At 68.8% G+C, this 57,671-nt stretch carries 51 protein-coding genes and 2 pseudogenes (1 of these 53 running past the window's edge); 21 read left to right on the plus strand and 32 right to left on the minus strand.

The window, feature by feature from the left end:
• Positions 1-1,443: pseudogene (locus ABZ319_RS20540) on the minus strand (hypothetical protein); the annotation flags it as partial.
• Positions 1,444-1,811: 368 nt separating this feature from the next.
• On the opposite strand from ABZ319_RS20540, the gene ABZ319_RS20545 reads away from it, so the two are divergent.
• On the plus strand, positions 1,812-2,522 hold the full coding sequence (locus ABZ319_RS20545; RefSeq protein ID WP_354988039.1) for an SRPBCC domain-containing protein: 711 nt from the start codon (positions 1,812-1,814) through the stop codon (positions 2,520-2,522).
• A gap of 89 nt (positions 2,523-2,611) precedes the next feature.
• Here the strand turns inward: ABZ319_RS20545 and ABZ319_RS20550 are convergent, their stop codons facing one another.
• Positions 2,612-3,778, minus strand: a complete 1,167-nt coding sequence (locus tag ABZ319_RS20550) for an epoxide hydrolase family protein (RefSeq protein WP_354988040.1) — start codon at positions 3,776-3,778, stop codon at positions 2,612-2,614.
• 63 nt (positions 3,779-3,841) lie between these two features.
• On the opposite strand from ABZ319_RS20550, the gene ABZ319_RS20555 reads away from it, so the two are divergent.
• On the plus strand, positions 3,842-4,795 hold the full coding sequence (locus ABZ319_RS20555; protein WP_354988041.1) for a YafY family protein: 954 nt from the start codon (positions 3,842-3,844) through the stop codon (positions 4,793-4,795).
• Positions 4,796-4,798: 3 nt separating this feature from the next.
• Here ABZ319_RS20555 and ABZ319_RS20560 read toward each other — a convergent pair whose 3' ends face one another.
• The gene (locus ABZ319_RS20560; protein WP_354988042.1) at positions 4,799-5,251 is read right to left on the minus strand and encodes a MarR family transcriptional regulator; all 453 of its coding nucleotides are present in this window, start codon (positions 5,249-5,251) and stop codon (positions 4,799-4,801) included.
• A 122-nt stretch (positions 5,252-5,373) separates the two neighbouring features.
• Here ABZ319_RS20560 and ABZ319_RS20565 point away from each other — a divergent pair, with 122 nt between their 5' ends.
• Entirely contained in the window at positions 5,374-6,840 is a 1,467-nt protein-coding gene (locus ABZ319_RS20565) for an MFS transporter (RefSeq protein ID WP_354988043.1), read from the plus strand.
• A gap of 55 nt (positions 6,841-6,895) precedes the next feature.
• On the opposite strand, the gene ABZ319_RS20570 is transcribed toward ABZ319_RS20565, so the two are convergent.
• On the minus strand, positions 6,896-7,534 hold the full coding sequence (locus tag ABZ319_RS20570; protein WP_354988044.1) for a TetR/AcrR family transcriptional regulator: 639 nt from the start codon (positions 7,532-7,534) through the stop codon (positions 6,896-6,898).
• 72 nt (positions 7,535-7,606) lie between these two features.
• Between ABZ319_RS20570 and ABZ319_RS20575 the strand changes: the two genes are divergently transcribed.
• Positions 7,607-8,029: a Dabb family protein gene (locus tag ABZ319_RS20575; RefSeq protein WP_354988045.1), complete on the plus strand. Its 423-nt coding sequence runs from the start codon at positions 7,607-7,609 to the stop codon at positions 8,027-8,029.
• Here ABZ319_RS20575 and ABZ319_RS20580 read toward each other — a convergent pair.
• The 3 genes from ABZ319_RS20580 to ABZ319_RS20590 form a co-directional block, all read right to left on the minus strand.
• Positions 8,011-8,586, minus strand: coding sequence for a dihydrofolate reductase family protein (locus ABZ319_RS20580; protein WP_354988046.1), 576 nt, complete (start codon positions 8,584-8,586; stop codon positions 8,011-8,013). The genes ABZ319_RS20575 and ABZ319_RS20580 overlap by 19 nt on opposite strands.
• A 186-nt stretch (positions 8,587-8,772) precedes the next feature.
• Complete coding sequence (locus tag ABZ319_RS20585) at positions 8,773-8,916, minus strand: hypothetical protein (protein WP_354988047.1); 144 nt, start codon at positions 8,914-8,916, stop codon at positions 8,773-8,775.
• A 48-nt stretch (positions 8,917-8,964) separates the two neighbouring features.
• Positions 8,965-9,855, minus strand: coding sequence for an SDR family NAD(P)-dependent oxidoreductase (locus ABZ319_RS20590; protein ID WP_354988048.1), 891 nt, complete (start codon positions 9,853-9,855; stop codon positions 8,965-8,967).
• Between the two features lie 185 nt (positions 9,856-10,040).
• Between ABZ319_RS20590 and ABZ319_RS20595 the strand changes: the two genes are divergently transcribed.
• Positions 10,041-10,643 carry a TetR/AcrR family transcriptional regulator gene (locus ABZ319_RS20595; protein WP_354988049.1) on the plus strand — a complete coding sequence of 201 codons (603 nt, stop codon included), beginning with the start codon at positions 10,041-10,043 and terminating at the stop codon, positions 10,641-10,643.
• An 88-nt stretch (positions 10,644-10,731) separates the two neighbouring features.
• Here ABZ319_RS20595 and ABZ319_RS20600 read toward each other — a convergent pair whose 3' ends face one another.
• Genes ABZ319_RS20600 through ABZ319_RS20610 form a run of 3 tightly spaced genes read right to left on the minus strand, consistent with a single transcriptional unit; the run spans position 10,732 to position 13,026 of the window.
• Entirely contained in the window at positions 10,732-11,457 is a 726-nt protein-coding gene (locus ABZ319_RS20600) for a hypothetical protein (RefSeq protein ID WP_354988050.1), read from the minus strand.
• Positions 11,458-11,476: 19 nt separating this feature from the next.
• The gene (locus ABZ319_RS20605; protein ID WP_354988051.1) at positions 11,477-12,175 is read right to left on the minus strand and encodes a hypothetical protein; all 699 of its coding nucleotides are present in this window, start codon (positions 12,173-12,175) and stop codon (positions 11,477-11,479) included.
• On the minus strand, positions 12,172-13,026 hold the full coding sequence (locus ABZ319_RS20610; RefSeq protein WP_354988052.1) for a sterol desaturase family protein: 855 nt from the start codon (positions 13,024-13,026) through the stop codon (positions 12,172-12,174). Before ABZ319_RS20610 ends, ABZ319_RS20605 begins: the two co-directional genes overlap by 4 nt.
• A 163-nt stretch (positions 13,027-13,189) precedes the next feature.
• On the opposite strand from ABZ319_RS20610, the gene ABZ319_RS20615 reads away from it, so the two are divergent.
• Positions 13,190-13,837: a TetR family transcriptional regulator gene (locus tag ABZ319_RS20615; RefSeq protein WP_354988053.1), complete on the plus strand. Its 648-nt coding sequence runs from the start codon at positions 13,190-13,192 to the stop codon at positions 13,835-13,837.
• Positions 13,838-13,884: 47 nt separating this feature from the next.
• Here ABZ319_RS20615 and ABZ319_RS20620 read toward each other — a convergent pair whose 3' ends face one another.
• Positions 13,885-14,853, minus strand: coding sequence for a DUF1152 domain-containing protein (locus tag ABZ319_RS20620; protein ID WP_354988054.1), 969 nt, complete (start codon positions 14,851-14,853; stop codon positions 13,885-13,887).
• A gap of 281 nt (positions 14,854-15,134) precedes the next feature.
• Between ABZ319_RS20620 and ABZ319_RS20625 the strand changes: the two genes are divergently transcribed.
• Together ABZ319_RS20625 and ABZ319_RS20630 are read left to right on the plus strand one after the other, a co-directional pair.
• Entirely contained in the window at positions 15,135-15,383 is a 249-nt protein-coding gene (locus ABZ319_RS20625) for a hypothetical protein (protein WP_354988055.1), read from the plus strand.
• Positions 15,384-15,691: 308 nt separating this feature from the next.
• The gene (locus ABZ319_RS20630) at positions 15,692-16,816 is read left to right on the plus strand and encodes an MFS transporter (RefSeq protein WP_354988056.1); all 1,125 of its coding nucleotides are present in this window, start codon (positions 15,692-15,694) and stop codon (positions 16,814-16,816) included.
• 70 nt (positions 16,817-16,886) lie between these two features.
• Here the strand turns inward: ABZ319_RS20630 and ABZ319_RS20635 are convergent, their stop codons facing one another.
• Positions 16,887-17,534 (minus strand): dihydrofolate reductase family protein, encoded by a 648-nt coding sequence (locus ABZ319_RS20635; protein WP_354988057.1) that lies wholly within the window; start codon positions 17,532-17,534, stop codon positions 16,887-16,889.
• 57 nt (positions 17,535-17,591) lie between these two features.
• Here ABZ319_RS20635 and ABZ319_RS20640 point away from each other — a divergent pair, with 57 nt between their 5' ends.
• On the plus strand, positions 17,592-18,110 hold the full coding sequence (locus ABZ319_RS20640; RefSeq protein WP_354988058.1) for a helix-turn-helix domain-containing protein: 519 nt from the start codon (positions 17,592-17,594) through the stop codon (positions 18,108-18,110).
• Between the two features lie 17 nt (positions 18,111-18,127).
• Here the strand turns inward: ABZ319_RS20640 and ABZ319_RS20645 are convergent, their stop codons facing one another.
• Positions 18,128-18,841 carry an SDR family oxidoreductase gene (locus ABZ319_RS20645; protein WP_354988059.1) on the minus strand — a complete coding sequence of 238 codons (714 nt, stop codon included), beginning with the start codon at positions 18,839-18,841 and terminating at the stop codon, positions 18,128-18,130.
• Between the two features lie 111 nt (positions 18,842-18,952).
• Here ABZ319_RS20645 and ABZ319_RS20650 point away from each other — a divergent pair, with 111 nt between their 5' ends.
• Together ABZ319_RS20650 and ABZ319_RS20655 are read left to right on the plus strand one after the other, a co-directional pair.
• Positions 18,953-19,780 (plus strand): helix-turn-helix transcriptional regulator, encoded by an 828-nt coding sequence (locus ABZ319_RS20650; RefSeq protein WP_354988088.1) that lies wholly within the window; start codon positions 18,953-18,955, stop codon positions 19,778-19,780.
• Positions 19,781-20,144: 364 nt separating this feature from the next.
• On the plus strand, positions 20,145-21,977 hold the full coding sequence (locus ABZ319_RS20655) for an oleate hydratase (RefSeq protein ID WP_354988060.1): 1,833 nt from the start codon (positions 20,145-20,147) through the stop codon (positions 21,975-21,977).
• Between the two features lie 168 nt (positions 21,978-22,145).
• Here the strand turns inward: ABZ319_RS20655 and ABZ319_RS20660 are convergent, their stop codons facing one another.
• The 7 genes from ABZ319_RS20660 to ABZ319_RS20690 all read right to left on the minus strand — a co-directional run bounded on the left by ABZ319_RS20660 (position 22,146) and on the right by ABZ319_RS20690 (position 29,442).
• Positions 22,146-23,666 (minus strand): catalase, encoded by a 1,521-nt coding sequence (locus ABZ319_RS20660; protein WP_354988061.1) that lies wholly within the window; start codon positions 23,664-23,666, stop codon positions 22,146-22,148.
• A gap of 137 nt (positions 23,667-23,803) precedes the next feature.
• Positions 23,804-24,175, minus strand: a complete 372-nt coding sequence (locus ABZ319_RS20665; RefSeq protein ID WP_354988062.1) for an STAS domain-containing protein — start codon at positions 24,173-24,175, stop codon at positions 23,804-23,806.
• Between the two features lie 149 nt (positions 24,176-24,324).
• Complete coding sequence (locus ABZ319_RS20670) at positions 24,325-26,004, minus strand: AMP-binding protein (protein WP_354988063.1); 1,680 nt, start codon at positions 26,002-26,004, stop codon at positions 24,325-24,327.
• A 37-nt stretch (positions 26,005-26,041) separates the two neighbouring features.
• Positions 26,042-26,593: a nuclear transport factor 2 family protein gene (locus ABZ319_RS20675; protein ID WP_354988064.1), complete on the minus strand. Its 552-nt coding sequence runs from the start codon at positions 26,591-26,593 to the stop codon at positions 26,042-26,044.
• A 93-nt stretch (positions 26,594-26,686) separates the two neighbouring features.
• The gene (locus ABZ319_RS20680; RefSeq protein ID WP_354988065.1) at positions 26,687-28,087 is read right to left on the minus strand and encodes a helix-turn-helix domain-containing protein; all 1,401 of its coding nucleotides are present in this window, start codon (positions 28,085-28,087) and stop codon (positions 26,687-26,689) included.
• Positions 28,088-28,358: 271 nt separating this feature from the next.
• Positions 28,359-28,826, minus strand: coding sequence for a hypothetical protein (locus ABZ319_RS20685; RefSeq protein WP_354988066.1), 468 nt, complete (start codon positions 28,824-28,826; stop codon positions 28,359-28,361).
• Between the two features lie 151 nt (positions 28,827-28,977).
• A complete protein-coding gene (locus tag ABZ319_RS20690) occupies positions 28,978-29,442 on the minus strand; it encodes a MarR family transcriptional regulator (RefSeq protein WP_354988067.1) in 465 nt (154 codons plus the stop codon).
• A gap of 51 nt (positions 29,443-29,493) precedes the next feature.
• Between ABZ319_RS20690 and ABZ319_RS20695 the strand changes: the two genes are divergently transcribed.
• From ABZ319_RS20695 to fmdA, 3 genes are all read left to right on the plus strand, one after another.
• On the plus strand, positions 29,494-30,585 hold the full coding sequence (locus ABZ319_RS20695; protein ID WP_354988068.1) for a substrate-binding domain-containing protein: 1,092 nt from the start codon (positions 29,494-29,496) through the stop codon (positions 30,583-30,585).
• Between the two features lie 150 nt (positions 30,586-30,735).
• Positions 30,736-31,014 (plus strand): zinc ribbon domain-containing protein, encoded by a 279-nt coding sequence (locus tag ABZ319_RS20700; RefSeq protein WP_354988069.1) that lies wholly within the window; start codon positions 30,736-30,738, stop codon positions 31,012-31,014.
• A gap of 33 nt (positions 31,015-31,047) precedes the next feature.
• Positions 31,048-32,301, plus strand: a complete 1,254-nt coding sequence (fmdA, locus tag ABZ319_RS20705) for a formamidase (RefSeq protein ID WP_354988070.1) — start codon at positions 31,048-31,050, stop codon at positions 32,299-32,301.
• Positions 32,302-32,412: 111 nt separating this feature from the next.
• Here the strand turns inward: fmdA and ABZ319_RS20710 are convergent, their stop codons facing one another.
• The 10 genes from ABZ319_RS20710 to ABZ319_RS20755 all read right to left on the minus strand — a co-directional run bounded on the left by ABZ319_RS20710 (position 32,413) and on the right by ABZ319_RS20755 (position 44,409).
• Positions 32,413-33,252, minus strand: coding sequence for a chromosome condensation regulator (locus ABZ319_RS20710; RefSeq protein ID WP_354988071.1), 840 nt, complete (start codon positions 33,250-33,252; stop codon positions 32,413-32,415).
• A gap of 158 nt (positions 33,253-33,410) precedes the next feature.
• Positions 33,411-34,448, minus strand: a complete 1,038-nt coding sequence (locus ABZ319_RS20715) for a 2-dehydropantoate 2-reductase N-terminal domain-containing protein (protein ID WP_354988072.1) — start codon at positions 34,446-34,448, stop codon at positions 33,411-33,413.
• Positions 34,445-35,182 (minus strand): DUF1684 domain-containing protein, encoded by a 738-nt coding sequence (locus ABZ319_RS20720; RefSeq protein WP_354988073.1) that lies wholly within the window; start codon positions 35,180-35,182, stop codon positions 34,445-34,447. Before ABZ319_RS20720 ends, ABZ319_RS20715 begins: the two co-directional genes overlap by 4 nt.
• Positions 35,179-36,858, minus strand: a complete 1,680-nt coding sequence (locus tag ABZ319_RS20725; protein ID WP_354988074.1) for an ABC transporter ATP-binding protein — start codon at positions 36,856-36,858, stop codon at positions 35,179-35,181. Before ABZ319_RS20725 ends, ABZ319_RS20720 begins: the two co-directional genes overlap by 4 nt.
• A complete protein-coding gene (locus tag ABZ319_RS20730; protein WP_354988075.1) occupies positions 36,855-37,751 on the minus strand; it encodes an ABC transporter permease in 897 nt (298 codons plus the stop codon). Before ABZ319_RS20730 ends, ABZ319_RS20725 begins: the two co-directional genes overlap by 4 nt.
• A gap of 1 nt (position 37,752) precedes the next feature.
• On the minus strand, positions 37,753-38,709 hold the full coding sequence (locus ABZ319_RS20735) for an ABC transporter permease (RefSeq protein WP_354988076.1): 957 nt from the start codon (positions 38,707-38,709) through the stop codon (positions 37,753-37,755).
• A complete protein-coding gene (locus ABZ319_RS20740) occupies positions 38,706-40,397 on the minus strand; it encodes an ABC transporter substrate-binding protein (RefSeq protein ID WP_354988077.1) in 1,692 nt (563 codons plus the stop codon). The genes ABZ319_RS20735 and ABZ319_RS20740 overlap by 4 nt, the downstream gene beginning before the upstream one ends.
• A 73-nt stretch (positions 40,398-40,470) precedes the next feature.
• A complete protein-coding gene (locus ABZ319_RS20745) occupies positions 40,471-41,643 on the minus strand; it encodes an acyl-CoA dehydrogenase family protein (protein WP_354988078.1) in 1,173 nt (390 codons plus the stop codon).
• Positions 41,640-42,827, minus strand: coding sequence for an LLM class flavin-dependent oxidoreductase (locus ABZ319_RS20750; RefSeq protein WP_354988079.1), 1,188 nt, complete (start codon positions 42,825-42,827; stop codon positions 41,640-41,642). The genes ABZ319_RS20745 and ABZ319_RS20750 overlap by 4 nt, the downstream gene beginning before the upstream one ends.
• Before the next feature lie 238 nt (positions 42,828-43,065).
• The gene (locus ABZ319_RS20755; protein ID WP_354988080.1) at positions 43,066-44,409 is read right to left on the minus strand and encodes an FAD-linked oxidase C-terminal domain-containing protein; all 1,344 of its coding nucleotides are present in this window, start codon (positions 44,407-44,409) and stop codon (positions 43,066-43,068) included.
• A 145-nt stretch (positions 44,410-44,554) separates the two neighbouring features.
• On the opposite strand from ABZ319_RS20755, the gene ABZ319_RS20760 reads away from it, so the two are divergent.
• From ABZ319_RS20760 to ABZ319_RS20790, 7 genes are all read left to right on the plus strand, one after another.
• Positions 44,555-45,049 carry a cupin domain-containing protein gene (locus ABZ319_RS20760; RefSeq protein ID WP_354988081.1) on the plus strand — a complete coding sequence of 165 codons (495 nt, stop codon included), beginning with the start codon at positions 44,555-44,557 and terminating at the stop codon, positions 45,047-45,049.
• 169 nt (positions 45,050-45,218) lie between these two features.
• The gene (locus tag ABZ319_RS20765) at positions 45,219-46,901 is read left to right on the plus strand and encodes an ABC transporter substrate-binding protein (protein ID WP_354988082.1); all 1,683 of its coding nucleotides are present in this window, start codon (positions 45,219-45,221) and stop codon (positions 46,899-46,901) included.
• 5 nt (positions 46,902-46,906) lie between these two features.
• The gene (locus tag ABZ319_RS20770; protein WP_354988089.1) at positions 46,907-47,887 is read left to right on the plus strand and encodes an ABC transporter permease; all 981 of its coding nucleotides are present in this window, start codon (positions 46,907-46,909) and stop codon (positions 47,885-47,887) included.
• Positions 47,888-47,969: 82 nt separating this feature from the next.
• Positions 47,970-48,830, plus strand: coding sequence for an ABC transporter permease (locus tag ABZ319_RS20775; RefSeq protein ID WP_354988083.1), 861 nt, complete (start codon positions 47,970-47,972; stop codon positions 48,828-48,830).
• Positions 48,827-50,653, plus strand: coding sequence for an ABC transporter ATP-binding protein (locus ABZ319_RS20780; protein ID WP_354988084.1), 1,827 nt, complete (start codon positions 48,827-48,829; stop codon positions 50,651-50,653). Before ABZ319_RS20775 ends, ABZ319_RS20780 begins: the two co-directional genes overlap by 4 nt.
• Positions 50,650-51,417, plus strand: a complete 768-nt coding sequence (locus ABZ319_RS20785) for an SDR family oxidoreductase (protein ID WP_354988085.1) — start codon at positions 50,650-50,652, stop codon at positions 51,415-51,417. Before ABZ319_RS20780 ends, ABZ319_RS20785 begins: the two co-directional genes overlap by 4 nt.
• A gap of 48 nt (positions 51,418-51,465) precedes the next feature.
• Entirely contained in the window at positions 51,466-51,891 is a 426-nt protein-coding gene (locus ABZ319_RS20790) for an ester cyclase (RefSeq protein ID WP_354988086.1), read from the plus strand.
• A gap of 57 nt (positions 51,892-51,948) precedes the next feature.
• On the opposite strand, the gene ABZ319_RS20795 is transcribed toward ABZ319_RS20790, so the two are convergent.
• Positions 51,949-57,231 carry an SDR family NAD(P)-dependent oxidoreductase gene (locus ABZ319_RS20795; RefSeq protein ID WP_354988090.1) on the minus strand — a complete coding sequence of 1,761 codons (5,283 nt, stop codon included), beginning with the start codon at positions 57,229-57,231 and terminating at the stop codon, positions 51,949-51,951.
• Positions 57,226-57,671, minus strand: a pseudogene (locus ABZ319_RS20800) (beta-ketoacyl synthase N-terminal-like domain-containing protein); its annotated part runs 925 nt beyond the window's last position; the annotation flags it as partial. The pseudogene ABZ319_RS20800 and the gene ABZ319_RS20795, both read right to left, overlap by 6 nt.

Here is a 57,671-nt window from a genome sequence, read left to right on the forward strand (position 1 = left end):
CGCGCCCGCGGCGGCGACACCGGCCGCGGCCGCACCGGCGTGCTTGCCCACCGAGCCGACGGATTCGCCGACCCGCCGGCCGGTATCGGTCACCCCGCCGGCCATATCGCCCATCCGGTCCGCGGAATGGCGGCCAGCGCCCGCCATTCCGGAGGTCGCGTCGCCGACCATCTCGCGCGCCCGGCCGCCCAGCCCGGCCGCGCCCGCCGCACCGGTGGCGGCAGCGCCCTTGACCATGCCACCGGGGGTGACACCGCGTCCGGTCGTATCGGCCTGCGCGGCGCCGCTGCCCGATGCGCGGTCGTCCCAGCCGACGCCGCCACCACCGGGACCCGAGGGGCCACCGGTGCTACCGCCACCGCGGCGGTCACGGAACCAGCGGTACAGCCCGGCCAGCGCGGCCAGGACCAACAGGGCGATCAGGACCGGAACGATCCACCACCAGCCGCCCATGTTGTCCCGCAGCCGATCCCACCATCCGGTGGATTTCTCGGCGGAGGAGAAGGCCATGCCCGGGAAATCGAAGGACCCGTCCGGCATTTTCACGCCGCCGCTGGGGAATACGATCGACCCGTCGGCCATGCGCACGGTGCCGTCGGGCAATTGCACCGCGCCATCGGGGAGTTTGAACGAACCGTCGGGCATACGAATCAAACCGTTCGCGTATTGCAGCGAACCGTCACCGAGCCGTACCGCGCCCTCCGGCAAATTGATGGACCCATCGGGCAGTTTGACGGAGCCGTCCGGCATGACGACATTGCCGTTCGGCAATTGGTAACTGCCGTCGGGCATCTTGATCGACCCGTCGGGCAGCTGGACACGGCCGTCGGGCAGCTGCACCGAGCCCTCGGGCAGGACACCGGTCATCGTGGGGAGCTGCAGACCGGCCAGGCCGGCCGCCAAACTTCCTGGCACAGTGGAGAATCCGCGCTCGGCGCTCCAGGTGATCTCCGCGGCGCCGTTGTCGCCGCTGAATTTCTGGACGGTGGCGCCGTCCCCGTTGACCGCGGCGGCCGCCGTCGGAAAACCGAGCTGACCTGCCGGGCCGTCGAGCTGCCGGTAGGCCGCCAGGATCGGGCCGCGCACCACCCAGGCGCCCTGCTGCGGCGTCCAGTACATGGCGGCGCCGTCGGGTGCGGCGAAGTTGTTGAACCGACCGGCGACACCGGAGGTGTCGGATTCGTCATTGGTGGGGAATCCGAGATCGCTTGCGGGACCGCCGAGTTCCCGGAACTCGTTCAGAATGACGCCGTACATCACATGCGCGCCATTGGGTTCGGAGTAGAAGATGGCGCCGCCCTGATAATCGCGGCTCGCACCGCCCGCTACTTCCACGGCCTCGCCGACGGGATTGCCCAGCGGCGACGACGAACCGCCGGCCTGGTCGTACTTCTGAGTTATTTCCGTGGCACCGGGCACATCGGCGCCCGCCGGAGCCACCACGAGGGATATGCCGATACCGGCCGCACATCCGATGAATATCAGGCGCCGGACTCCGGCCGCCGGTCCGAACAATGACTTTTGCACGCGATCCCCTAGTCTTTGGGAGCAGGAACGATCGGTACGCGTCCATGCCGCGACATGGGCACGTCTAGCAAATTTTGAGTTATCGTATAGAGCTTTTCGGCCGCGTGGTCCGGAATCGATCAAATGGAAATCGAACCCGGTCGCCGCATTCTTCCTCGATTCCACCACCGGCCCGATCCCGCCGGTCGGTCGCCGGTTTCGCGACCAAGCAAATGCTTGACTGGGATTCACGCGTCCGCAATGCTTCCCCCGGGGTGCGGGCCCCACGGGATCTGGAGGTACCGATGACAGCGGCGGAGCGATTCGCACAGGCGAACAACGCGGAACTCGAACTCTGCCGGGACGCCGTCCGGGCGCAGGACTACGCGGCGGCGCGCGCACGGCTGACCGATCTGCACTGGTTCGCCCACGACGACCCTCGGATCCACAGCGAGATCCACCGGCTCGAACTCGACGTGGCCCGCCGCACCGGCGACACCCGAACCGCCCGCAGCCGCATCCTGCCCGTGCTGTTCGCCGGGGTGGTCGCCCGCTGGGAGCGCCTGGCTCCCCGCTACTACAGCGAAGCGCTCATCGACGCCTCACCCGAGGTGACCTACCGGGTCATCACCGACTTCGAGCGCTATCCCGAATGGAACCCGTGGCTGACCGCCGCGACGGGCGCACCCGAACCCGGCGCGTCGGTCGCCGCCCAGGTCATCCTCAACGACAACACCCGGCACGCCATGCACGAGGTCACCGTGGTCGATCCCGGCCGCCGCTTCGGCTGGCGGGACAAGGGCTGGGTCACCGTCCTGGGCGGCGGCAACCGCCTGCGCGTCCTGCAGACCGAGGGCGACCGCACCCGCCTGGTCGTGCGCCTGGCCCTGACCGGTCCCCTGGCATTCCTGGCGCACGCGGTGTTCGGCAACTCCCTGATCCGCGGCCTCGCCGCCGAAACCACCGCCCTGGCCGAGCGTGCACAGGCCATCGCCGCGGGAACCGTCACCGCCTAGACGGCACGGCCCCGCGGCGATGACGACCGCACACCGGGAAAAAGACCGTTGCGGACGGAGCGAAACAGCTCCGCCCGCAACGGATTCCGCTACCCGGACAGGCCGGCGAAGAACCCGCGGATGTCCTCGACCAGCAGGGCGGGCTGTTCGAGAGCGGCGAAGTGGCCGCCACGATCGTGCTCGCGCCAGGCCACGACATTCGCGTCGCGGGAGGCCAGCTTGCGAATCGGCAGGATCACGTCCTTCGGGAAGACCGAGACGCCGACGGGGCGCTCGACCCGGGCCGGGTAGTCACCCTGCGCCATGGACTGCGCGAACTCCGCGTAGAACCGGGCCGAGGACGCCGCGGTGCCGGTCAGCCAGTAGAGCATGACATTGGTCAGCATCCGGTCGCGGTCCACGGCCTCCTCGGGGCGGTCCACGCTGTCGGTCCATTCCTTGAACTTCTCGACGATCCACGCCAACTGACCCACCGGGGAATCGGTGAGGCCGTAGGCGAGGGTCTGCGGGCGCGTCGACTGGATGGACATGTAACCGCCGAAATCGCCCTGGAACCGTTCCAGCAGGCCGAGTCTCGCGTAGTCGGCCGGCTCGAAATCATCGAGCTCACCCGGCCGGCCGGAGGGGAAGGTCATCAGGAAGTTCACGTGCACCCCGAGCAGCCGATCCGGGGCGACCCGGCCCAGTTCGAGGGAGATGCCCGAACCCCAGTCACCGCCCTGCGCGCCGAATCGCTCGTAGCCCAGCCGATCCATGAGTTCGGCCCAGGCTCGCGCCGTCCGGTTGACGTTCCAGCCGGCCTCGGTGGTCGGACCGGAGAAGCCGTAGCCCGGAATCGAGGGCAGCACGAGGTGGAAGGCGTCGGCGGGGTCGCCCCCGTGGGCGCGCGGATCGGTCAGCGGGCCGATCACATCCAGGAACTCGACGAACGATCCCGGCCACCCGTGGGTCAGGATGAGCGGGGTCGCATCGGCCTCGGGCGAGCGCACATGCACGAAATGCACTTTCTGGCCGTCGATCTCGGTGGTGAACTGCGGCAGCTCGTTGAGCGTCTTCTCCTGGGCGCGCCAGTCGAAGTCGTTGCGCCAGTACGTGATCAGCTCGCTCAGGTAGTCACCCGGTACGCCGAGCCGCCATCCCGAGCCGGGCAGCTCGTTCGGCAGCCGATAGTGATCCAGGCGCGCGTTCAGGTAGTCCAGCTCGTCCTGGGGGATGCTGATGTGGAAGGGGCGGATCTCGGTGTTCGAGTTGCTCATACCTCTAGTCAACCAACCAATGCGGCAAACTACTTGCCGCATTGGCGATTAGAGTAGAAATTTGTGATCACGACTTCGGCCCGGCTCCTGCATCTGTTGTCGCTGTTGCAAACCCGCCCGCAGTGGACCGGACCGCAACTGGTGGCCGAACTCGGCGTCAGCGCGCGCACTGTCCGCGGGGACATGGACAAGCTGCGCGAGCTGGGCTACCCGGTGAGCTCCACGCCCGGCGCGGCCGGCGGCTACCGGCTCGGACCGGGCGCGAAGCTGCCGCCGCTGCTGCTGGACGAGGACGAGGCCGCGGCGGTGGTGCTCGGACTCGGCGGTGCGGCGCCGGGATCGGTGTCGGGTTTCGAGACCGCCTCGGCCCGGGCCCGCACGAAGATCGAGCAGGTCCTGCCCTCGCGGGTACGCCACCGCATCGACTCGCTGCAGGCGTCCACCGTGATTCCGAATCACGCGGGGGCGGAAGCGGATCCGCAGGTGCTGGCCGCGATCGCGGGCACGGTCCGGGACCGGCATCGACTGCGCTTCGACTACCGCAATCACGACGGCGACGCACAGTACCGCACCACCGAGCCGCACCGGCTCGTCTATCTCGGGCACCGCTGGTATCTGGTCGCCTGGGATCTGGACCGCTCCGATTGGCGCACCTTCCGGGTCGACCGCATCAGTCCGCGCATCCCGACCGGGCCGCGGTTCGACCCGCGCGAGCCGCCGCGGGGCGATCTCATCACGTTCGTCGCGGCGGGCCGCCGCATCGCCCGGTTCCGGTATCGCGCGAAGGTGCTGGTGCGTCGTTCCGCGACCGAACTGGTGGACTGGCTGCCCGACGGGATCGCCGTCGAACCCGTCGACGACGAGTCCTGCATCGTGCACGCGGGCGGCGACACCGCGTACATCCTGGCCGCGCACCTCACGTTCCTGGACGCGGACTTCGAACTCGACGGGCCGCCCGAGGTGCTGGCGGCGCTGCGCGAGATCGGAAGACGGTGTGCGGCGGCTACTTCGGAATGAGGCTCACGAACGCTCGGGCCGCGGCCACGGCCGACCCTGGTAGTCCTCGATGGCCGCGTTGAACCGCGTCAGATAGTCCGCGAGCGCCGCGACGTCGGCCGCCGCCCAGTCCGCCAGGATGACCTCGAGGTGCTGAATGCTCGAGGCGCGCTCGAACTCCATCTTCTCCAGGCCCTCGGCGGTGACCCGGAACTTGCGGGCGATTCCGCCGTCGGGGTCGGGAATGCGTTCCAGGAGACCGGCTTTCAGCATCGCGGTGGTCTGGCGATTGAGGGTGGACACGTCCAGGCCCAGCGCCTCGCTGAGCTGTCCGATGGACATCGGTCCCCCACCGTACAACCGGTGCAGCAGGACGTAGGCGCTGCGGTCCAGCCGCCCGTCGCCCCGGCGAGAGATCAGGCTGTACCGGCCGAAGAGCATGGCCTCGAATTCGAGCGCATCGATGGGATTGCTCACCCTGCTCCTTCCGCCGATCCGCGTCGACCTGCGGTTTCCGCTGCTTGCCCGCTCACCCTACCGTCCTGTGCGCGGCACATTTAGTATGCATAATGCACATCGTATGTATTATGCATATACCGATGAGCGCAGGAGAAGCCGTGACCCAGCCCGACCCCGTCCCCCGCAGTACCACCGCCATCCTGGCGGTCTTGGCCTATACCGGAATCACCGCGTCCCTCATGCAGACCCTCGTGGTGCCGCTGCTGGGTGGACTGCCGCGCATACTGAACGCCGACCCGGGTGACACCACCTGGGTCGTCACCATCACGCTGCTCGCCGCCGCCGTGGCCACGCCGGTCGCGGGACGCCTGGGCGATATGTACGGCAAACGCCGCATGATGATCGCCTCCACGGTGCCGCTGTTCCTGGGCTCGATCACCTGCGCGCTGGCCGGGTCGCTCGTGCCGATGATCATCGGACGCGGGCTGCAGGGGCTGGGCGTCGGCGTCATCCCGCTGGGCATCGCCCTGCTGCGCGACGTGATGCCGCCCGAGCGCCTGGGCACCGCCATCGCCCTGATCTCCTCGTCGCTGGGCATCGGCGGCGCGCTCGGGCTGCCGCTGGCCTCGGCGGTCACCGAATACAGCAACTGGCGCGTGATGTTCTGGGCCGCGGCGGCATTGGTCGCCATCGCCACGGTGCTCATCGTGATCGTGGTGCCCGAGGGCAGCGCCGAGGGACCCTCGGGCCGCTTCGACGTGCCGGGTGCGATCCTGCTGGGCGCGGGCCTGATCTCGCTGTTGCTGCCGGTGTCCAAAGGCGCTGCCTGGGGCTGGGATTCGGCGCTCACGCTGGGTTTTTTCGCCAGTTCCGCGGCGCTGCTGCTGATCTGGGGCTGGTGGGAGCTGCGCGCGGGCGAGCCGCTGGTCGATCTGCGCGTCACCGCGCGACCGCAGGTGCTCGTCACCAATATCGCGAGTGCGGCGATCGGCGTGGGCATGTACTCGCTGCAGCTCAGCGTTCCACAGCTGCTGCAATTGCCGACCTCGCTCGGCTACGGGCTGGGGCAGTCGATGCTGGCCATGGGGCTGTGGATGGCGCCCGGCGGCATCATGATGATGCTGCTGTCCCCCGTCGGCGCGAAGCTGTCGGCGGCGCGCGGACCCAAGGTCACGCTGGTGACCGGCGCGGTGATCATGGCCGCGGGCTACTGCTCAGCGTTGGTCCTGATGGGCTCGACCTGGGGCCTGCTCATGGTCACGATCATCTGCACCTCGGGCGTGGCCTTCGCCTACGGCGCGATGCCCGCGCTCATCATGGGCGCGGTGCCGCAGTCGGAAACCGCCGCCGCCAACAGCTTCAACACGCTGATGCGCTCGATCGGCACCTCGATCTCGGCCGCCGTGATCGGTGCGGTCCTGGCTCAGCTGACCATCTCCGCCGGTGGGCACGCGGTCCCCAGCGAGGCCGGGTTCCGGGTCGCCTTCCTCATCGGTGGCGGTGTGTCGATCCTGGCGGCGGTGATCGCCGCGGCGATTCCGTATCGCCGCAGCGTTATTCGACAGGGACCGGTGCGCGAGGAGCAGCCCGCGGTCGCCGCGAGCTGATACCGGCCCACGGCGGGCGGTGAGCCTGGGGCCCGAGCAACCGTCCTCGCAGCCGCTACGCCGAAGGGCCGAACGCCCGAAGGAAGGTCGCCACCGCGTTCCGGGTGACCTGTCGCAGTTCGGATTTCGAGATCGCGCCGGTGCCCATGCGCGTGCGGGCCTCGAGCGGGGCGGTCAACAGCGCGCCGAAATGCTCGGCGGCGATGGCCGGGTCGCCGTGCACGTCGAGTCGCCCGGCCAGGGCCAGCCGGGCGAGCCTGGCCGCCAGGGCGTCGGTGACCCGATCGGTGGCCGTGTCCCGGATCAGGTCCAGCAGATCCGGCATGGCCGGCAGCTGGGCGTGCAGGATGCGGCGCAGCGCGACGGTGCGCTCGTCGCAGTAGCACTCGGCCAGCCGGAGGCCGGTCACGGTCAGCGTCTCGGTGAGATCCTCGCCGCGGTCGAGCAATTCGACCGCGGCGAGGTTACGGACCAGGGCCTGTTCGGCGAGGTCGGCGACCACCGCTCGCAGCAGCGTCTCCTTGTCGCCGAAGTGGTTGTAGATCGTGTGCTTGGCGACCCCGGCCGCGAGCGCGATGGAGTCGACGCTCGCCCGGTGATAACCGTCCTCGGCGAAGACCTCGAAGGCCGCGCCCAGAATCGCCTGGCGCTTGTCGATCCGCCCCTTCGGGCGCTCCGCATCGGTTCGCTGCACGAAGCCAACCCTAGCGTCAGCACCATCTGGTGTATTAATCTGCACCAGTCAGTGCAATTAGGGGAGGTTTCAATGATTGTTTTCGTGCAGCGCTTCAGTTTCGACGACGCGGTCGGAGACGCGGAGCGCGCAGAGGTCCTGGACGCGATCCGCCGGACCATCTCGGTCGAGTCCTCGGTGTTCTCGAGCCTCGGCCCCGACCTCGGCGATCCGGCGGAGGGCTTCACCCACGCCTTCGTCACCGCGCTACCCGACCTGGACGCCGTCGAGCGCTACATGCGGGACCCCGTGCACATCGCGGGCGACGATTTCATCCTGCCGCGCCTGGCCAGGCAGTCCGCGGTCCGCTTCACCGACGACCCCGATCCGGCACTGGGAGAACGGATCTACGAGATCTATCGGCGCCGGGTCGACGCCGATCCGGAATGGGGCCGGCGGGTGGAGGCGCTGTACGCCGCCGGGGCGACGGCCGCCGCTCAGCGCACGACGTCGTAGACGAGCTTGGCGACGCCGTTGGAGTAGGTCGCCGAATCCCGCAGCCGCAGTTGCGTTTTGTCGCGATCCTCACGGCTGAACAGGCCCTTGCCGGCGCCGAGCAGCACCGGGAACACCAGCAGGTTGTACCGGTCGATGAGATCGGCGTCGGCGAGGCGGCGGGCCAGTTCGGCGCTGCCATGGATGAAGATGGCGCCGCCCTCGGATTCCTTGAGCCGCACCACATCCTCGACCGTCCGCAGGATAGTGGTCGGACCCCAGCCGTCGAGCAGATCCTGCTCGGCGAGGCCGGTGGAGAGCACGTACTTGGGCAGGTCCCGGTAGGCGACGTGGTCGTCGGACTCGCGCCAGTACGGTGCGAACGCCTCGTAACTGCGCCGCCCGAACAGCAATGCGGTGTGGTCGGCGAGTTCCTCGCCCTTGAGCGAATAGGCCTCGGGAACGAATTCGGTGTCCATCACCCATCCCCCGCCCCGATGGCCTTCTTCCTTGCCGCCCGGGGAGTCGACGACTCCGTCGAGCGACATGAAGCCCGTGTAGACCAGTTCACGTGACACAGATTCCTCCTGAGATTCGATGGCGGAGACCGCCTGTGGTGTTCCGGGCAGGATGCGGCCGGAAAGTCGTGCCGGAGAATCGGACCGGCCGGGCCCAATCAGCATCTCCACCCGAAAGCCCGTCAACAAGCGCGATTCCGGCAACGCAGCGCTTAGCCGAACTCAACGCTCACCGCGGGGGCGTCACTAGGTGGCGAGTTCGGTGACCATCTCCGCGAACGGTCGCACGAGCGGGTTGCTTCCGGCCTTCGGCCAGAGCAGGCCGTAGTCGATCGGGGGCGCGTCGCGGAACGGGACGAACAGGTCATCGCGATCGAACCGCAGTCGCACGGGCACACCCCTCACGTGGGTGACCCGCCCAGGCGGGGCCGAACCCGATCAGGCGGGCCAGGTGAACTCCGGGTCGGTGATGTAGTCCTTGCGGCGGGCATCCAGGGCCAGAGCGACCATCTGGTGCGCACCCGGGCCGATGATCCGGCGCAGCGGCGGGTCGGTCTCGTTCACCAGGGCCAGCAGCCCGGCCGCCGCGACTTCCGGTGCGGGCTCGGCCCATTCGTTCTCGGCGGCCGGTGCTGCCGCTTCGACTGTTGCTTCGGCCGGGGAGCCAACCGAGGAGTCCGGGTAGTCGCTCATACCTAGAATCGCTTCGCGGACAACGGAATACGCGGGCACCGCCGTCCCGAACCGCATGCTCGACTTCGCCCAGTCGGTGTCGAACCCGCCCATCTGGGCGAGGGTGACCTTGACGCCGAAGGGGCGCAGCTCGTCGGCGAGGGAGGCGCTGAAGCCTTCCAGCGCCCATTTGCTCGCGTTGTACATGCTGAACAGCGGCAGCGAACCGACCGCGCCCACGGTGGAGATCTGCACGATGTGGCCGGAGCCCTGGGCCCGCAGGAACGGCAGCGCGGACTGCGAAACCCACAGGGCCCCGTAGAAATTGGTGTCCATCTGGTCGCGGATCTGGCTCTCGGTCAGCTCTTCGAGCGCGCCGACCAGACCGTATCCCGCGTTGTTGACGATCACATCGAGCCGCCCGGCCACCCCGAAAGCCTCGGCGACCGTGGCGAAAACCTGCTCGCGGTCCCGAACATCCAGCGGCAACACCGTGAGTCGCGTGTCGTCGATGTCGGCCATGGTGCGCGGGTCACGGGCGGTGGCGACGACGGTGTCGCCGGCGGCGAGCGCCGCGACGGTGAACGCGCGCCCGAGGCCGCGGTTCGCCCCGGTGATGAACCAGGTTCGGGTGGTCGCGGAAGGGGCGGTGGTCATTGGTGCGCTCCTGATCTGTGCGGGGTGAGCGGGGGCCGAAGCCGGGTGGACCGGGCCGGTGTCTGCGCGGGTCATGCACACTCCCTCGGTCGAGACGAGACGTTGCGTCTCGTTGTTGAACGCTACTTTGACCCGCTTCCGCGCGATTGTCAAGACGAGACGTTTCGTCTTGTTAAGATTCGGTCATGGCAGCCCAACCACCCGCCCGGACCCGCCGCCGTGAAAGCTCTCGCGTGGCGATCCTGGACGCCACCCGCGAACTCCTCGGCGAGGTTCCCTACGCCAAACTCACCATCGAGTCGATCGCGGCCCGTGCCGGAGTCGGCAAGCAGACCATCTACCGCTGGTGGGAATCCAAAGGCGCGGTGGTGTTGGACGCCCTGCTCGCCGCGAGCGAGAACACCGACGGCACCGGGCTCGAGCTCCCCGATACCGGCGACCTGTCCCGCGATCTGAAGGTCGTCCTGCGCGCGACCGCGGCCGAGTTCACCGACGCGGCCTTCACCGCACCCATCCGCGCCCTCATGATCGAGATCATCGCGGACCCCGCCCTGGCTGCCCTCTACCGGGAGAAGCTCCAGCAACCCACCCACGACGCGGTCCTGACCCGCCTGCGCTCAGCCGTCGACGCGGGCCAACTCCGTCCCGACGCCGACCTCCCGCTGGTCATCGACCTGCTCTACGCTCCCCTGACCCAGCGCTGGCTGCTGCACTCACACACTTTGGACGACGCTTTCGCGGACGCGCTGGTCGACGGGGTACTGCACGGCTTCGCGCCGAGCGCCTGATCGGGATCGAAAGTGGCTGCCCGGCAAGAGCTCCGCGCTCTCATCGCCGCACCGCTGACTCGGTGCGGCGATGATTCGGTGCGTCGGGTCAGCCTGCGGATCTGCTCGCGGAGCCGGTGATCAGGGGGCGCAGCGGGAGCGGCGGGAGACGTAGGGTCGCGTCGGGGGCACCGGTGCCGTTCGGGTCCAGGAGTCCGTCCTGGAGTGCGTACTCACTGGCGCCGGGTGGGGCCTGGAGGGTCGTCACGTACTTCCAGAGACCCTGTGCCAGTGCGGCTCCGCCGAGGGTGAGCGTGGCGGCCACACCACCGCCCGCCGCGAACGCCATGATGGCGGCTGGGGTGGTGGCCAGGCAGGCGGGGCCGACCAGCAGACAGGAACCGAGGCCCATCGCCGCACCGACCAGGGCGCCGATGACGAATCCGCCGATCGTGGCCGTTAGGGAGGCCCTGGTCAGACTTCCGGCGAATTCGGTTAGCGCCAACTGGTTTTCGAGAGGGGACGCGACGGGACGGGGAGTCAGGGTCAGCGTGCGGCCTTGATCGGCGATGTGCCCGCCGATCGGACGCGTGGCGCCGTCGAGCTCGATGGCGAGCGGCAGGGAGAGCACCGGCCGGCCCGCGTCATCATGCACCCGGACCGATCTTCCGTCGGGAGCGAAAGTGAAGCTCGCGCCCCGCAGGGTCGTGACCACGGTGCCGTTCACGATCTCGGACCGGTATTCGGGGGCGGGTTCGGCTCCCGCCGGCGCGGCGGCGACGGTCAGGGCAGCAGCGGCCGCGAGGGCGGCGAATGTTGTTGTGCGCAAATTCATCACGGGTCCTGGGAGCTGGTCAGCCGACGGCGGGGGCGCCCTGTACATGCGGCGCGTACGGACTCGTGCCGGGTTCGGCGCGCAGGGTGCTCCAGTAGCCGAAGGCCGCGGCTGCCGCCGTCGGCCCACCGGCGAGGATCAGCCCGGCCAGGCCGCCCGCCGCGGCGACCATGCTGACGATGGGCAGGACGGTGACCACGCAGCCCAGGCTCAGGACCAGGCAGGACGCGCCTGCCAGGGCGATGCCTACACCGACCCCCGCGACCGTTCCGATCGCGGTGCCGACGAGGCTGCCGATCGAGGTGCCGAGGCTGACTGCGTTGATCAGATCGTTCATGGCGAGCTGGTTTTCCAGGGGCGAGGCGACCGGCCGCAGCGCGGTTCGATCCAGATCCGCGAGGTCCGGGGTGAGTCGCAATGTCCGGCCGTCGACCGAGATCTCCTGCCGCAGCGGCAATCTCCGGCCGTCGAGGGTGACCGCGAGCGGAAGCGACTCGCGAAGCCGACCGGCGTCGTCGCGGATCGTGATGCTCGCGGCGTCTGCGGCCACCGCGAATGTGCCGCGGTCGAGCACGGTCACCACGGTGTCGGTCTCCAGGTTCACCCGGTAGCCGATCGGATCGGAGGCCGCGGCGGGCTCGGCGCTCGCGGTGGCGACGCCGCCCGCTACGGTCAGAGCCGTCGCCGCCAGGATGAAGGTTGTTCGGTTGCGCCTCATGCGTTTTCCCTCGTTCGGTCGGCGGATTCGGGTTGCCAGCCCGGCCGGTTCAGCAGGATGCCGATGCGGTCCCGCCAGCCGCGAGCGCTCGCCAGATCCCGTCCGATGGCGACGTATTCGTGGGTGGCCACCCGCAGCGGGTTGTGCGTGTCGATGTTCTTGGTGAGCCCGTAGACCGGACGATCGATCTCCTCGGAATAGGTGCCGAACACGCGGTCCCAGATCATGAGGATGCCGCCGAAGTTCCGGTCCAGATAGTCGCCCTGGGAGGCGTGGTGGACGCGGTGGTTCGCGGGGGTGTTGATCAGCAGCTCGATCGGTCGCCAGAGCTTGCCGATGCGTTCGGTGTGCAGCCAGAACTGGGTGAGCATATTGATTCCGCCGCACAGGAACACCGCCCACGGCGGTACGCCGGCCAGGATCAGCGGAATGTAGAACAGCTGCGAGGTCAAGCCGGTCCACGGCTGGCGCATCGAGGTGGAGAAGTTGTATTTCAGGCTCGAGTGATGCACGACGTGCGCTGCCCAGAGAATGCGCACCAGATGGTGTTCGCGGTGCATCCAGTAGTAGCAGAAGTCCTGGGCGAGCAGGATGAGCGGGAAGGTAAACCAGGTGACCTCGATGCGCAGCGGGGTCAGCTCGTAGAGCACGATGAATCCGGCCAGCGCGATCGCCTTGTAGGCAATGTCGGCGATGCCCGCCCCCACGCCCACGGTGAGGCTGGTCGCGGTGTCACGCAGGCTGTAGCCGCCCGCGCTCTCGTCGGGGTGCAGGCGGTAGTAGATCATTTCGATCGCCATGAGCAGCAGGAATGCCGGGACCGACCAGATGAGCAGATGCTGGTTGTTCATTGTCCTCCAATCGGAGCGATTCGCTCCGGACGGAGTTTAGGAGCGAATCGCTCCGGTAGGCAAGGGGCAAATGCGACCCGGGCCACATTCGGGCGGCCGTTCGCATGTCTCAGCCGCCGGGTCGCGCCGCGGTGCCGGCGTTCACAGGCAATAGGCTGATGACGTGAGTACCGCAGTCCCCGATCGCCACCGCACCGGAGGAAAGCTCGGCCGCCAAACCGAGGCCGAACGCAACGACCAACTCGTGCTCGCCGCCGCCCGCGCGGTGTTCGCCGAGCAGGGCAACGACGCGCCGGTCTCCGCCATCGCCGAGCGCGCGGGTGTGGGAATGGGCACGCTCTATCGCCGCTACGGCAGCAAAGAGCAACTGCTGCAACGGTTGTGCCTGATCGCCATCGGGGACACGGCCGAGGCGCTGCGCGCGGCACTCGATCTGGACGGCAGCGGATGGAAGGGGCTGTTCACCTTCCTGGAACGATGCGTGGCGGCCCGGGTGGGAGCCTTCGCGCCCCTGGCGGGCTCGCTGCCCATCCCGCCGGAGGTGGTGGCGGGCAATGCCCGAGCCAAGGAACTGCTCGAACAGCTACTGGCGAAAGGCCAGGCCGACGGTTCGGTCCGTACGGACGTCAACGCGGTCGACATCACCCGGCTGATCGAGATGTTCAGCGGATACCCGCAGCGGACCGAGGAGGACGTGCGGGCTCGCCAACGGCTCCTGGCGCTGGCGGCGGACGGGCTGCGGCCTTCGGGCACCTCGATCGCTGGGCCGGCGCCCACGTGGGAAGCCTACGAATCTCAGTGGTATCGCTGAAACCTGCTGCGGGAGAACGTGGTCGGCCGCCCGCGAACTTCCGTTCCTCAGGCCGGGATCGATCGCCGCGGGCGTAGCGGATTGTGGTCGCGGAAGGCTTCGATCGCGGCGGCGACCTCGAACGGGGTGACGGCCTGTTCGATGTGGTTGCGGTAGAGCACGCGATCCGCCACCGCGTCGAGGTTGAACCCCCACAGCATGGACATCAGCGGGTTGATGAACAGTTCGGCGCCCGTGTCACGGGTGCGTTCGAGCGAATGGTGGTTGCCGAACTCCCCGCGGGCGGCGTCGGTGATCGAGGCGCAGACCACGCTCTCGCGCGCCGGGGTGTGCTGTTGCACCCAGGCGACGGCGTCGAGCCAGGAGTCGACGGCGGCGATCCCGGGAATCAGCGCGCTGACCCCGTGGTAATCGCCGGTGCGGGCAAGGGCGGCAACGTTTTCCAGGAAATGGGCATGACAGACCCCGTGCGTGGTGTCGACGCCGAATCCCACGCAGGCCGCGAGTTTGACCGGAACGTCCAGGGCGCGCGCGGCCAGCAGACTGGTGATGTCTTCGACCGGGGTACCCAGCCCCGCCTCGTCCCCGGTCATGAGCAGGTCGGTCCCGCCGTCGATGAGCACGAGCCCGTCGATGTTCAATTCCGCTGCCAGCCAGGCGTATGCGGCCTTCACCTGCCGCGTGCCGCCCTTCTGGATCAGGAACACCCGGTCGTCCGGATAGCCGTGCTGTTGCAACCACTGCGAGAGGTGCTTCTCCGGGAAGTAGGCGCGCGGCCCGGTGCTGTCGGCGCGCGCCTCGTACACCCCCGGAGCCAGGGCGCGGGCGGTGGTGCGCGCGACGGCGGTGAAGGTGAGGTTCGCCAGGAAGACGGTCTTCCCCTGCTCGTGCAGCGCGAACGCAACGGGCAGGCCGCTGAGGAAATCGCAGCCCCCACCCGCGCCAACGACCATGACGCGTTCACAGTTCCGCAATTGATGCAACATCGGTGTGTCGAACAACGAGGGCGCAGCCATGCTTTCGAGGATAAGCCGACCGACGGTAGGCGTCGCTGGGAATTCGCTGACTTCGTACCGTTTGCTGCCGACACGCGACCGGTCCCGACGCGGGCGCGATCGGCCGAGCCGACGCGGCGACGGTCGACGCCCCACCGCAACGGGTTCGGGTGAGCAACCGCAGCAAACCGGCTCGACGCTGCCTGTTCCAGCAGGATCTGCCCGCTCCGGAACTCGGCGCGCACCCGTCTCCACGATTCTTGCTGCGCGGGCGGCGAACTCGTCGGGAAAGATCTCGAAGCATGACAGCGGAACCCGCCAAGGAACTGCCCCGATGCGAACTGTGCGGCGGCCGGCAGATCGGCAACCTCGGGCTCAGGAGTCACGACAGCGTCGGGATACACCCCGACCGACGCACGTTCTATGGGAAGCCGCGGTCATCACTGCGCGCGGTCGTCTGCCTGCGATGCGGGCACACGAAACTCTTCGCGCGTGAGCTGAGCGCGCTGCAAGAGGATGCCGACGAACATCCCGAATGGTTCACCTGGTGAGGCAGGTGGTCGAGGGGTGAGCGCGTCAGGTCCTCACGAATTTCGGCGCAACCCACCGGGCTCGTAGAGCGCAGCGAGCAGAATCGCGGCTGTGGCGAGGCGAGGGGCATGCCGCTCGGCCACGTCGGCAGGCAGGGGTTGTCGGCTCCAATGATGGTGCGGCCGAACCGCTATGGCGGTCCGCCGACAGGACGGTCATGTCGGATTGCCGCCGGTAACTCGGCCTCGGCGTCCATACGGTCGGTCGGGTGCAGACAGATACCAGTGCCGAAGCCACGCCTCGGCTGAGCGGTCCCGTCATCGTGTTCATGGCGGTCGCGGCCGCGACCGGAACGTCGACCATCTACCCGTTGCAGCCCGCGATCGCGGACGTGGCCGCCGCACTGGGAACGTCCGTCGCCGCGGTCGGCATCGCGCTGGCGTGCGGGCCCGTGGGTTACCTGCTCGGCCTCGGCCTGCTTGTGCCGCTGGTCGATCGCTTCATGCCGGGGCGGGTGCTCGCGGCGCAGTTCGGGGCTCTCGCGATTGCCCTCGCGATGGGCGCGGCGGCAAACTCCGTCGCTCTGCTGGGGCTGACGGTCGGTCTGGCGGGAGCGTGTTCGGTGGTCGGCGCCGGGTTGAGTTCGGTGGCCGGTCGCCTGGCGGAAACGCACCGTCGGGCAACGGTTTTGGGGACGGTGACCGCGGGCATCTCGGTCGGTATCCTCGCGGGGCGGATCGTGGGCGGATGGCTCACCGACGCACTCGGCTGGCGCGCGATGCTCCTGGTATTCGCCGCCGTCTGCGGGCTGGTCGCGGTGTGCTGCGCGGTGCTGCTTCCTACCGCGCCGGGCGCGGCAGATCGCAGCTACCTGGCCACGCTGCGTTCTCTCCCACTACTTTTCGTCCACCACGCGGAACTGCGCGTTGCCGCGGCCCGCGGCTTTCTCTGGTTCTTCGCATTCTGCGCGGTGTGGGCGGGCATCGCCGTGGCGCTGTCGCAACCGCCCCACTCGTACTCGGCCGAACGGATCGGCCTGTATGCGCTCGCGGGCCTGTCGGGCGTTCTCGCGACGCGCGTCGCGGGCGCACGGACCGACCGCGACGGCCCCCGCCGAGTCATCCTCGCCGGTCTCGCACTGGCCGGCTCCGCCACGATCGTCGCGAGCTTCGGCCTCGCGAACACCGCTGTCACCCTGACCTGTCTGGCGGTGTTCGATGCGGGCCTGTTCGCCGCCCAGGTGGCCAATCAGAGCACGGTGCTGGCGATCGATCCGGCGGCACCCGCACGCTTCAACAGCGCGTACATGCTGGTCTACTTCGTCGGCGGCAGCCTCGGCACGGCCTTCGGCGCGGCGGCGGCCGACCGGTACGGCTGGCAGGCCACGGCCCTACTCGCCGCGGCGGCCATCCTCGCCGCGGCGGTGCTCACAGCATCGTCACGGGAGTCGTGACCGCCCTCCGGGCCACCTTGCTGTCCTGCGCGGGGCACAGCCGGGACATCCCGCCACCGACCGACCCGCGTCACTTCCGCCAGAAGAGGTGGTGCACAACCCCGCTGGCGCTGGGGACCTCTTCGTGGTGGAAGCGGTCGGTCAGGTCTTCGGGGCTCGACCACAGCCGTTCGCCGCGGCCGAGTTCGACCGACGGCACCACGGCCATGTGCAGCGTGTCGATCAGGTCGGCGTCCAGGAACGCCCGCACGGTGGCCACGCCGCCGCCGATGCGCACGTCTTTACCATCGGCGGCCTCGAAGGCTTGCGCCAGCGCGTCTTTCGGCGCGGCGTCGATGAAGTGGAACGTGGTCTCGCCCAGTGTGAACGACGGGCGCGGGTAGTGAGTGAGCACGAAGACCGGCGTGTGAAAGGGCGGCTCGTCGCCCCACCAGCCCTGCCAGTCCTCGTTTTCCCAGGGCCCCCGCACCGGCCCGAACTTGTTGCGCCCCATGATCTCCGCGCCGATGTTGTTGGCGAAGTCGCGGGTGAAGTAGTCGTCCAGGCCGTAGCTGCCGCCCGGGTCGGTCCGGTTCGGCCAGTGCGCGGTGGCACCGGCCCACGAGGCGAGCGCGGCCGGATCGGCGTGGCCGAAAGGTCGTTCGGCACTCTGTCCTTCCCCTGACCCGTAGCCGTCGTTGGACACCATGAAGTTCTGCACGCGGACCAGTTGTGTCACCGGAACTCCTTCTGATTGCAATGCGCAAGCGGTGTCAATCTAACCTAGACTGATTGCGTGTTGCAACCGGATTCGCTGGAAAAATTGCCCGTGCCGCGGGGCAGATCGGGCTGCCCGATCAATATGACGATGGAGCTGCTCGGCGACCGCTGGAGCCTGATCGTGCTGCGCGACATGATGTTCGGTGCTCACACGCACTTCCGGGAACTGCTGGCCGGATCCCGCGAGGGGATCGCCTCCAACATTCTGGCCGCGCGCCTGGCGAAACTCGTCGACGCGGGCCTGCTCACCCGCCACGACGATCCCTCGCACCGGCAGAAGATCGCCTACCGCCTCACCGAGCCGGCGATCCAACTCGTCCCGGTCCTGGCGCAACTCGGCGCGTGGGGCGCGGTCTGGCTCGACACCGAACCGGAACTGACCGTGCGCGCCGAACTGCTGGCCGCGGGCGGGCCGCCCCTGTGGGAGCGGTTCATGGCCGAGCTCCGCGCAACCCACCTGCACGGTGCGCCGAGTCCGGACGACGGCGTCCTGGCCGAACTCACGGCGGCCTACCTCGCGGCGCGGGGAACATAGCGTCCCCGCCCGACCGATCAGGTGAGGCGGTGGCCGCCGTCGACATGCAGCACGGTCGCAGTGATGAACCGGTTGCGCATCACGGCCAGGAAGGCGTCCGCGATGTCGCCGGGTGCGCCGATGCGCCGAGCGGGCAGCTTCTCGGCCAGCTCGGCGAACACCGCCTGCGTGTCCATGCCGAGTTGGTTCCAGATGGGGGTGTCGACCCAGCCGGGAGAAACCACGTTCACCCGCACGGGTGCCATTTCGATCGCCAGCCCGTAGGCCAGGGAGGCCAACGCGCCGTTGGCCGCGGCCATGATCGTGTTCGATCCGTTGGGCCGATACGCGTTGATGCCGGAGGTGAAGGTCAGCGATCCCGTCACTTTCCCCGCGGCATGCTTGCCGACCAGCCAGGCGCCCAGCAGTTTGGTGTTCACGACATCGCGGGCCGTGTCGACCGAAACCCGCGTGGTCGGACCGTATACACCCGTGGCGTCCGCCGCGGTCACGACCACGTGGCCGACCTGCCCGGTCCCGGCGAACAGTTCGGCGACATCGTCCTCTCGGCCGATGTCCGCTCGCATCACCTGTACCGCGCCGTCGCCGGCCCGCATCAACTCCGCGCGGGCGGCGGTCAACCGCTCGGTGGAGCGGCCGACGATGGTCACATCCTTGCCGTCGGCCACCAGGACCCGGGCCAGGGCGAACCCCATCCCGGAACCACCGCCGATAATCATTGCCTCAGTCATGGATTCCAGGGTTCGCGTCGACGCGCGGGCGAGGAAGGCCGCGCCATTCCCGGGTGCGATACGGCCACCCGGGAGTGCCCCGTCCGATGGCACACTCGATCCGTGAACGCGATGGCCGAGTTCCTCCGGATACGACGCGGATCGATCGGTCCCGCCGACGTCGGCCTGCCGACCGGACCGGGCAGCCGACGCACTCCCGGGCTGCGCCGTGAAGAGATCGCAGCGCTGGCGGGTGTCAGCGTCGACTACTACACCCGCATCGAACAGGGCAGGGAAACCGCGCCCAGCGACGCGGTACTCGGTGCGCTGGCAAGGGCATTGCGCCTGACCGACGACGAGCACTCGCACCTGCTCGCTCTCGCCGACCGAACCGCGGGTCGCACGCCACGACGCCACCGCGCCGATCCCCAACCGGTTCGTCCCGGCTTGGCTCTGCTGCTGAATTCCGTCCGGCCCAGCCCGGCCTACGTGCTGAGCGAGGTCAACGATCTGCTGGCCGCGAATCCGGAGGGCCTGGCCCTGATGCCGGGACTGGACGATTGGCCTCCCGCGGCACGCAACACCATCCGCTACACCTTCCTGCATCCCGCGGCCCGGACGCTGTTCGCCGACTGGGACCGAGTGGCCGGGAACTGCGTCGCGAACCTGCACACCGCGGAACTGACCGCCCCCGAGCGCACCGCCGAGCTGGTCGACGAACTGTCGTCGGCCGGCACCGAATTCGCCGCGCTGTGGCGGCGACACGAGGTCCGGGTCAAACGCGGCGGCGACACGGCGTTCCAGCACCCGGTGATCGGGCGTGTCACCCTCGCCAACGAGGTGCTCGAGCACGCCGGCGACGGACAGCGGATGCTGATCTACCAGGCCGCGCCCGGCACCTCCGAACACGACGCCCTGACACTGCTGGCCATGACCGCCCAGGCCACGAACACCCGCTGACACCCCCGTATCGGGCACCTTCGCATACCCCCGGTGCGCAGTGCCCAGCCGTGCGCTCATCGGAGCCGTTGGGCTGGAACGACTTCGGGTCCCGGGCGTCGATGATCGACGCGTCCGGCCCGCCGCCCCGGCGCCCCGGCCCCGCCGTGGCGCGCACGAGCGGCTCCCGAACACGGGCGTCGAACGCTATAGGCTGATCAGAGGCCACCACCGTGCTCGCTCGTGTGCGACCCGGTCACCAAGCCGGGTGTGGCGGCCGTTCGTTGAGTGACCTGTTCAGCTCGATCCGGCGTGCCTTGACGCCTGCGGAGCGACCTAGGCAGAACAGTCAGGCACGTGCCCGCCGACATCGTCAGGAGGCAGTGTGTACAGATCCAACGGAAATTTCGAGGCTTTCGCCCGCCCCCCGAAGCGTGACGCCGGACCCGAACGCAAGGTGCACCTGGTCGGTGGCGGTCTGGCCGGCCTCGCGGCGGCCGTGTTCCTCATCCGGGATGGTGGAGTGCCCGGTGATTCGATCACCGTGTACGAGGAGCTGCAGATCCCGGGCGGCAGCTGTGACGGCCTCTTCGACGAGCACAAGGGTTTCATCATCCGCGGTGGGCGCGAGATGGAAGCCCACTTCGAGACCCTGTGGGATCTGTTCCGCTCGGTCCCCTCGCTCGATACCCCGGACGCTTCGGTGCTGGACGATATGTACTGGGCGCACAAGTCCGATCCCTCGACCAATCCCAACCGGGCGATCCACAACCGGGGCAAGCGCATCGAGGAGATGAACGAGCTCACCCTCACTCCGGGCGCGATCCAGGAGATCTTGAACCTCGCGCTCACCCGCGAACAGGACCTCGACGACAAACGGATCGACGAGTTCTTCGGCGAGGAATTCTTCGCGTCGAATTTCTGGCTCTACTGGGCCACCATGTTCGCCTTCGAGCCGTGGGCCTCGGCGATGGAGATGCGCCGCTACCTGCTGCGTTTCGTGCACCACATCGCGACGCTGGCCGACCTCAGCTCACTGCGGTTCGCGCGATACAACCAGTACGAGTCGCTCATCAAGCCGCTCGTGGCTCATCTGGAGTCGCACGGGGTCGTATTCCGCTCCGCGACCCAGGTTCTCGATGTGCTGGTGACCGATGCGGGCGGGAGCAAGACGGTCACCGAGATCGAACTGCTCGTCGGCGCGACCACCGGCGACACCACTGGCGTGGCCGCCGGATCCGCGGGGCTGGGCAACCGGGGAACCACCGAGAAGATCGCTGTCGGACCTGACGACCTGGTGCTCATCACCAACGGGTCGATCACCGAGAGCTCGACCTTCGGCGACAACGACACGCCGGCTCCGGTGGTCACCGACCGGGGCGGCGCCTGGAAACTGTGGAAGACCATGGCCGAACGTGACCGCGCCTTCGGCCGGCCGGAGAAGTTCTGCGAGAACATCCCCGAGGCGAACTGGACCATCTCGGCCACGGTGACCCTGACCGACGACCGGATCGCGCCCTACCTCCAGAAGATCTCGGGCCGCGATCCGCGCGACGGCCGGATCGTCACCGGCGGGCCCTGCACCATCAAGGACTCGAACTGGCTCTACGGATACACCATGAGCCGGCAGCCGCACTTCGCCGCACAGGATCCGAAACAGGAACTCGTGGTCTGGCTGTACGGCCTGTTCTCGGACAAGCCTGGCAACTACGTGAACAAGACCATCCGAGAGTGCACCGGCGCCGAACTCACCGCCGAGTGGCTGTACCACCTCGGAGTCCCGATCGACGAGATCGATGAGCTTGCCCGCACCTCCGCACGCGCGGTGCCGTGCAACATGCCCTACATCTCCTCCTACTTCATGCCCCGGGCACTCGGTGACCGTCCGCAGGTGGTTCCCGAGGGATCCCGGAACCTGGCATTCATCGGAAACTTCGCCGAGACCGAGCGCGACACCGTCTTCACGACCGAATACTCGGTTCGAACCGCCATGGAGGCCGTCTACACGCTGCTGGACGTGGACCGGGCCGTGCCGGAGGTGTTCGCGTCCTCGTTCGACGTCAGGACGCTCCTGCAGGCGTTGTACTACCTCAACGATCGCAAGCCGCTCGCCGAGATCCCCTTGCCCCTGGGCGGCAAGCTGATCGAGAAGGCGGCGTTGAAGAAGATCAAGGGCACCTATCTCGAAGAGCTGCTGCAGGACGCCCGGCTGCTGTGAAGTCACGCCCGTCGGGATCGGCGACTCCTACCGTCGATCGATCCCGCCGGGCGTGGGGTGCTCTGTGATGCTCGCGTAAGACATCCGGGTTTAGTTGCATTCACCCGCATCCCGACCGCGCCGGCCGATGCCGGTCGGCGCGGTCGGAGATACCGGCACGGGGTGGGGTCAGGCCTTGCGTTGGGCCGAACTGCGGGCCGGGTTGGACTGCTTCTCGGCCTTGGGATCGGTCTCGTTCTGCTTGGCGCGCACGGTTTCCTCGACCCTGCGGCCGATCTCGGCGTCGACGTTGCGCCAGTACTCGAAGGCGCGCACCAGCACCGGTTCGGTGACGGCGTTGAGCAGATGCCCGGCGATGTTGTCGACCAGGCGGGTGCGGGCGGCGTCGTCGAGGACCTCGCGGACCATCGTTCCGGCTTGGCCCCAGTCGTCGTCCTCGGCGCGCAGGGTGTAGGCGGTGCGCACCATCTCGCCGTCGGTGTGCCAGCCGACGGGCGGGCCCGAGACGGACGGGTCCGCGTGCGGGCCGCCCTTGGAGTTGGGTACGTACACCGGGTCGGTGACGTTGGTGTAGCGCATGGCGCCGTCCTTGGAATAGGAGTGCACCGGCGCGGCGTGCGGTGAATTGACCGGCAGCAGTTTGTAATTGGCGCCGATGCGATGCCTGTGCGCGTCCGGGTAGGAGAACCAGCGGCCCAGCAGCATCTTGTCGGGACTGGGGCCGGTGCCACGCACGGAGTTGCTGGGTTCGAAGGCGGACTGCTCGATCTCGGTGTGATAGTCGACCGGATTGCGGTTGAGGGTGAGCCGGCCCAGCCGCCGGAGCGGGTAGTCGGCGTGCGGCCAGACCTTGGTCAGGTCGAAGGGGTTGAAGCGGTAGGTCTTGGCATCCTCGAACGGCATGATCTGCATGTGCAGGGTCCAGCTCGGGAACGCGCCGTCGGCGATGTGCTCGAACAGGTCGCGGGTGTGATAGTCGGTGTCGATGGCGGCCATCTGGTCGGCTTCGTCCTGGGTGAAGAACTCGATGCCCTGGTCGGTCTTGAAGTGGTACTTCACCCAGAAGCGGTCACCGGCGGCGTTGTTCCACAGGTAGGTGTGGCTGGAGTAGCCGTTCATGTGCCGCCAGGTGCGCGGAATGCCGCGGTCACCCATCAGCCAGGTGACCTGGTGGGCGGATTCGGGTGAGAGCGTCCAGAAGTCCCACTGCATGTCGTGGTCGCGCAGGTTGTTGTCGGCGCGGCGTTTCTGGGAGCGGATGAAGTCCTGGAACTTCATGGGATCGCGCACGAAGAACACCGGGGTGTTGTTGCCGACCATGTCGAAGTTGCCCTCGCGGGTGTAGAACTTCAACGCGAAGCCGCGCGGGTCGCGCCAGGTGTCCGGGCTGCCGCGCTCCCCCGCCACGGTCGAGAATCGGGCCAGCACTTCGGTTTTGACACCGGGCTGGAAAACGTCGGCGCAGGTGTAGGCGCTGAGGTCTTCGGTGGTCTCGAATTCACCGAACGCGCCGCCGCCCTTGGCGTGCGGTTGGCGTTCGGGGACGCGCTCACGGTTGAACTGCGCCATCTTCTCGATGAGATAGGCGTCGTGGAGCAGGATGGGTCCGTCGGGGCCGACGGTGAGCGAATGCTCATCGCTGGGTACCGGAATACCGGCGTCGTCGGTGGTGAACTGTGCCTCGCTCATCGTGGGAACTCCTCTGCGAAGAGACCGGGTCGAGTGGCGTGCCAACCGCACCCATCCTGCCACAGCTATTTTTCGGCTACGCCGAGCGATGGGGTGTCGGCACGGGATCGGGGGTACGCGACAGCGTGCTGCCCGAGCTAACCGGGCGAGGCGACCGCGGCGGCGGTGCACACCAGCGCCATGGCCCGGTACGGGTAGACCGCGATCACCGTGTCGACCCCGGCGGTGTGCAGGACGCGCGCGGTCGGGCCCGTGGCGATGACCGCGAGCAAGGTCCGCTCGCCGGCGGCGTACGCGTCGAGCAGGACCTCGATCCCCGCCGAACCGAGATGCGACACCCCGGTCAGATCCAGCAGCAGCCGACGTGGCCGCAGGTCCGCGGCACGACCCACCGCACGGGCGAGCACCGGGACGGTGTGGGAGTCGACGTCTCCGTTCACCACCAGGATCGGTCCGTAATCATGACCGTGGTCGAGGTGGATGTCGAGCCGGTTCGGGCTGGGGATCATCGTGCACGTCCTGCCTCGGCAGCGCGCTACCGGAGTCGGATTCGGCTGTGTTCTCTCAGTGGCTTGCCCACCCCCACCCGGTTCTACACACGCTCGAGCCCCCCGAGAAGCCGGGGCATGGCAGCGCAGCGACCGGACCAGCCCCGTCGTCAGAACAGATGCTTCCGGCCGAACGAGGCGAACTCGGCCTCGAGATCGGACTTGTCGGCGGCGGTCAGGACCTCGTATTCGGGCTTGCCGCGCCCGAACCAGCTGTACAGCGACTCGTCGGTGTGCCAGCGCTGTTCCTGGAGTTCGCGTTTGAGTACCTTGTTCGAGCCGGTCACCGGCAAGCCTGCGGAGACGCGTAGTAAGCGGGGGACGCCCTTGGAGCCGAGATCGTCTTGGGCCGTGAGGAACTCGGCGAACTCGGCGACATCGAAGGCATCGGGATCGGCGACCTCGATCGCCGCCATCACCCGGTCGCCCGAGCGGGGGTCCGGAACGCCGTAGACCGCGGCGGCGATGACCGCCGGATGTCGGCGGACCACCTGTTCGATCGACAGCGTCGAGGTGTTCTCCCCGTCCACGCGGAGCCAATCGCCTTTGCGGCCACCGAAATACAGGAACCCGGCTTCGTCGACGTATCCGAGGTCTCCGGTCCAATACCAGCCGTTTCGCAGTCGTTCGGCATCCGCGGCATCGTTCTTGTAGTAGCCCTCGAACACCATCGCGCCGGCCTTGTCGACCATCTCGCCGACCGACTCATCCGGATTCAGGACCCGGCCGTAGTCGTCCAATATCGCGCGCGGACAATCCTCGAGCGTCTGCGCGTTCACGACCGCCACCCCCGGATGCGCCGGACGTCCCAGGGCGGCGGCCGGGGCAGCCGGATCGAGCGCGGCCAGGGCCGGGCCTTCGCTCGAGCCGTAGCCCTCGAACAACTCGGCGCCGAATCGGCGGCGGAACTCGGCCTGGTCGGCCACCGACGCCTCGGTGCCGAAGCCGCGGACCAGGGTGGTGCCGGCGTCCTGCGGCGTCGCCGGGGTGGCGAGCAGATAGCCCAGGGCCTTGCCCACGTAGGTGAAGAACGTCGCGCCGAAATACCTGATGTCGGAGAGGAATCCGGTCGCGGAGAACTTCGGGGTCAGGCATACGGTCGCGCCGTTCACCAGCGCCGGCGCCCACAGCGCCATGATCGCGTTGCCGTGGAACAGCGGCATGCAGCAGTAGTCCACGTCCTCGCGGATATGGCCGAACTTGTCGCTGGCGGCGTAGCCGAGCATGGCCAGTCGGCGCTGGGTGCACTTGACCGCCTTGGAGGCGCCGGTCGTGCCCGAGGTGAACAGCAACAGCAGCAGGGCCTCCGCGCCCGCGTGCGCGACCGGCTCGGTCGCGTGCGCGATCAACGATTCGGTGTAGGCCGGGTCGTCCACCAGCAGGAACCTGTCCGGTTCCAGTCCTACCTCGAGGGCTTGCAGCCGGGCCATGCCGGGCGCGTCGGTGACGATCAACTGGCAGTCGACGTAGCGGATGTCCGCTTCCAGCTGGGAGTTGCCGCGGGTGGGATTGATGCCGACGACCGTCGCGCCCGCCAGGGCGGCCGCCCCCAGCCAGAAGACGAAATCGGGCACATTGTCCAGCAGAACGCCGATGTGGAACGGACCGTCGCGCCGCAGTGCGCGGGCCAGTTCGGCGCGCGCCGCCGATTCCCGCACCACCGCGTCCCAGGTCCAGTCCCGCTCGCGGGTGCGCAGGCCGAGCCGCTCGTCACCGAGCCGGTCGAGCAGCAGGCTCGCGATGTCCGCGCGCCGCGCGGCCGGGGGCCGCGACACTGATAGGTCCGTCATCTCCGATTCGCCTTCCATCCGCCGAGTTTCGCGCTTCTCACACGCCCGGGTACACGAGTTCGACGTACTCCCTGGGCAATTCATCGAACGAGAGCTTGCGGATCTCGACCGGCCCCGAGTGGTAGGAGTCCTCGCCGACGATCAGGCCCGCCGCGTCCACCGGCCACAGCAGGAGTTGGCGGAACGAGATCAGGTAGTCGGCCGCGGGATCCTCGACCGGCAGGCCGATCTGCGCGGCGTACGCGCCGGGATAGATCTGCCGCAGGTACCCCTCGGTGACGACGCAGTTGTCGTCGACCAGCAGGCGGTCCAGGTCGAACTCGAGAATGTTGGACTTGCTCGCCACGAACGCCGCGTAGTAGTCCCGCACGCCGTCCCAGCCCTTGGGGCCGACATCCTGGCCGAACTGCCAGAAGTGGTAGTTCGGCTCCGGCACCAGCGTTTTCATCAAACCATCCAGGTCCGGCACGGCCTCGGCCTTCATATGCGCGATGACGATCTCGAGAACCTGGCGATGCCGCTCGTTGACGGTGACGGCGAGCCGCTCCTCGAGCAGTTTCCAGGTGTTGGTGGGTTCGACGATGGCCATGGTGTGAATCTCCTTCTCCCGCACCGGCTGTGCCGGGCCCGTCGATCGTCTTCGAGTGGCGTGATCCGGGTCACCCGCCGCCCGTCGCGAGAATCACCGCCCCGGCCCGACACCCGTCGGTTCCGCCGCCGGGACCGACAATTGCGCGCACGACAACGCCATCCGGCGCACGAACAACGCCAGCGTCGCGGTGAACCGGTCCAGAGCGTCGTCGACATCCCAGCCCATCACGGCCTCCACCTGCGCGATTCGAGCGGCCACCGTGGAGTGATGCAGGTGCAACTCGGTCGCGGTGCGCCGCAGCGTGCCGAAGACGCAGAACGCCTCGAGGGTGTCGACCGCCAGCGCGCCCGCCTCGGTCGCCGCGAACTCGTTGACGCGCGTCACGTCCGCGACCCCCAACAGCCGCTGCACGGGTAGATCCGCGAGCAGCTCGAGCGCTCCCAGCCGTTCGAACGCGATCACCCGGCGGCCGTGCCAGGTGGATGAGGCGAACCGCAGCGCACGCCGCGCCTGCTCCCACGATGTGGCGGCCGCATATGCGGGCAACGATTCGCCCACCCCGATCCACGGCCCGTCCGCACCGGATTGGGAGGCCGGAAATGCCCGCACCACAGCGGCGTTCAATGTGTCCGAGAGACCAAGGTCCACGAAGGAGAGCCGGCCCGGTCCCACGGGAGCCTCTCCCCCGGCCTCGCCCGAACCGGAAACGCCTACGCCGGAACGCGTTCCGCCGTTCGCCGGCAGCGAGTCACGCCCACGCTGCCCGGTCACCACGCTGCCGCCGGACGGAACGCTCGACCGTCCCGGGTCCTGGACCAGTACCGCGGTGATCGAACCGATCACCGCCTGCCGCAGCACGGGCACCTGCTCGCCGATGATCCGCACGGCCACCGCGGTCCCCGGCCCGGCCAGCGCGAGCACCCGGGTCGACCGCCCCGGATCCAGCCCGAGCAGCCGCATCGCCCGGACCCGGTCCTCACGCCGCTCCTTCTCCGACAGCACAACTTCCAGCAGCGCCGGATCATCCATCCGCAGCGGGTTCGCCAGCTCCCGGGTGGCCACCACACGCAGGCAGTGCCGCAGCCGATCCAGCACCACGTCATCGAGCGAATGCGCGGGCGCGGACCAGGATCGCGCGCCGACCGGCTCGGACCGCGCGGGTCGACCGGTCGCGCGTGGCACACGCTCGGACGATGCGTCCCACCCCGCGCGCTCGAGCCAGACCGCGGGGTCCATCCCCGCCGCACCGGATCCGGTTCCCGCGGCCGGGAGCAGTCTGCCCGCCGCGTCGTAGCGGATCACCGAACCGCCGGGCCAGCTCGCGCCCACCGGGCATTCGGCCAGCAGCGCGGCCGCGCGAATGACGGTGTCGGCGTTGGCAGCCGATTCGTCGAAGCCGTCGAAGTAGTCGACGACCCGCAACAAGGCGTCCGCGCCGCCGGTCAGCTCGGACAGCCGGGGCACGTTCGAGGTCGGCGCAGGCTCGGACACACCGCTCCCTCCACATCGATGGAACTTCCGCTCAGCCTTACGCGCCGATATACGAAATCACCGGCAATCGACCGAACCGTTCGACTGGATGGGACTCGGGTTGCGGGGGTGCCTAGCGGACAGCCTCTTTCCCGGTGTGCCGACTGAAACCACACCTTGCCCGCCCCGGTGCGAGTGTGCGTAATTTCGGGCCGGTTCTCAGCTCCTGCTTCGCAGAAGTCCTGCCGCCACCGGGTACGCACAGGTGCAGTGGCAGATGACCCATTCGAAGTCAGTACACCCGGAAGCTGGTGACGCTGGGGGAATGCGGGAGATCGGTGGTGAGGGTGAATTCGACTTGGCCGGGGCCGGTTACGAGACGGAGGTTACCCACCACGGGGGCCGACCAGAAGAACGGTTGCCAGGCGCCCAGCGGGGTGGAGGCCTGCCCGGTGGCGCCGGTGTCGAGATTCCGCCACTGGACCGTGGGGGCCAGGGTGCACCAGGGGGCCGGGACCCCGAAGACCTTCAGCCAGCCCTTGAGTTGGAGGTCTACCGTGCCGGGCACGTCACCGTCGGGGTAGACATTGCCCACCGCCCAGACGTCGCCGGAGCAGCCCAGCCCGTATGCGCCCGTGGTGGTCATGGGGAGCTCGACGGGAATGTAATTCGAGGCCGCGGCGGGCGCGCTGGTGGCGATCAGTGCGGCTGCTGCCGCGCCGGCGGCGAGTGAGACCTTGGCAAGTTTCCGGTGGGGCATTTTCAGCCTTTCGACTGTCGATTGCTGCACGGGCGTTTGCATGAGAGGACTTCGGATTCATTGTTCCATCGGCTAACGGATTGCCGGCGTTACCCCGGCGCTTCGAGCAGCGAGCGGCTGAACCCCCGGTGGGCGGCAGGATGCCGGTTGCTCAGCGCGCGACGATCGACCCCGGTGCGTCGACCTCGTGCAGCCGGTCGACCAGTGCGGTGAGCGAGCGGTCCAGGCGGGCGTCGGTTGCCAGAGCGCCCAATCCACTGCTGGAAATCGCCTCGCACATCCCCCGATAGGCGACCTGTCCTCGGCGGGTGGGGAAGACCAATACGCGGCGACGGTCGGTGTCGTCCACCTTGCGATGCACCAGATTGTCCGCGATCATCGCATCGATGAGCCTGGTCAAGCTGGCGCCCGAGAGCAGGGTGGCGTCGCCCAGCTGCGACATCGGGACCCCGGCGCCGCCGGTGACGGTGGTGAGCACATGCCAGCGCGCGACCGCGGACTCGCCGAGACAGGCCGCGATCGACCGGTCCAAATCCTGCGACGCCCGGCGCACCAGGCGCGCCATCCGTTCCAGCGCCGCGGTTTCCCGGGTCGAGCGGGCAGTGCTATCGTCCACCGAAGCACTATATACAACGCCTTACGGTATTGATTCGATCGGAAATATTCGGTGGTGATTCCGTTGCCGCACAGGAATTCTCGCACCGAACGCAGCACGGTGGATATCGCGCTGGTGGTACCGCTCAGTGGGCCGGCGGGAATGTTCGGCCCTTCGTGTGAGGCCTGCGCCACCCTCGCCGTCGCGGATATCAACGCGGCGGGCGGAATTCTGGAGCGTGAGGTCCGGCTGCATCCGGTCGACGCGGGTGCGCCTTTGCCCGAACTGGCCGCGCGCATCGACAGAATGGTCGGACAGGGCCGTGTCGACGGCGTAGTGGGCTGGCATCTGTCCAACGCCCGCAAGGTGATCACGCCGCAGACTGCCGGACGGGTGCCGTACGTCTACACCACCTTCTATGAGGGCGGCGAGGATTCCGACGGCGTCTACATGGTCGGCGAAACTCCCGATCACCAACTCTTCCCGGCGATGCGCTGGCTGCGCGCCGAACAGGGCATCCGACAATGGTGCGTGATCGGGAACGACTACGTCTGGCCGCGTGAAACCGCGCGGGCCGCCAGGGAATTCGTCGACACCACCGATCTCGATATCGTCGGCGAGGCGTACGTTCCGCTCGGCGGCCGCGACTTCCGGCACGCCATCGACCTGATCCGGCGCTCCTCCGCGCAGGGCGTGCTGATCTTCATGGTGGGCGCGGACTGCGCGGCGTTCAACCGCGTATTCGCCCGGGCCGGTCTGGACGAGAGCCGAATCCGGCTGAGCATGATGATCGGCGAGGATGTGCTGTATGCGGGTGGCGCGGACAGCACCCGCGGATTGCACACCGCCAGCGGATATTTCGAAAGTCTTATCTCGCCCGCCGGAATGGATTTCGGCGCCCGGTATCTCCGCGAGTTCGGGCCGATAGCGCCCGCGCTCAACAATATCGGTGAATCCTGCTACGAGGGCCTGCTGTTGTTCGCCTCCTTGGCCGAAGGCGCTCGCAGTCTGGACCTGCGGGCGATCGAACGCAATGCCGGGCGGGTGAGCTACGACGGTCCGCGCGGTGAGGTGCGAGTGCGCGGCGCGCACACCACCCAGCCGGTGTACCTGGCCGGGGCCGACGCGCTGGAGTTCAGCGTGCTGGCCGAGCTGAATTCCTGAATCCCCTCTCCCCCAAGCCATCACGGGCCGATGCTGGGTAGCCCGACGCCGTAATCAGAACTTCACGTGGCAGATTCACCACGGAGACCTGCACGGCTTTGTATCGTCTCCGTACGGAATATGTTCGAATGAAAATAAATGAGGAGGATCGTGCCCTCTTATCAGTTCGACTGCCACACCTGCGGAAGCTTCGATCGCACCTTCTCGATGGCCGAGGTTCCGGCCGCCACCGCCTGCCCGGTGTGCGCGAGCGCGTGCCGCCGCCGCTTCGGGGGCGCCCCGCTGATCCATCCGGGGTCCGCTGCCGCGCGGCTCATCGACGCGACCCAGCGCACCGCGAGCGAGCCGGGGGTGGTCGACGCGCCGGCCGGCCGGAGTCCGGGACGTATCACCCGGAATCCCCTGCACCACAAGCTTCCCCGCCCCTGATCCCGCGATACCCGACACCGAGAGAAGGACGCCTTGCCCGAACTGCTCTTTCCCCTGGATTCCCGCAAGAAGTTCACCGAGCAGAAGTACGTCGGCCACAACCGCTGGCACCCGGATATCCCGGCCCCGGTCACGGTCAAACCCGGTGACGAGTTCCGCGTGCACGTGCGCGAATGGTTCGACGGCGCCATCCACAACGACGACTCCGCCGAGGACGTGCTCAACGCACCCTTGAGCACCGTGCACTGCCTGTCCGGGCCCTTCGCGGTGGAGGGTGCGAAGCCCGGCGACCTGCTGATCGTGGACATCCTCGATATCGGCCCGATTCCGCAGGAGGACTCCGGCCCGCTGGCCGGCCAGGGCTGGGGCTACACCGGCATCTTCCCCACCGACAACGGCGGCGGTTTCCTCACCGAGCACTTCCCCGACGCGTACAAGGCGATCTGGGATTTCAGCGGCCATACCGCGACCTCACGCCATGTGCCGCACGTGAAGTTCACCGGCATCATGCATCCCGGACTGATGGGCACCGCCCCCTCGGCGGCGCTGCTGTCCAAGTGGAACGCCCGCGAGGGTGCGCTGATCGCCACCGATCCGCAGCGCGTCCCGCCGCTGGCGCTGCCGCCCGAACCCCGCGACGCCATTCTCGGATCGCTGAGCGGCGGCGCGTTCGACGCCGCCGCGGCCGAGGCCGCCCGCACCGCGCCGCCGCGCGAGAACGGCGGCAATCAGGACATCAAGAACCTCACCCGCGGCAGCCGCGTCTTCTACCCGGTCTTCGTGGACGGCGCGAAGCTGTCGGTCGGCGATCTGCACTTCTCCCAGGGCGACGGCGAGATCACCTTCTGCGGCGCGATCGAGATGGGCGGCTTCATCGACCTGCGGGTGGACCTGATCAAGAACGGCATGGAACTGTACGGCGTCTCGGAGAACGCCATCTTCATGCCCGGCAACGAAGGCCCCAATTACACCGAGTACCTGGCCTTCTCGGGCACCTCGGTCACCCTGTCCGGCGAGCAGCGCTACCTGGACTCGCAGCTGTCCTTCGAACGCGCCTGCCTGCACGCCATCGACTACCTCACCAAGTTCGGCTACAGCCCCGAACAGGCCTACCTGCTGCTCGGCGCGGCTCCCATCGAGGGACGTTTCTCCGGCGTGGTGGATATTCCGAATTCTTGTGCCACCGTGTACATCCCGACGGCGATCTTCGACTTCCCGATCACCCCGAGCGCATCCGGCCCGGTTGCCATCGACCCGGGAATGGGGGCGCCGCGCGCCACTCGCTGACTCGAAACCTGCTCGGGAGGAGTCGAATTCGCGAGTGAATCGGCTCCTTCTGCCGGCGGATCGCGCACGTCGAGTGGCGTGCGCGTCGAGCAGACCGCGTTGTGCCGCCCGCTACGTGGACCGGTCCGGCGACAACGCGCCGACATCGCACTGGCCGTCGGCATCGTTTCCCGCCGCCAGCACCGTGCCATCGGCGCGGAGTCCGAGCGTGTGGGTCGATCCCGCCGCGATGGCCACGACATCGCGCCACCCTCGAACATCGCATTGCCCGTACCCGTTGTCGCCGACGGCGAGAACTCCGCCACCCGCCGTCAGCCCGACCGTGTGATAGCTCCCCGCGCTCACCGCGACGATGTCGGTCCATCCATCGACAGCACACTCGGCCGCTCCCCGGCGCCCCGCAGCGACCACCCGGCCGTCCCTCCCGAGCCCGACCGTATGGAGATACCCCGCCGCGATGCCGCCCAGTGCCCGCCACCCTCCGACATCGCACTGCCCGCCACGGTTGTTGCCGACTGCGACAGCGGTCCCATCCGCGCGAACCCCAACCGAGTGCCAATCACCACATCCGAGCGCCACGACCTCGCGCCACTCCCCGATCTCACACTGCCCCTCCGCGTTTCGGCCGACCGCCACCACGCTGCCATCCGCATACAAGCCGAGCGTGCGCCGCCAACCAGCCGCGACGGCCGTGACACCACTCCATTCCCGCACGTCACACTGCCCATCACCGTTCCACCCGGAGGCCACCACGGTGCCATCCGCACGCAGCCCGACCGAATGCGACTTGCCGGTGTTCCGCGCGGAGTGCACATTGCCCGCCGCCACGGCGACGATATGCCGCCACTGCTCCACGTCACACTCCCCGGCGGCACCGTTGCCCACCGCAACCACACTGCCGTCAGCACGACAGACAACCGAATGCCGCCTGCCCGCCGCGATTCGCGCCACGATAAACCCCTGTCCCCGACCATCTAATGTCCGCCGACGAATCCTAGTGATCCGGTGACGCCGGATCGGCGAAACTCCACTCCGAGCCGTCTGGCCGGATGGCGGAGCGGTGTTCGGTTGATGCCGGCGCCGGTGGTGGGAGGGCAGATCGGGTGGCGTCAGTGCTGCTGCTGCGACGACGCTGTGGCGAGGAGTTCGGTGAGGGTTTCCAGGCCCGGGAGGTCGAGACCGCCGCCGGTGTGGGTGGCTCGGGAGAGTAGTTGCTGCAGGCGGGTATTGAGGGGGGCGGGGACCGCGTGGAGGCGGGACAGGAGGGCTATCTCACCGTTGAGGTAGTCGACTTCGTTGGTGGGGGTGGCCCGGGCGAAGCTCTGCCAGGTGGATTGGCGGCCGGGGGTTACCCCGGACTGTTCGTCGAAGTGGGTTTGGGCTGGGTCGAGGACGAGGTCGGCGAGGTCTCGGGGAGTGAAGCCCGCGGCAGCGAGGACCGTGCGGGCCTCGGCGCTGAGAGCCAGCCCGACCGTGTCTTTCGTGCGGCGGTCTCCGGCCAGTACTTCGAGTCCGTTACGGACACTGTGGACGATCTTCGCTGCCTTGTAGGAGCGGATGTCGGAGGCCAGGGTGATCAGGAAGTTCGCTTCGGTGACGTCCGTGGCGACGGTTTTCAGAGCCTGCTCGGCGAATTCGGGGGTGCGGGTGCTCGAGATTCCGGCGATGATACCGCCGAGGTGGGGATGCCCGCCGACGCGGACTTCGCCGGTGCGGCCGTGCTGGGCCGAGATGAGGAAGACCGCGCCCAGTACGGTGTCGAACCAGCGGGTGGCGGCGCGTTCGGCGTCCAGGCCGTTCTGCACGGTCACCACCGGAATCAGTTCCGCGGCAATGCCCCGGATATCGCCGTGCTCGTCGGTCACGTCGCGCCATGCCACGGCGGGAGCGACCGTCGGCAGATCCTGGGACTTCACCGCGAGCACGACGATGTCGCCGATCCGCAGTCCCAGGTCCGCGGCCAGGTCGACGGCCCGGAGCCGAACCTCCCGGCTCCCGGCGTGGGTGTGGTACGACAGTGGTTGTGTGACAAGGTGTTCGAGCGTCGCACCGCGTGCCACGAGCAGCACGTCATGTCCGCGATCGCCGAGTTCCACGGCCAGACTGACGCCGATCGCCCCCGCGCCGACGATGACATATCGGGTCATCGGCGGACCCGGCGCAGGAAGGTCTCACCGGCGCGCACCGGGAAATCGAGGCGGTTCTCCGGTGGCGGCAGCGGGCACAGGTAGTGGTCGGAGAATGTGCAGGGCGGCAGGTGGGCGCGGTTGAAGTCCGCGACGATCCGGCCCTCGCCATCGGGTGCGGGGACGGTGAGGAATCGGAAGCGCTGGGTCTCGGTGCCGTTGGTGGTGTCCGCGAAGGTGAGCTGGATGTCGCCGTTCGGGGCAGCCGCGCCCGACAGCGCCAGTTCTCGGCCGTCGATAACGATACGCAGGCGAACCCCGGCGTTACTGCTGACGAATCCGTCGATGTGGTCGAGTCGCAGTGGCGCGGCGAAGGTTTCGGCGACGCCGTCGAAGACCCAGGAAGGATCCGGGGCGAAGGCATCGATCCCCGCCAAGTCGGCACGGGTGGGCGCTTGCGGGTCGAATACCCGTAGTGCGACCTCGCCGGCGCGAATCAGGGGTTGCAGCAACAGGTCTCCGCTGGGCACTCGGTCCCCGGGCGCGAGCTCGAGATGAAAACCGGTGCCGTGGCCGATGGCGCGGCCGTCCGCGGCGACCCACGCGCCCGGGACGCCGTCGATGTGCAGCGGAGTGTCGCCGAGCCAATATGTTCCGATCGCGGCGGCGAGACCGTGTTCCGCGGTAGCGAGCGTCTCGCGCTCGATGTGCCACTGCTGCCAGTGGGATACCCAGGTATCGGTTGCCGTGGTCATTGTGAGGCCCTTTCGAGAGTGGAGGGTTCCCGGCCGGACAGTGCCCGGCGTCCGGGGATGGCGGCGAGCAGCCGTTGGGTGCGAATGTCCCGCGGATCGCCGAAGACGTCTGCGACCGAACCCGCTTCGACGACCTTGCCCCGGTCGAGCACCGATACGGTGTGCGCGATCTTCGCTATGACCGAGAGGTCGTGCGACACGAACAGGTATGCCAGGCCGAATCGCCGTTGCAGTTCGAGAAGCAGTTCGAGGATCTGCTCCTGCACCGAGACATCCAGCGCGGAGACCGGCTCGTCCAGCAGCACGAGATCCGGTCGCAGGGACAGCGCCCGTGCGATGGCGACGCGCTGGCGCTGCCCGCCGGACAACTCATCGGGCAACCGGTTCAGCGCGGTGCGCGGCAGCGCCACCGCATCCAGGAGTTCACCGGCGCGGGCACGGCGTTCGGCGCGGCTGCCGATTCGGTAGGACACCAGTGGCTCGATAACGCTGTCGCGCACCGTGAATCGCGGATCAAGAGCGGCGTAGGGGTTCTGCTGTACCAGCTGGAAGCGCCGACGGAGCGGGCGCTGCCGCCGCCACGACAGACCCGCCAGATCGGTGCCGTCGAAGCGCACCGCACCGGAGGTGGGCGGCTCGAGGCCCATCGCGAGACGCAGCAGCGTGGATTTCCCCGAACCGGACTCGCCGACCACCGCGTGGGTGCGACCGGCGGGCACGCGGAGCGACACCTCGTCCAGCGCGACCACTCGGCGCCCGCGCCGGGTGGCCCGGAATTGCTTGGATACAGCGTCGATCTCGAGAATGGCGGGAAGGCCTTCGGCCCCGGTTTCCCGGAAGTGCGGCGCCGGCACTCCCCCGTTCGCCAGCGCGGGCGCGGCGGCGATCAGCCGACGTGTATAGGCGTCCGCGGGTGCGACGAGAATCTTTGCGGGCGTGCCGGATTCGACGATCCGGCCCTGTCGCATCACGATCACCCGGTCGGCGCGGTCCGCCGCCACGGCGAGATCATGCGTGATGATGAGCAGGGCGATACCGCTGTCGCGCACCAGCGATTCGAGATGGTCGAGGATGCGGGCCTGTACGGTCACGTCCAGCGCGCTGGTGGGTTCGTCGGCGATGATCAGATCGGGTCGCCCGGCCAGGGCGATCGCGATCAGTACCCGCTGGCGCTGTCCGCCGGAGAGCTCGTGCGGATAGCGGTGCACATGGTGCTCGGGGTCGTCGAGTCCGGCGGTGCGCAATATGCCGAGCACTTCGACATCCACCGCGGGACCGCGTATTCCGCGCAGTCGTACCGCCTCGGCGACCTGGGTTCCGATCTGCCGGGTGGGATTGAGGCCGACCATCGGGTCCTGCGGAATCAGTCCGACCGTTGCTCCGCGCAGGGAACGGACCGTCTTCTCGCGGGCTCCGACGATCTCGACTCCCCCGACCCGAATCGAGCCGCCGATGATCCGCGCGTTATCGGGCAGCAGGCCGATCACAGCGTGCGCGGTGGTGGATTTTCCGGAGCCGGACTCGCCGACCAGCGCCACGATTTCGCCCGGGCGCACCGACAACGAGACATCGTCCACGGCTCCCACCACGCTGCCGCCGGTCAGGTAGCCCGCCGAGAGGCCGGAGATTTCGACGATCGGCGCGACGGCCCGCGTGCGGGCTTCCGGCGCGGTCACCGCCGCACCTCACGCATGGTTTGCGCAATGTGGTTGAGCGCCAGCACCGTCAGCGCGACCAACGCGCCCGGCAGCAGCGACACCCACGGCGCGGTCACCAGGAAGTTCCGTCCGGCGGCCACGAGCGACCCCCATTCGGCCTCCGGTGGCGCCGCCCCGAAGCCGAGGAAGCTCAGTGCCGCCACCGCGATGATCGCCGCCCCGAAATCCACCACCGCCAGCGCCAGTACCGGACCCCAGGAGTTGGGCAGCACGTGCCGGATCAGCACTCGCGGCCAGGATCCGCCACCGGATCGCGCGGCTTCCACATAGGGCAGCGTCTTCACCCGGAGCACCTCGGCACGGGTGGTGCGCGCGAAACCGGGGATGGTGCCGACGCCGACGGCGATGGCCACCGGGATGGTCCCGAAGCCCAGGGCGGTGACGATCGACAGCGCCAGCAGCAGGCCCGGAATCGCGAGCTGCACATCGACCACGCGCATGATCAACGCGTCGAGTACGCCACCGAGAAACCCGGACACCACGCCCAGCAGGAGTCCCGCGCCGAGCCCGATGGCAATCGCCAACAGGGCCGCCTTGACCGTGAGGTCGGCGCCGTAGAGCGTGCGGGTCCACAGATCGCGACCGACATCGTCGGTGCCGAACAGGTGGGCGCCGCTGGGCGCGCGCAATCGCTCGGCGGGTGCGGTGGCGTAGGGCTCGTAGTCGGTGAACAGGGTGGGCGCGAAGGCGGCGACGATCACGAACGCGACCAGCACGCTCGCCAGTACGAAGCCCGGCCGGCGGGCGAGCCGCAGCAGCCGCGAACGGCCACGGGCGCCGCGCATACGCGGGGGAAGTTCCCGGCCGTCGCCGAATGCGGTCGTCTCCGGGGCAGTCAGCGTTTGCACCATGTCACCGCACCTCGGCGGCCGCGGGGTGGGCGATGCGCGGATCCAGCAGCGGATAGAGCAGGTCGACGATCAAGTTGATCAAGACGAACCCGGCGGCCGCGACCACCACGATCGCCTGCACCACCGGAACATCCTTGGCGAGCACCGATTCCTGGGCGAGCCGGCCGATACCGTTGCGATTGAAGACGGTTTCCACCACGATTGCGCTGGTCACGGTGAGGCCCACCAGGACTCCGATGATGGTGAGCGCGGGCAGGGCGGCGTTGCGCAGGGCGTGCCGAAACTGCACGGCCCCGCGCGAGAGGCCCTTGGCGCGAGCGGTCACAATGTACGGCTCGCGCAGGGTGTCGGCGAAGCTGCGCCCGAGCACCTGCGCGAGCTGGGACGCGCCCGGCAGCGCCATGGTGATCACCGGGAGCACCAGGTATTTCCAGCCGCCCGAGCCCGAGGACGGCAGCCAGCCCAGCTCGAACGAGAAGTACTGGATGAGCCCGAGTCCCACCAGGAACGACGGGACCGCGACACCCAGCGCCGGGGCCCGATCCAGCAGCACGCGCAACGGTGCGATCCGCACGAACGCGGCCAGGTAGGCGATCCCCGCACCCAGCACGATCGCGAGCGCACCGGCGATCAGGCTGAGTGTGAGGGTGCCGCCGAGTCTTTCGGCCAGCAGCTCGCTCACCGGCGCCTGTTTGGCGATCGAGGTGCCGAAGTCGCCGTGCAGCGCACCGGTCAGCGCGGAGAAGTACTGGTCCGGGATCGGGCGGTCCAGCCCGTACTTCGCCTTGGCGGCCGCGAGCTGTGCCGCTGTGAGGGAATCGGTTTCGATTCCGGCGGCACTGAGCTGGATCGATACCGGATCACTGGGAAGCAGGTACAGCACGGCGAAGGCGAGTGTGAACGCCGCCCAGAGCACGCCCGCCGCCTGTACCACTCGCCCGGCGATATAGCCGATCACGGCTGGATCCAGACGTCGTGCAGGTCGATGAAGCTCTCGGCGGTGAAGCGGAAACCGTTGACCTGATTGCGAATTCCGGCGAACTGCACGCGTTCGGACACCGGGAAGGTGATGCCGTTGTCGATCAGCGCCCCCTGGAGTTCGTGGTAGATCCGCTCGCGCGCCGCGGGATCGGTCGACTGCAGCGCACGGGTGAACAGATCCGAGATCTGTGCCGCCGCGGCCGGTTTCTGGGCGTTGCGCGCCATCGCCTTCGAATTGGCCAGGACTTCGACGAGGATGAATTGCAGCGCACCGGGATCCGCCCGGGTGAAGTAGCCCTCGACGAGGTCGTACTGGCCGTTGGCGATGACCGCGGGCCGCTCGGCCGCGGTCACGGACTTCAGCTGGAGCTCGATTCCCACCTGGCGCAGCTGATCCTGGAACAACTCCGCACCGACACTGGCCGCGCTCAACGGCTGGACCAGGGTGAGCCGCTTGCCGTCCTTGGAACGGTATTGATCACCGGGCGCGAACTTCCACCCCGCCGCGTCCAGCAGGCGACCGGCCTGCGCCGGGTCATAGGTGAGCTTGGCGCTCTGGTTGGCGTAATACGGGGTGGTGTTGTCGAAGGGACCGCCGACGACCGGGTAGTCCGCTCCGAAGGTGGTCGCGGCGAAGGTCTTCAGATCGATGGCGTGGTAGAGCGCCTGCCGGATCTGGTCGTCGGCCAGCGGGCGACCTTCGGACACGTTCGGGTACAGCGTGTAGGAGACGCCCGGGAGCGAACGCGATCGCAGGTACGCACCGGATCGGCCGATGAGGGCCCGATCCTCGACGGTGAACGGATTGCGCGGCCAGGCGATGTCGATCTGTCCGCTGACCAGGTTGCCGGTCCGAACCCCGTCTTCGGCGACGTAACTGACCTTCACCTTGTCCAGATAGGCCTCGCCGGTGTTCTTGTTCAACGGCGACGGCCACCGGTAGCCGGTCCGGCGACTCAGGGTGACCCCTTGGTTCGGGGTGTAGTTGTCGAGCGTGAACTGTCCGGATCCCACGACATCGCCGAGGCAGCGCTGCTGCGGTGTCTTCTGGAAGGAGGCCGGCGACAGCAGCGCCAGGTTGGTGGTCGCGGTCGCCTGCAGGAAGGAGGAATTCGGCCTACCGAAGTGGAATTTGATCGTTTTGGGATCGATCACCTGCGCCGACTCGAGTCCCACGATGTAGCTCGCGCCGAAGGCGGTGCCGCTCGAGGTGCGGGCGAGATCGATGAATCCGTCGAAATTGGTCTTCACCGCGGCGGCGTCCAGCGGTGCGCCGTCGGCGAAGGTCACCCCCTCGCGCAGGGTGAAGGTGTAGTCGAGCCCGTCGGGGCTGATCTGCCACGCGGTCGCCAGCCACGGCACGATCGCCCCGGTGTCCGGGTCCTGGTCGGTGAGCGAATCGGCGAAATTGCGGATCAGCGAACGGTGTTCGATCCAATAGGTCTGGAACGGGTCGATGCAGGCGAAGGCCACATTGTCCGGAAAGAACGCCAGATTCAGGGTGCCGCCCCGCACCGGTTCCTGCCCTTCGCCCGAGGGCCCACCGGCGGTGTCGGCGCTGCCGCCGCAGGCGCTCACGAGCAGGGTCAGTGTCGCGGCAAAGGCTGCGGCACCGAGCTTTCCGGCCTTGCGCGGACTGCGCGCGAGCCGCGTGGTGATAGTCATGGCTGGGTTGTTCCTCGAAGTAGGTTGGGGGCGCGCGGCCCGGAGTGTCGACAGGTGGTGCGGTGGTGGCGTATTACGCGTCCGGCCGTAGCACCGAACGCCCGGCGCCGAGCACGGCGGCGTCCTCCTGCGGGGGATGCACGCGCACGCAGAGCGCGTCGCGCAGATGGCGTTCGAGCGGGTTGTGCCGGGTCAGCGCGGCATTGCCGAGGGCCGCGACCGCGGTCTCCACCGCAGCGATCACCGATCGCGCGATGAGCACCTTGACCACCGATAATCGCTGCGCCACCTCGCTTTCCCCGGCCGCGAGGCGGTGCAGGGCGCCGAACAGCAGGGTCTCGGCCTGCACGATCTGGGCTTCTATCTCACCGGCCACCCATTGGATGCGTTCGGTGTCGGCGATCGGCTTGCCGAGTGCGGTCGGTACACGATCGCGGGCGTAGTCGGCGAAGGCCGCGCGGGCCGCGCGCGCCACACCGACGTACAGCGCCGCGTGTCCGAGGGAGGCCGGGCCGGCGGCAGCCGCTGGGTCCCGGTAGACGCCGTTCTGGAACGGGATCTCCGAGAAGTTCCGGTAGGGCACTGCGACATCGGCGTAGCTGACGTCATGGGTATTGGAGGCGCGCAGGCCCAGGTGATCCCAGGTGTGGCGCCAGGTGATGCCGTCGGCGTCGGCGGGGACGATCAGATGTCCCACCCGGACCGGAGTTTCGTCGGTCACCACCCACACGAGGTGGTAGGACAGCGCGGTGCCGCCGGTCGCGAAAGTCTTGTGCCCATTGAGAACCCAGCCGTCGGCGGTGCGGCGGGCGAGGGTGGCGGGCAGGCCGCCACGTGCGGGCGCACCCAATTCGGGTTCGGCGCGGATCGCGTTGATCAGGACCGGCTGTCCGGCCGCGCGACGCACCAATTCACGGTAGAGATCTTCCGGCCAGTTCCCGGCCGCGGTCTGCGCGAGGTGAGCCGCCAGTGTGTTCGCGACGATCAAGGCAACCGACGGGTCGCCCTCGCCGATCGCGATCAGCAGTCGCGCCACCTCGCTGTGATCGAGCTCGGGTCCGCCGTAGCGTGCGGACACCGTCGCGGTGAGGTACCCGCCGCGTTGCACGGCGCGCAAGCCGGCCTCGGGAATATCACCGCTGCGATCGTATTTCGCTGCCGTGGAGGCGATTTCCGCCGTGAGAGCGGCCAGCGCGGCCGGTGAGGTATCGGGGACGGTCAGCAACGGACCGGTGGTGGCGGTCACGAGCGGCCCGCCGTGGCCAGCGCGCCCGGATGATCGGCCTGCAGGGTGCCGCGCGTACCGGTTCGCCTACGATGTTCGAGTTCCTGCCGGACCAGCGGCAGGATGTAGCGCCCGTAATCGATGACATCGTTGAGGGTGTCGTACCCGCGGATGGAGACCAGGTTCGCACCGAGGTCGATGTAGTCCAGGATGGCGGCGGCCACCGTCTCCGGGCTGCCGACCAGGGCCGTGGACGCACCCGCGGCATTGGTGACCGCCGCGGTCCTGGTCCACAGCGCGCGATCGTAGATCTCTTGGCGCCGAGCGAATTCCAGTGCCCGCCGGGAGCCGACATTCTGTGGTTCGGATCCACTCACCGTGCGGTACGCGCCGCGTTCGAAGGTACGGGCGATGCGGTCGGCGTAGTCGTGTGCCTTGGCCCATGCCAGCTCGTCGGTGCGGTCGATGATGGGGCGGAAGGTCACCCAGATGCGCGGGCGGTCGGCCCGCCCGGCCGCGGCGGCTATGGCGTGCACCCGCGCGATCTGGGATGCGATGTCCGCCAGTGGTTCTCCCCAGAACGAGAAGATGTCGGCCTTGGCGCCGCCGATGTCGAACGCGGCATCGGACTGTCCGCCGATCGAAATCGGAATCGAGGTGGCGTAGGGCGGGAAACCCGGCCCGAAATCGTCGAATCGATAGTGCGTACCCGCATACGAGAAGGGCGCCGTCTCGGTCCACGAACGCCGCAGGACATCGATGAATTCACCGGTGCGCGCGTACCTTTCGTCCTTGGTCGAGTAGTCGCCCTGCCGAGCCTGTTCGGCGTCGTTGCCCCCGGAGATCACGTGCACCACCGCGCGGCCCTCGGTCAGCTGATCCAGGGTCGCCAGTTGCTGTGCGGCGACCGTGGGGAACACCGTGTTCGGCCGGACCGCGACGATGGGCTTGAGCCGCGCGCTGAGCTGTCCCACCGCGGAGGCGAGCACGAACGAGTCCGCGCCGGCGGAGCCGTACGGCAGTAGCGTGGCGTCGAATCCGCCGTCTTCCAGAGCCCGCACGTAGCGCCGCACGAACGGCAGATCGATCCCCCGGGTAGGTATCGGCTCCAGTTCGGTCGAGGCGTTGGCGTGGGTGAGGCTGATGAACTCCACCTCCGTCGCCGCGGTGCCCGGTACCGCGTTCGAGTCCGCATCGGCAGTCATGGGATTCCTCTCGGCGAACAATTATCGATAAATCGTCATGCTAGGGAGACCGCACCCGCGGAAACCAGGGTTCTCTTCAGGTATTTCGATTCGGATAGCCGATCATCACCGATAGTCGAAATACGTTGCACGCATTCGGATCCGGTAGATCGAAAGGGTTTCCGAAATGCCGTATCGACTATTCCGACATCACCTGTCGAGCCGTCACACAACCCGCTGACCTGGTTGTCAGGCGTGATCAGTAGGCTTTGCCCGGGTTGAATATTCCCGCCGGATCCAGCGCTCGCCGGATGGCGTGCTGTACCCGCAGGGAATCCGCTCCCTGCTCCCGTTCGAGCCACTGTCGTTTGAGCACGCCCACACCGTGCTCACCGGTGATGGTGCCGCCCAATTCCAGGGCCGCGGCGAAGATTTCCGCCGCGGCCGACTCGGCCCGGACGCGAGCCGCGGGATCGTTGTCGGGTATCACGATTATCGGGTGCAGATTTCCGTCCCCGGCATGGCCGAACGTATAGATCCGGCTGTCGTGTTCGGCGGCGATCGCGGTGATGCGGCGCACCGCCTCGGCGATCCGTGAGCGGGGCACGGCGATGTCCTCGATGAGCGCGCGGCCGTGCCGTTCCAAGGCGGGCAGTGCCGCGCGGCGGATCGCCAGGAGTTCGTCCGCGGCCTCGCGATCACCGCCCACGTCGATTCGAGAGGTGTACCGCCGCAACACATCCACTATCAGATCGGCTTCCGCGCGGGCACCGAATCCGTCGGTCTGCGCCACGAGGAACGAGCCCGCCGCCTGCCCGCGCACACCGAGCAGGTCTTGCGCCTCGCGCAGCGATGCCGCGTCGAGCAACTCCAGCATGGCGGGCCGCACTCGCGCGGCGAGCACTTCCGTCGCGGCGGCCGCCGCCTGCTCGACGTCGTCGAAATACGCGGCGATGGTGACGGTATCGATCGGAGCGGGGTGCAACCGCACCACCGCCTCGACAATGACCCCCAGGGTGCCCTCCGAGCCGGTGAACAGGCTCGTGAGATCCAGTCCCGCAACGCCTTTGGCAGTGCGACGCCCGGTGTGCACGAGGGTGCCGTCGGCGAGCACGACACCGAGTCCCAGCACCGCCTCACGGGTCACGCCGTACTTGACACACCGAAGTCCGCCGGCGTTCGTGGCGATATTGCCCCCGATGGTGGAGATGGCAACGCTCGCCGGGTCGGGCGCATACCGCAGACCGTGCTTCGCGGCCGCCGCGTCGAGCGTGGCCGCGCTGACCCCGGCCTGCACCACCGCCAGCTCATCGACCGGCGAGATCTCGAGAATTCGGCGCAGTCCGCTGACGTCGAGGACCAGCGAGCCCGCCCCCGCGCTCGCGCCACCGGCCAATCCGCTGCCACCGCCCCGGACCACCACCGACAGCCCCCGCTCGGCCGCGAAGGTCACCGCGCGGCGCACATCGTCGACATCCGCGGCGACCACCACCAACTCCGGCGATCCCGGCGGCTCGTAGCCGGATCTGTCGACGCGATAGGTATCGGGGACCTGCTGCCCGCTCAGCACGGTTCCGGAAAACGACGGTAGATCGAGGGTCATCACGTACTCCTCTCCGAGGGCGAGCAAACCCGACCCCTCGGGCACGGTGAAGCCTTGGAATCAGGGCAATCCCAACGTCTGCGCATCGTGCGCGGGCGGGCGTACGATCGCCGATCACCATCCCGTCCGAGAGCGAAGGCAGAACATGACAACACCGGGGCAGCAACAGAATTCGGATGCCGCAGCGAACGAATGGCGCGAACACGGGGTCCGGGTCGTCAAATCCGGGGAGCTCGATCCCAACACCGCGCAGACTCCGGGCATGGACCGCGCCGCGGCGATCAATGCCGCGCGCGTGGGTGCGCAGCGCATCTGGGCGGGCACCGTCACGATCCACCCGGACGCGAAAACCGGTGCGCATCACCACGGTGCGCTGGAGAGTGTCATCTACGTCGTGCGCGGGCGCGCGCGCATGCGCTGGGGAAATCAGCTCGAATTCGTCGCCGAGGCCGAACCGGGCGACTTCATCTTCGTCCCGCCGTATGTCCCGCATCAGGAGATCAACGCCAGCACCGACGAACCGCTGGAGTGTGTCCTGGTCCGCAGCGACAGCGAAGCGGTGGTGGTGAATCTCGATATCGAGCCGGTCGAAGCGCCCGAAACCGTGCACTGGGTGGACCCGATTCATCCGCACCCGTGATCCGCGGTCCGATCGAAAATTCCGATCACTGTCGATAACCGAATTCGATCGTACGAATTGAATTCACGTGATCGCAAATGATTGACCCGAATACGTTCGGCGGGTTGAGTTTTCATCGGTCGGCGGGGTGTCGGTTCCGGCCGAAATCACACTTCTACGAACGGGTGAAATGTCTACTCACGAAGAGGCCGATCGTCCGGCCACACGCCCCCGAATCCGTTCGCGGCGGCGGCGCAACATCTGGATCGCCGCGGGAGTCGCGGCCGCGGTGGCACTCGCGGCGGGTGTGTTCGCCGGACTGTCGAACAGCGATGCCGAGGACGCCGGGGCGATCACCAAGGACGGCACGCTGGTGTACGCGGTCGCGGGTACCCAGGTCTCGCTCGATCCCGCGGTCGCGGCGACCGCGGTCACCAGCCTGGTCAATCGCAATATCTTCGATTCGCTGGTGGCCCAGACCGGTCCGGATTCCTTCGGTGGATGGCTGGCCGATTCGTGGACGATCTCGCCGGACGGGCGGACCTACCGGTTCGCGCTGCGCGAGGGAGTGACCTTCCACGACGGCACACCGTTCACCGCGGACGCGGTGCGGGCCAGCCTGGATCACATCGTCGATCCGAAGACTAAGTCCGCGTACGCGGCGTCATTGATCAGCGCCTATCAGGAGACCCGGGTCATCGATCCGCTCACGGCGGAAGTCGTGCTGAAGCAACCCTTCACGCCGTTCCTCCAAGCGCTGTCCACCCCGAGTCTGGGCATCCAGAGTCCCAAGGCACTCGCCGATCCGACCTACCGGCCGGTGGGCACCGGGCCCTTCGCCTTCGAGAGCTGGGAGCAGGGCAAGGCCGAGACGCTGACCCGATTCGACGCCTACCGCTGGCCGGCCCCGGGCAGCGCGCATTCCGGCGCGGCGCACCTGGGCAAACTGGTGTTCCAGTTCATCGCTGAGGACGCCACCCGGTACGGCGCGCTGACCAGCGGTCAGGTGCAGGCCATCGGCGGGGTGCCGGCGGTCTCCGCGGACGATCTGGCCAAGCGAGACAACTTCACGCTGCATTCGGATGAGACGCCCGGCCTGAATTACAACGTGTACCTCAACCAGTCGCGCGGGCCGCTCGCCGATCCGGTGGTGCGCCGGGCGCTCACGGCGTCGGTGGATGTGGCCAAGCTGGTGAAGAACATCTACTTCGGGCACTTTCCGGTGGCGGACAACGCGATCAGCAAGGTGACCGCCGGATACGACGCCTCGGCCCGCGACGACCTCACCCGCTATGACCCCGACAATGCCAAGCGGCTGCTCGATCAGGCTGGTTGGAACAACACCGATTCCGAAGGTTTCCGGGTCAAGGACGGCGTGCGGCTGTCACTGGTGTGGCCCTACTGGCCCGACGGCACCCGTGAGCAGCGTGACGTGGTGGCCGATGGAATCCGGGCACAGGCCCGCGCGGTGGGTATCGATATCCAGCGGCCCACCGTCGACACCGGCACCTACATCGAGAAGTATCTGATCGGCGGCGGTTACGACCTGGTGGATGTCAGCTTCGCCCGGCCCACCCCCGATGTGCTGCGCTTCGCGTTCTTCTCCGCCAACACCTACGCCAAGGCGGGCGGCAATGTGGCGCTGGTCAATTCACCGCAGCTCGACTCCTGGGTGACCGGCGCCGCAGCCACCACCGATCCGAAGCAGGCCGCCGGGAACTACTCCTCGGTTCAGCACGAGGTGCTGAAGCAGGCGTACATCATTCCGATCTACACCCCGGTCAGCCTGACTGGATACGCGAAGTCGGTGCGCGATCTGACCTTCGACGCACAGACCTATCCACGGTTCTATGACGCCTGGCTGTCGGCGTGAGCCGAATGCCCGCGATCCTGAGGTGGCCGCCGGCACCCCTGCGGCGGCTACCCGAGCCGCTGCGGTGGCTGCTCGGCCGCCTCGCTCTCGCGGTGCTCGTGATCTGGGCGGCGGCCACGCTGACTTTCGCTGGGCTGCAAGCTATTCCAGGTGACCCGGCGCGTGCCATCGCGGGCGGAGTGGCGGCGACCAGCTCGCCGCAGGTGCTGGCGCAGATCCGGGCCGAATACGGGCTGGACTCGCCGATCCATGTGCAGTACGCCCGGTTCCTCGGCCGCCTGGCCCACGGCGATCTCGGCACCTCCTACCAGCAGCATCGACCGGTGCGCGCGCTCATCGCCGAACAGCTGTGGCCCACGGTCGAACTCGCGATCGGCGGGCTGGTGCTCGGCCTGGCGATATCGGTCGCCGTCGCGGTGTTCACCGCACAGCGACCCCGCGCACGGTCGGCGGCCCGCGCGGTCGAGTTCACCGCGCTGTCCATGCCCACCTACTGGGTGGGTTTCGTGCTGCTGGCGCTGTTCTCGTTTCATTGGCAGGTGTTCCCGGTGGTCGGGGAGACCGGCCTGCGCGGGCTGGTACTGCCGTGGCTCACCCTCGCCGTGGCCGTGGCCGGGGTGCTGTCACAGGTCACCCGGGACGGGCTCGAGCACGCGCTGGAGCAGCCGTTCGCGGTCACCGTGCGGGCGCGCGGAGCGAGCGAGTTCCGGGTGCGGGTCCGGCACGCGCTGCGGCATGCGGCCGCCCCGGTGCTGACCCTCTCGGGCTGGATGCTGGGCAACCTGCTCGGCGGTGTGGTCGTGGTGGAAACCGTCTTCGCGCGCCGGGGCCTGGGCCAATTGCTGGTGAGCGCGGTTCGCGGCCGCGACTATCCGGTGGTGACCGGCACGGTGGTGCTCACCGCCGCGGCGTTCGCGCTGATCTCGATAGCACTCGACCAGCTGTACCGGCTGGTGGATCCCCGCATTCGGGAGGTGGCGCGATGACCGCACCGGCCTCGGAGATGACATCGGCCGCGCCGGCCCAGCGCTTCCACACGACCGGCCCCCGACTTCGCGAGGTGACCCGATGACTACGGCCGTGGCAGCAGGGCGGGCGACGCTGATTCGCCTGCGGGACCGGCATTCCCTGCCGCGACCCGGTCGGCTGGTCGCCGCGACGGTGCTGGCGCTGGCCGCTGTCGCGGTCATCGCACCGCAACTGCTGGCCGGCTCGCCGGAGTCGATCGATCCCGGCATCGCCCTGCAATCACCGAACGGCACAAACCTTTTCGGCACCGACTGGCTGGGCCGCGACGAGTACGCGCGCGTGGTGTACGGCGCGCGCGCCTCGCTGCTCGTCGGGGTCGGGTCGACGCTGCTCGCGACCGTCGTGGGCACGCTGTGGGGACTGGGCTCGGCGCTGGGCGGCCCGGTCGCCGATCAGGTCGGGATGCGGCTCGCCGATGTGCTGCTGGCGTTTCCGACCATTCTGATGGCGCTGCTGGTGGTGGCGGTGCTGGGTCCGGGAACCGGCAACGTGGTGCTGGCCATCACCATCGCGCTGACACCCGGTTTCGCCCGACTGGTCCGGATCCGCACCCATGAGGTACGCCGATTGGCCTATGTGCGTGCGGCACTGGACCTGGGCATCGCGCCGTGGCGGGTTACCTGGCGCCACATCGTGCCCAATGTGCTGCTACCGCTCAGTGTGCTGGTGGTGATCAACATCGGAACCGCGATCATCATCGGCTCGTCGCTGAGTTTCCTCGGGCTGGGGCCCGACACCGCGGTCCCGGAATGGGGCACGATGCTCGCGCAGTCCCGGAACTATCTGTCGGCCGCGTGGACCCTGGCGCTGTTCCCCGGGCTGGCGATCACCCTCACCGTGATGTCGATCAGTGTGGCCGGTCGCGCCCTGCGCGAACGCGTGGACGGAGTCACTCGATGAGCGAACCGCTGTTGTCGGTACGGGATCTGTCGGTGGCCTTCGGCCGCACGGTCGCGGTGCGGTCGGTCGATCTGGAGGTCGAGCGGGGCCGGTGTGTGGCCCTGGTCGGCGAATCCGGGTCCGGTAAGAGCGTGACCGCGCGGGCCCTGGTCGGGCTGGCGGGAGCCGATGCGCGGGTGCGTGCCCGCGAACTGACCCTCGGCACGGACGACCTGCGCGGCGCGAACAGCGCGCGCTGGCGGCGAATCCGGGGCCGCCGTGTGGGTTTCGTGCTCCAGGACGCGCTGACCTCCCTGGATCCACTGCGCCGGATCGGCTACGAGGTCGCCGAGCCGCTCGAGATCCACCGGCTCGCCACCGCCGACGACCTCGACGACGCGGTCTTCGGGCTGCTGCGGCGCGCCGGCATCGGCGATCCGGAGCGACGCTGGCGGCAGTATCCGCACGAGCTGTCCGGGGGCTTGCGCCAGCGAGCGCTGATCGCCTCGGCGCTGGCGGCCGGGCCGGAGCTGCTGATCGCGGACGAACCCACCACCGCGCTGGATGTCGTGGTGCAGCAGCAGATTCTGGCTCTGCTGTCGGAGCTGCGGGCGGCCGGGACCGCGATACTGCTGATCAGCCACGATCTGGCGGTGGTCGCCGAGTCGGCGGACACGGTCGCGGTCATGTACGCCGGGGTAGTCGTCGAGCAGGGTCCGGCCGAGGTGGTGCTGGGTGCGCCCGCCCATCCGTATACCGCCGAACTGCTTTCCGCCGCACCGCGACTGGACGGGCCCACGCTGGTCTCGACCGCGCCGCGCTGGGCCGAACCGGCCGAGACCGGATGCCCGTTCGCGCCGCGATGCCCCCTCGCCGGCGATGACTGCCGTACCGGCCTGCCCGAACCCGTCCCACTGGCCGATGGGCGCTCGGTGCGTTGTCTGCGCCCGGGCCTGGCCACGGCCCCGGTCGAAGTGGCGACCGCGCCGCCCGAACCGGCCGCGGCGGTGGATGCCGTGCCACTACTGGAGTTCCGAGCGGCGGCCAAGCTCTATCGCCTGCCCGGCGGCGGCCGCGCCGTGGGTCTGGAACCGGCCTCGTTCACGCTGCGTCCCGGGGAAGCCTTGGGCGTGGTCGGCGAATCCGGTTCGGGCAAAAGCACATTGGCCCGGTTGGCGCTCGCGCATCTGGCACCCGACAGCGGGGAGGTGCTGCTCGACGGCGCGCCCTGGTCGCGGCTGCGTGAGCGCGAACGGCGGCCGCACCGGCATCGGATCCAGCTCATAGACCAGGATCCCGTGAGCGCCTTCGATCCCCGGCACGCGGTCGCGACGATCATCGGCGAGGCACTGCCGCGGACCTGGTCACGGGCCGCGCGCTCCGAACGCGTCGACGAACTGCTCACCGACGTCGGGCTCGCGCACACACTGCGCGATGCCCGCCCCGCACGGCTGTCCGGCGGGCAGCGCCAGCGGGTGGCCATCGCGCGGGCCCTGGCGGCCGCACCGGATCTGATCGTGGCCGATGAGCCGGTCTCCGCACTCGACATCACCATCCAGGCCCAGATTCTGGACCTGTTCGACCGGGTCCGGCGCGACAGCGGAGCCGCGCTGCTGCTCATCTCCCACGATCTGGCGGTGGTGCGCAGGCTCTGCCGGCGGGTCGCCATCGTCCAGGACGGCCGCATCGTCGAGATAGGTGATACGGCAGCGGTTTTCGCACATCCGCAGCACGCCTATACCCGGCAACTGCTCGCGGCCGTCCCGCGACCACCGGTCCCGGCCGCAGCACCTGAACTCGCACTCTCGACGCCCGAACATTCACTCTCGAAAGGAATCGCATGACATCGACCGATGACCCGCGGGTCGCGATCGTCACCGGCGCCGCGTCCGGTATCGGCCGCGCCACCGCGGAACTGTTCGCCGAGCGCGGATACCGGGTGGTCGCCGTGGACGTGGACGAGCGCGGACTGGCCGGGCTGTCCGGGAATCCGGTGACCCTGAGCGGTGACGTCTCCACCGAAGCGGTGAACGTGGCGGCGGTGCGCATCGCCCTGGACCGGTTCGGCCGCATCGACACCGTGGTCCTCAATGCCGGGACCGGTGGCACTCCCCCGCTCGAGACACCGGGGGCGGTCGATGCCGCCGACCGCATCTTCGGAGTCAATCTGCGCGGGCCGATTCACGGTCTGCGAGCGGCGATTCCGGCGCTGCGCGTGAGCGGCGGGTCGGCGATCTTCACCGCCTCGGTGGCGGGCCTGCGCGGTGATCCGGGCAACTGGGCCTACAACGCGTCCAAGGGCGCGCTGATCAACCTGGTGCGCGCGTTCGCGATCGACTACGCCGCACAGGGGGTGCGGATCAACGCACTCGCGCCGGGACTGACCCGCACCGGCATCACCGCCAACGTGCATCAGGATCCGACACTGCTGGCCGCCATCGAACGGCGGATTCCACTGGGCCGCTTTGCCGAACCGGTCGAGCAGGCCGAGGCCATCTGGTTCCTGGCTTCGCCCGCGGCGGCCTATATCACCGGTACCACCCTCGTCGTGGACGGCGGGCTCGATGCCAACCTCGGCATCCTGCCGTTGCCCGGGCAGGGCTTCTGACCCCCTTTCGATTCCCGATAGTTCGACAACCGCACGAAGGAGCACAGGATGACCACGATCTCTGCCATCGAGGCCAACAAGGCCGCGGCCCGGCGGTTCTACGACGAAGTGGTATCGCAGGGCAAGCTCGAGGTGCTCGACGAGATCATCGCCGACGACGGGCGCGACACCGCGGTCCCGGCCGGGAACATCAAGGGCCGGTCCGGATTCGTCGAGCACATCACCTGGCTGCGTGAAAACGTCGAAGGCGTCACCGCCACGGTCGACGATCTGATCGCCGAGGATGACCGGGTGGTCGTGTACTGGACCATCGACGGCATTCAGCGCGGTGAGATCTTCGGTGTGCCGGACCGGGGCGCGGGCCGCCGGTTCACCGGGGTCAGCATCAGCACCATCCGCTTCCGCGACGGCCGCATCGTCGAATACGGGGTGCTGCCGGATCGGTACGGCATCATCGCCCAGCTCGCCCGCTGAGTTCGGGAACAGCGAAGCCCGGCACGAATTTCCGTGCCGGGCTTTGCTGTTCGGTCGTTACGCGTGTTCCAGGGTATCGATCCAGGTGCGCAGGGCGAGCGCGGTCGTGACCGCGTCCTCCTCGAGCACCGTGAAGTGGTCGCCGGGAATGTCGGCGGTGTCGTGCGGCACCGGCCAGAAGGCCCGCCAGTCCCGGGGCCCGTCGGTGCGGGTACCGGGCAGCGGAGTATCCGAGCGCAACAGGTGGATCGGCGTGCGCACCGGGGTGGCGCGCCAGTCCAGGAACAGCCGGTTGTAGGTGCCCATGGCGGTGAGCCGCTCGTCCTGCACGGCCATATCGAACCGGTCGACGCGCGCGAGCATGCCGCCGATCATGGCCCCGGTCCACCATTCCATGCCGGGCTCCAGCGCCGCCTCGACCGGATAGCTGTCCACGAGCAGCAGCCCGCGTGGCGCGTGACCCTCCGATTCGAGGGCGGCCGTAACCGCGTGCGCGACACAGCCGCCCATGGAACGGCCCAGCACCACGAACGGGCGATCACCGACCGCCTCGATGAGCGCCTCCACGCCCAGCCGTACCAGGGTGTCGACCGAATCGGGCAGGTCATCGCTACCCGCCGTGAATCCCGGCGCGGGCACCACGTACACATCGCGTTCACCGCGCAATTCCTGTGCCACACGGGAGTATTCGTGCGGACCGGAGATCGCGCTCACCGCCGGGAACGCCACCACCACGGTCTCCCCCGGCCCCTGCGCGAGCCGGATCGGAGCCAGCGCGTGCCGTGCGCGCTCGTCCACGGCGAACGTGGTGCGTGCGTGCGACGCGGCAACGAGCAGTTGCGCGGCCTCGAAATGCTTTCCGGCGTCGTGCATTCGACGGTGGATCGCGGACAGGCCCGCGCTCACGGCACCCGCCGCCGCAGCCGGTTCCGGAGTCTCCCCGACCTGGCCGCCGAGGAAGTCGGCGATGGCCTGCGGCGTCGGATAATCGAAGGTGAGGGTCGCGGGCAGGCGCAGCCCGGTCACCCGCCCCAACCCGTTGCGCAACTCGACGGCGCTGAGCGAATCCAGCCCCAGTTCGATCAGCGCCCGGTCACCGGCGATGGCATCGGGAGAGGGATGAGCCAGCGCCACCCCGACTTCGGCGCGCACCAGGTCGAGCAGGGCACGCTCCCGAGCCGCCCCGTCCAATGCCGCGATCGAACGCAGCACCGATCCGGAATCCGCGTCCCGGGCGGCGGTGCGCCGCCGCACCGGCACCAGCGACCGCAGCACCGGCGGCAGCGCATCGGTCCGCCGAGCCAGTGCCCGCCCGTCGAATCCGGCCGCGATGACCACGGCGGGGTTGTTCACGACTGCTTCCCCGTGACCGTCTGCCCCCGCGGTGAGGTCGTCAGCGATCACCGGCACAGCGGTGGCCGCCGCGGACTCGGCGGTATCGGCTACGGCCGCGTCGAGCAGTGCCAGTGCGGTCGCCGTCGGCAGGGCTCGCAGCCCGTTTCTGGCTATGCGCGCACGGTCGGTGGCCGAGAGCGCCGCTGTCGTGCCGCTCGCGCGTTCCCACAGGCCCCAGGAGATGGAGACCGCCGGTAGGCCGAGTGCACGTCGCTGTGCGGCAATGGCGTCGAGTTCGGCGTTCGCGGCGGTGTAGGCCGCTTGGCCCGGACCGCCGAGTTGGGCCGACACCGAGGAGAAGAGCACGAATCGGGACACGGTGGGGAGTGCGCGAGTCAGCGCGTCCAGGGTGCGGGCGCCGCCGCTCTTGGGCGCGGCGACGGCGGTGATTCGTTCGGGGGTGAGGGTGTCGAACAGTCCGTCGTCGACCAGGCCGGCGGCATGGATGACGGTGGTCAGCGGCCGGTCCGGCGGGATGGCCGCCAGGACCTCCTGCAGCGCGGCGCGATCGGTCACATCGAGAGCCACGAGAGTGACCGCTGCACCGGCGGATTCGAGTTCCGCGGCCAGTTCCGCCGCGCCCTCGGTGGTTGCGCCCCGACGCCCTGCCAGTACCACCGACCGGACCCCGTGCGTGAGCACCAGGTGGCGTGCCACCTCCGCGCCGAGTCCGCCGAGGCCACCGGTGATCAGCGTGGTGCCCGCGGTGTCCCAGCTCGAGGTCTCCCCGGCGGGCGGATCCCAGCGCCGCAGTCGGGGTACCGAGATCCGACCGGTCCGCAACGCCGTCTGGGTGTCGCCATCGCCCGCCGCGTTCACGGCCGCGGCGAGCGCGGACCAGGATTCCGGTGCGTCATCGATATCGCTGAGCAGCAACCGATCCGGATGCTCGGCCTGCACCGACCTGACCAGCCCCCACACCGCGGCGGCGGCCGAGTCCGGCACCTCGCTCTCGCCGATGGCGACAGCGCCACGCGTGAGTACGACGAGCGGCACTGTGAGAGTCGCGGGATCGGCGAGCCAGCGCTGTAGCACCGGCAGCAACGCATCGACGTCGGAAACAGCGACTATCGCGGCGTCGACGGCGGAATTGCTTCCCAGCGCCGCCGTGTCGGTGATCGGGTGGCGTCCACCAGCCGGACCATCGGCGGCGTCGTCTCTTGCGGGCTTGCTGCCGGTGGGGCCGTTCGCACCCGTCTGGAGGTCGCCGGAACCCGCTGCGGGAAGTCGGCCACCACCGAGATCACTTCCACCAGAATTGCTTCCGGTGAGACCGCGGTCGATACTCTCGTTCTCGGTTTCGGCGCGGTGGCCGCTCGCACGCAAAGCGTCGAGCACCAACCGCGAACCGGTACCGCCGTCGAGGACCAGCCAGTGCGCCGGCCCGGCGGTGGCGGCGTGATCGGTCCAGACGACCTCGAACAGGGTGTCGCGCAATTCCGCACGGGAGGAGCGCAACTGGGCGGTCGACACGCGGCGTGCGACCAGGCTGTCGATACTCAGGACCGGCGCCCCGGACGGGTCGGCGGCGTCGATGGCGACCGTGTCGGGGCCGGTCGATGCGATACGGACCCGCAGTGCCGCCGCGCCGGCGGCGAATATCCTGACCCCGGTCCAGGCGAAGGGCAGGCGGTTCTGTCCGGGCGGTACGTCGGCCAGCGCCCGCAGTGCGGGGAGGTGGACCGCCGCGTCGAGCAGTGCCGGGTGCACAGCGAAGCCCTCGGGCCGGGTGCCCGCCGATTCGGGCAGTTCCACTTCGACGAAGAGCTCGTCGTCGCGCTCCCAGGCGCGGCGCAGTCCCTGGAAGGCGGGACCGTAGGCGAGGCCGGTCGCCGACAACGTGGGATAGATGTCTGTCACATCGACGGGTTCGGCTCCCGGCGGCGGCCAGATACCGAGATCCACGGTGCTCGCGGGGTTTTCCGGACCGATCACGGCGGTCGCGTGCCTGGTCCAGGCATCAGCGGCACCGCCGAGCGGCCGGGAGTGAATCGTGACGGCGGAGGTGCCGTCCCCGTTCGTGCTGACCGCTACCTGGAGATCGACGGCGCTCTCACCGAGGACCAGCGGGGACTCCACGATCAGTTCCTCGATCGACGGCAGTGTGGCTTCCTCACCCGCGCGGGCCACCAGGTCGAGCAGTGCGGTGCCGGGCACGATCACCGTGCCCAGGACCGCGTGGTCGGCCAGCCACGGATGGGTGCGCAACGACAACTGCCCGGTGAGCAGCAGTCGATCGCCTTCGGCCGCCGTGATCACCGCCGACAGGAGCGGATGGTCCAGGGCCGTCGCTCCGGCCGCGTGGCCGATACGGGTCCGGGCAACGGGTTCGGCCCAGAAAAGCTGCTGCTGAAAGGCATAGGTGGGCAGGGTGATACGGGGAGCCCGGGGAACGATCTCGGCCCAGTCGACCCGTTGGCCGTGCGCGTGGACGACCCCGGCGGCGGTCAGTACCGTGGCGACCTCGGGCCTGCCCCGGCGCACCAGCGCCGTCACCGCGACCTCGTCCTCGGTCAGGGTCGCCGAGATCAGCGGTGCGAGTACCGAATCGGCCCCGATCTCGAGGAACACTCCCACGCCCTGCGCGCGTGCCGTGCGCACCGCGTCGGCGAATCGCACCGTGCCACGCAGATGCCGGACCCAGTAGTCGGGCTCGGCCAGCTCGTCGCGACCGGCGACCGCGCCGGTGCTGTCCGATATCAGCGTGACCCCGTCGGGTTCGGCGAAGTCCAGTTCGGCCACCACACTGGCGAATTCGTAGAGAACGGGTTCCATCAACGGTGAGTGGAACGCGTGCGAGACCGTCAGCCGCTTCACCCGCCGCCCCGATCCGGTGAGTTCGGCGGCGACCGCCACCACCGCATCCTCGACCCCGGACACGACCACGGCATCGGGCCCGTTCACCGCGGCGATCGACACCCGCGGCGAATCCTCCAGCGCCACAACGGCGCCGTCGCCGGCGTGGGCGACGCTGCTCGCGCGGGCGGCCACCGCGTCGATGACCGCTCGCACCTCGGCCTCGGTGGCCTCGATCGCGATCATCGCCCCGCCCGCGGGCAACGCCCCCATCAATCGCGCGCGAGTCGCGACCAGCCGCGCGGCATCCCCGAGCGAGAGCACCCCCGCCGCGTGCGCGGCCACGATCCCGCCGATGGAATGCCCGGCGACAGTGCGAACCTCGACGCCCCAGGACACCACCAGCCGATACAGGGCGGTCTCGAACGCGAAGATCACCGGCTGGGTGTAGAGGGTCGAATCGATGAGACCCTCGGTTCCCGGCGCGCCGAAGGCGACATCGCGCACCGAATGCTCGACGGCCGCACCGAGATAGCGGTCCAGCGCGCCGGCCGCCGCGTCGAAGGCCGCCGCGAACACCGGAAACCGTTCGTACAGGGCAGCTCCGGCTCCGGCGCGCTGGCTGCCCTGCCCGGCGAAGACGACACCGACTCCCCCGATGGCGGCCGTGGTGAGCGCCGCCGAGGCTGTCGCGTGTCCGTTCGCCAGCGACTCCAGGGCGGCGGTCAGCTCGCCTCGCTCCGCCGCGACGATGACCGCGCGGGTGTCGTGCGCGACCCGGTCCCGGACCAGCGCCGAAGCGATCGACGCCGGTTCGACCGTGTTGCCCGCGACGAATTCGGCGAGCCGTGCCGCCTGCGCGCGCAAGCCGTCCACGCCTCTGCCCGAGACCACGAACGGCAACGGCCGAGCACCGAGCGACGTGTCATCCGCTTCCGGGGTGCCGTCCGCAGCCCCCGGCAACCCATCCGAATCCCCCGGCGGCTCATCCGCGCTCGGCCCGAGTGCTACATGCGCATCGCTACCCGAACCAACGAGTGGCAACGGCCCGGCGGCGGATGGGGCCCGACGTGGTTCCGGGGCGGTCCCGTCCTCGTCGGTCCGCAACCCGGTCGCGCCGTCGTGCGGCTCGTCGACGGCCTGCTCCACGATGACATGTGCGTTGGTGCCCGAGACTCCGAAGGCGGAGACCCCCGCGCGCCTGGCGCGGCCGGTCTCGGGCCAGTCACGTGCTCGCGACAGCAGTTCGACGCGGCCCGAATCCCAGTCCACCAGTGTGGACGGCGTACCCAGATGCAGGGTTTCGGGCAGGCTGCCGTGGCGCAGGGCCTCGACGAGTTTGATCACGCCCGCGACGCCCGCGGCGGCCTGGGCGTGACCGATGTTGGATTTCAGGGAGCCGAGCAACAGCGGTTCACCGCCGGTGCGTGAGCCGTAGGTCGCCAGGATGGCCTGGGCCTCGATGGGATCCCCGAGCACCGTGCCGGTGCCGTGTGCCTCGACGGCGTCGACGTCGCCCACGCCGAGCCCGGCGTCGGCGAGCGCCTCGCGGATCACGCGCTGCTGGGCCGGTCCATTGGGTGCGGTCA

The sequence above is a fragment of the Nocardia sp. NPDC005978 genome (assembly GCF_040614455.1).
GTDB lineage: Bacteria > Actinomycetota > Actinomycetes > Mycobacteriales > Mycobacteriaceae > Nocardia.

Bases quoted from the DNA above. Each gene is read 5' to 3' on its own strand.
- ABZ319_RS20545 (WP_354988039.1), top strand. From the start codon at position 1,812: ATGACAGCGGCGGAGCGATTCGCACAGGCGAACAACGCGGAACTCGAA.
- ABZ319_RS20550 (WP_354988040.1), bottom strand. From the start codon at position 3,778: ATGAGCAACTCGAACACCGAGATCCGCCCCTTCCACATCAGCATCCCC.
- ABZ319_RS20565 (WP_354988043.1), top strand. From the start codon at position 5,374: ATGAGCGCAGGAGAAGCCGTGACCCAGCCCGACCCCGTCCCCCGCAGT.
- ABZ319_RS20575 (WP_354988045.1), top strand. From the start codon at position 7,607: ATGATTGTTTTCGTGCAGCGCTTCAGTTTCGACGACGCGGTCGGAGAC.
- ABZ319_RS20590 (WP_354988048.1), bottom strand. From the start codon at position 9,855: ATGACCACCGCCCCTTCCGCGACCACCCGAACCTGGTTCATCACCGGG.
- ABZ319_RS20595 (WP_354988049.1), top strand. From the start codon at position 10,041: ATGGCAGCCCAACCACCCGCCCGGACCCGCCGCCGTGAAAGCTCTCGC.
- ABZ319_RS20600 (WP_354988050.1), bottom strand. From the start codon at position 11,457: ATGAATTTGCGCACAACAACATTCGCCGCCCTCGCGGCCGCTGCTGCC.
- ABZ319_RS20605 (WP_354988051.1), bottom strand. From the start codon at position 12,175: ATGAGGCGCAACCGAACAACCTTCATCCTGGCGGCGACGGCTCTGACC.
- ABZ319_RS20610 (WP_354988052.1), bottom strand. From the start codon at position 13,026: ATGAACAACCAGCATCTGCTCATCTGGTCGGTCCCGGCATTCCTGCTG.
- ABZ319_RS20620 (WP_354988054.1), bottom strand. From the start codon at position 14,853: ATGGCTGCGCCCTCGTTGTTCGACACACCGATGTTGCATCAATTGCGG.
- ABZ319_RS20625 (WP_354988055.1), top strand. From the start codon at position 15,135: ATGACAGCGGAACCCGCCAAGGAACTGCCCCGATGCGAACTGTGCGGC.
- ABZ319_RS20630 (WP_354988056.1), top strand. From the start codon at position 15,692: ATGGCGGTCGCGGCCGCGACCGGAACGTCGACCATCTACCCGTTGCAG.
- ABZ319_RS20645 (WP_354988059.1), bottom strand. From the start codon at position 18,841: ATGACTGAGGCAATGATTATCGGCGGTGGTTCCGGGATGGGGTTCGCC.
- ABZ319_RS20650 (WP_354988088.1), top strand. From the start codon at position 18,953: ATGGCCGAGTTCCTCCGGATACGACGCGGATCGATCGGTCCCGCCGAC.
- ABZ319_RS20660 (WP_354988061.1), bottom strand. From the start codon at position 23,666: ATGAGCGAGGCACAGTTCACCACCGACGACGCCGGTATTCCGGTACCC.
- ABZ319_RS20665 (WP_354988062.1), bottom strand. From the start codon at position 24,175: ATGATCCCCAGCCCGAACCGGCTCGACATCCACCTCGACCACGGTCAT.
- ABZ319_RS20670 (WP_354988063.1), bottom strand. From the start codon at position 26,004: ATGACGGACCTATCAGTGTCGCGGCCCCCGGCCGCGCGGCGCGCGGAC.
- ABZ319_RS20675 (WP_354988064.1), bottom strand. From the start codon at position 26,593: ATGGCCATCGTCGAACCCACCAACACCTGGAAACTGCTCGAGGAGCGG.
- ABZ319_RS20685 (WP_354988066.1), bottom strand. From the start codon at position 28,826: ATGCCCCACCGGAAACTTGCCAAGGTCTCACTCGCCGCCGGCGCGGCA.
- ABZ319_RS20715 (WP_354988072.1), bottom strand. From the start codon at position 34,448: ATGACCCGATATGTCATCGTCGGCGCGGGGGCGATCGGCGTCAGTCTG.
- ABZ319_RS20720 (WP_354988073.1), bottom strand. From the start codon at position 35,182: ATGACCACGGCAACCGATACCTGGGTATCCCACTGGCAGCAGTGGCAC.
- ABZ319_RS20730 (WP_354988075.1), bottom strand. From the start codon at position 37,751: ATGGTGCAAACGCTGACTGCCCCGGAGACGACCGCATTCGGCGACGGC.
- ABZ319_RS20740 (WP_354988077.1), bottom strand. From the start codon at position 40,397: ATGACTATCACCACGCGGCTCGCGCGCAGTCCGCGCAAGGCCGGAAAG.
- ABZ319_RS20750 (WP_354988079.1), bottom strand. From the start codon at position 42,827: ATGACTGCCGATGCGGACTCGAACGCGGTACCGGGCACCGCGGCGACG.
- ABZ319_RS20755 (WP_354988080.1), bottom strand. From the start codon at position 44,409: ATGACCCTCGATCTACCGTCGTTTTCCGGAACCGTGCTGAGCGGGCAG.
- ABZ319_RS20760 (WP_354988081.1), top strand. From the start codon at position 44,555: ATGACAACACCGGGGCAGCAACAGAATTCGGATGCCGCAGCGAACGAA.
- ABZ319_RS20765 (WP_354988082.1), top strand. From the start codon at position 45,219: ATGTCTACTCACGAAGAGGCCGATCGTCCGGCCACACGCCCCCGAATC.
- ABZ319_RS20770 (WP_354988089.1), top strand. From the start codon at position 46,907: ATGCCCGCGATCCTGAGGTGGCCGCCGGCACCCCTGCGGCGGCTACCC.
- ABZ319_RS20775 (WP_354988083.1), top strand. From the start codon at position 47,970: ATGACTACGGCCGTGGCAGCAGGGCGGGCGACGCTGATTCGCCTGCGG.
- ABZ319_RS20780 (WP_354988084.1), top strand. From the start codon at position 48,827: ATGAGCGAACCGCTGTTGTCGGTACGGGATCTGTCGGTGGCCTTCGGC.
- ABZ319_RS20785 (WP_354988085.1), top strand. From the start codon at position 50,650: ATGACATCGACCGATGACCCGCGGGTCGCGATCGTCACCGGCGCCGCG.
- ABZ319_RS20790 (WP_354988086.1), top strand. From the start codon at position 51,466: ATGACCACGATCTCTGCCATCGAGGCCAACAAGGCCGCGGCCCGGCGG.